The following is a 57,671-nucleotide window of genomic DNA, read 5'->3' as shown; positions in this document are numbered from 1 at the left end:
AATCGCCGGGCCTTCACCAGCCGGATGGAGTCGGAACTGGAGCATCTGCGGCTGGGGCATGGCCACACATTGGCGTTGATCATGCTGGACATCGACCACTTCAAGCATGTGAACGACAGCTACGGCCACGCTGCGGGGGATGAGGTGCTCAAGCACCTGGTAGCTGCAGTGTCCAAGGAGCTGCGCAAAGGCGATATGCAGGGGCGCCTGGGCGGTGAGGAGTTTGTCGTCCTGCTCGCCGACGTCGATGAGCACACGGCTTTTCGGCGTGCGGAAAACCTGCGCGAGGCGGTGGGCCGGCTCGCCGTAGCCGCACCAGGCCATGACCCGATTCGATTTACCGTGAGCCTAGGCCTGTGCCTCATAGGGCAGGGTGATTTTTCTGTCCAGTGCTGCCTTGAGCGAGCGGATGCGGCAATGTATTACTCCAAGCGCAACGGACGTAATCGGACAACTATTTGGACGCCAGATACGCCAGCCGTTCTGGAGCCTTAATGCCCTGCAGCCTGGTCTTGACTTGCTCGGGTCGTTCGCAGGTAGCAATCAGGGTATCAAGGCGCGGCTTTGCTCGAGCATCTGGGCATTGAGGCGCTGCACAACGAATACCGGGGTCTTCGTTATGCCGCTGTGCAGAACCACGAACTCCGAAAAGCACAGCTCGCGTTGCATTGGCTGAGCAGGGATCGCGGGAGCGCGGCCTTTGGGGAAGAACTGCGGGCAGTCAGCGAAGCCCGAGGCACTGGCAATAAAGGGCAGGGTGGCCAGCAGCAGGGCGCCGAATTTCTGGGTCAAATGGAACATGGGCTGGAAGTATGCTGCGCATTCCAAGCGCCCAAAACGGGATGATTGCTTAGTCGAGGATGCTTAAGTTCGAAGGCCCGCATAAGCGGGCCTCAAAGTGTTGCTAAGCGGGTTGCAGAACAAATCCATCTGCCGCTTGGCCAGGCCATAGCTCGTAGTCTACTGTCTTGGCACCAATGCCGCCGTTCCTTGGACTTGAATTGATGCCAAGGGCTCGAGCAGCCGCGATGCTGATCTCACCGATGTGGTTCGTGGGGCCTTTATCAGCCACTACACAGTCCACCGTTTTGCCCTTGTATGTGACGCGTGCTCGGCTACCCCGCACCACCCCGGCTGTCTCTTTGACAATCAACGGCGGAACAACGATATACGGGACCGTTTCCGAATCCACATATGCTTTGGGATCGTCCGAGGAGAGACCCGGGTATTGGTACCAAGTTTTCGAGGCAACAAGGCCATTCTCGAAAACTCGTGGCTGCCCGTTTGGGCCAAGGATGGCAATTGCTGAGTTGCCTGTGCGCACAACTTTGCCATTGGCATCTATACGCATACCGCCGTTTTCAAGGTGGTCGGAACCTGTGTCTGTGTCGTTATACGCAACCGGCCCACCGAGTTGCCCATTGGCTCCGTCTGCGTCAATGGAGGCGCCGGATCGATACCAGACGCGTCCATCATCATCTTCATTGATTTGTACACCGTTGATAGACCCAAGTATTTGAGACATGTTGGCTCCTCTGTAATGCACTACATCGAACTATTAAGAGGCGGTCACGTAGACGCTGACTAGTTCAGCGTGTGGCTGCCGTCTAGATGCACCATTAGTCGCCCGGCTTTGTGCCTGGCTTTCCGGTGTAGGGGTTCACGTTGCCCTGTGTTGTCCAGTTGTTGTTCTTCGTGTCGTCTCGGTTCGTGGCGTGATGCGGTGGAACATAGGTTCCATCCTTGCGCGTATAGCCCTGAACGGAATGGCTGCCCGATGAGCTTCCAGTGTGGGCGCTGGAGTAGCTGTGAGAGCTACCGCTTCCTCTACTTGACGAGCCTCCACTATGGCTGCCACCGCCCTTGGCAATTGCCAGAGTACAAGCCGCCATCGCAGCAACCAGAATCACGGTTTTCTTCATGCTGACTCCTTTCAAAGACTCGCATATTTCGAGCGCGGCATCGGCGGTGCTGCGCGATCCGCGCAGGCCATTTCATAGGAAGCGGGCGAGAGATCGATGGCTATCGGACGCGGAACCCTGCCTCGGTACATAAAACTGTGCCTGCCTAACCCTGCATGACATACCTACCCGTCTAGGGAGCTGGCACGGTCACTTTTAGCTGCACCGTGCGCGGGTTTTGTGACGAATCTTGGATGACGAGGATGTAGTCGTCCTTGCTGGCATCCTTGGAAACCTTCAATGTCATCGACGAATCCTGCGGATTGGCCTGTTCCAGGCGCACCTCGCTCTGAGCCTGGGATGTGAGCCATCGGTAGGGCTTGATCCCCCCAGACAGGTGCACATACGTGTCGGGTGCGTCCTTGTCCTTATCCCGTTTCACTTGTACCGTGGAATCTGCAGGAACGTCGATCTTCAACGCAAGGACAGCGTCGGAAACGCCGCAGTCTTTGAGCTGATCAGCTGTCAGTGCGGTGGAGCCTTTCGGGGGGAGTGCCGCTTCCATATCTCGCGCACCCGCAGCGACTTCCGCTGCCGCACTCGCCATCTCTTTGAACGGGCCGGCGAGTGTTTCTGACGCGCTTTGGTTGCGCTCCAGGCGGAGCACCTGCACCCTCGGGTTTGGCGCGGACGCTCCTTGAACCTTCTGGGAATATTGATTTTTGCTTGTCTGACTCACAGTGCCCGCTCCACCTTTGCTACCTGGGCTCAACAGCCCGTTGTTCATGTCCTGGGCGAACTTGCTGGCTAGAGTGCCCTGATTGAGGCCGGGCGCTGCCAAATCCATGGCGGAAAAGAGCCCTGGCAGGCTTGCGAACACCTGCTTGACGTCCGACATCGATTGCTCCGAGAGAAGATCCACTTTGTTCCGGATGTCCTGCAAGCTCTCCCACAGGGCTTTTGCTCCTTGCTGCTGCTGGCGACGGAACTCGGTGTAGACGTCGAGGGCCGCCTCACCTTTACCCTTGATCAGCGCGGCGGTGTTCAGCTGCTTGTCGTACTCCTCCGCCTTCGAATTCGGTTGTTGATTCTTCTGTTCGTTAAGCGCGATGTCGGCGCTAGCAATCGCAGTCTGGAGGCGAACAAGCGCTTGGCTCAGGCTGTGTGCCTGTTTGTCGCGCTCACCGAACGAACGGGTCGATACCGCCGCTGCGCTGCTCACGGCCTTCTTCGCGCACATCGTCGCGGTAATTCCCGCGTTGTATATGTCCATGCGCGCCTTTGCCGAATTCAAGGTGTCGGCCAAGTACAAGGATCCTGCACCAAACGCACCGACCTTCAAGACATCACGGTGTGCATTCCCAATTGCCGCACCGATTGTGATCAGCCCGAGGCCGAGGGCCAGATTGCTGTTCTGGGTGCTGCGTTCGGTGTACTCGCGCTTCTTCGCGTGTAGGTCGGCAATCTGCAGGTCGGCTGCCGCCAACGACTGCTCCATTGTGTATAGCGACCCATCAGGAGCAGCAGGCAGCTGTGCAGGCAATGGTATGTCGACGCGCCAATCGATGGTTGGTGAGGTTGCGCAACCTGTGGTGATACAGGCAAGCACAAAGCACACAAGAGCACGTGTGAACATGTTGCCCCTCCCTGCATGAGCGCATTAATCAGGCTTTGCCGAGTTTCTATCTCAATAGTGACAAAAAGTAAACGGCATCGATAGTCTGGCTAGTCTCTTCTGGGCCCGTTCATCGGACACGGCGGCGCCTGCTCTGGGCCGAAGCCAGTCAAGCGCAGCTGAGTATTCGCAAAAAATCCACCACCATTTCGCACAGCAAATCCACCAGCTGTTCGCGCCTCAAAATCACCACCATTTCGCGCGACAAATCCATCAGGCGTTCGCATCGCTAAATCACCGGTGAGCTTTGAGGCATAGCGGCCTGTATTTAACGAACGTCAAGTGCGCACCGATTGCAACTGCTCGTAGTCGCAACGCTTCCTAACGGTCACCCTCCCATACCGGCCATCCGAGCATCGACGCGGGGGACAGCCCAATGACGGGTTTCAGGTGTGCAGCGTGCAACGACCATCAAGTGCAGGCAGATAGGTCACTGGATGTCTGCTGTCACGTCGAGCGACCAGGAGCTTGCGACCCGTTGCAGTCCTTCGATTCGTGGCCAGCAGCGACTGCTTTTAGCAAGTGCAGTCCGTCGTGGCCGTATCGTTACTTCCTAGTCATGCTTCCACAGCAGTCATCCAAGTACCGACGCGGACGACGATCCTGCAACTGATGTCAGTATCAATGCTTACCTTGCAGCATTTCACTTCAGGAAACGCTCTACCAGTCGCACAAAATAGCTGGCTCCAACCGGAATCAGCGCATCGTTGAAGTCATACGATGGGTTGTGCACCTGGCAGGGACCGGGGCCATGGCCGGGCAGGCGGTGGTCACCCTCTCCATTGCCCAGCAATACATAGCAGCCGGGACGTTGCTGCAGCATGAAGGCAAAGTCCTCGGAGTTTGTCAGCCGGGGCGCGTTGTCATCGACCTGTTCGACACCAACGACTTCCTGCATGACTGATACCGCGAATGCCGTCTGCTCGGGGTCATTGACCAGCGCCGGATAGCTACGCTCAAAGTGCAACTGTGCTTCACAGTCATAGGCCGTGGCCGAGCCTTGGACGATATCCTTCATGCGCTGCTCGATCATGTCCAATGTGTCTGCACTTTGCGCGCGCACAGTCCCGCCCAGCCAGGCACTGTCGGGGATCACATTGACGGCATCGCCACCGTGGATTTGCGTGACGGACAGCACAGCCGCATCATCAGGCGTGCGATTGCGCGAGATGATGGTCTGAAGACCCATGAGGATCTGGCCCGCGCACATCAGTGGGTCAACACCTGTATCAGGCTGTGAGGCATGTGTTCCCTTTCCTTTGACATCAATGCGAAAGCGATTGCTGGAGCTCATGAATGGTCCGGCTCGCACGCCAAAGCTGCCGATGGCGCGCCCCGGTGCATTGTGCAGGCCAAAGACGGCATCGCAGTCAAAGCGCTCAAACAGACCGTCCTCAATCATGGCGCGAGCGCCGGCCTGTCCGCCTTCCTCAGCGGGCTGGAAAATACAGTGCAGCGTGCCGTCAAACTTGCAGCTTTGGGCTAGATGCCAGGCGGCCGCCAACAGTGTCGCCGTGTGGCCGTCATGGCCGCAGGCATGCATACGGCCAGCGTGCTGTGAACGGTGTGCAAAGGTATTGAGCTCCTGCATGGGCAGAGCATCCATGTCGGCACGCAGACCTATGCGGCGCGCTCCCTGGCCGCGCCTGAGCGTGCCGACCACGCCTGTTCCGCCCACGCCGCGCGTGACCTCATAGCCCCAGTGTTGCAGGTAGTCGGCCACCAACGCGCTGGTGCGCTCTTCCTGAAAGCCAAGTTCAGGATGGGCATGCAAGTCGCGGCGAATCTGACGGAATTCGGGGTTGTCGGCAATGGCTTGAATGATTGGCATGGTGCGCTCTTATTGCAGTTTCACGCTCAAGCTACGGGCCTTGGCCTCGTCGCGCGCGATCTGGTCGGCAAATTGGCGCTGCTCGGTCGCCGTCGCCACTTGCATGCCCATGGCTGTCAGTTGCTCGGGAACGCCTTTTGATGCAAGAGCGGCCTCCAACGCCGTCTTCAGGCGAGCTATGTGATCTGGCGCTACACCCTTTGGAGCAAAGAGGCCCATCCAGCCATTCATCTCCAGGCCCTTGACGACCTTGCCCTCGTTGAGCGTGGGAATGTTCTTGATCATGGGCTGTCGCTGCAAACTTGCCACGCCCAGAACCTTGATGCGACCGGCTTCAATATGCGGCAAGGCAGTAGCCGGCACCATCACGGCCAAGTCGATCTGCCCCCCCAGCAAGTCTGTCAGCAGCGGGCCAGCGCCCTTGTAAGGTGCATGCAGCATCCGCACATGGGCGCGCTGCTGCAGGTCTTCCATCACCAAATGCTGCATGGTGCCCATGCCGGGACTGCCATAGCTGATAGATTCCGGCTTGGCACGCAACGCAGCAATCACGCCATCCAAATCATTCGCAGGCAAATCCTTGCGTGCCACCAGCAGTGGCGAGTTCGAGCTGATAGGACCGATGGGCACAAAGTCCTTGGGTTCGTAGCGCACGTTTTTGTTGAGCACAGGCACCAGCACCACATCGTTGATGGAGCCCACCAGCAGCGTGTAACCATCCTTGGCGGCATTGGCTACTTTGGCTGCCCCCAGGGCTCCGCCAGCGCCGCCGAGGTTCTCAATCACCACGGGCTGACCCAGTTCAGCCGATAGCCTGGGTTGAACCACGCGGATGGCTGCATCAATGGAGCCGCCCGAGGCAAATGGCACGACTAAAGTGATGGGCTTTTCCGGAAAGCCAGCTGCCATGGCAGGCTCGGCCAGCGCCCAGACCGTGCAGGCGGTGGCTGCGGTACAGAACAGACGACGGACAAATGAGTGGGGCATAGAGGTCATGATGCGTCTCCTTATTGATGGCAAGCCTCGATAGCGGGCAAGGGCAAGTCTGGGGCATGACATCCATCTTTCAGGTGCTAAATTGCACTTAGCTATGCAATCTACGACTACCTTGAACTTGCCCAATTCAGGGCGCTCTTCGGCCTTGCTCAATCGTTTGTTGGCGCGCACGCGGCTGCGTCAGTTGCAGCTGCTCGTGCTGATTGCCGACCTGGGCAGCATCCAGCGCGCAGCCGAAGTTGTGGGACAAACGCAGTCATCAGCGACCAAAGCTTTGTCTGAATTGGAGCGGATGGTGGGTTTGCCGCTCTTTGAGCGTCATGCACGCGGAGTACGCCCCACGTTGATCTGCCGCGACCTACTACCGCTGTTGCGCAGCATGCTGGGCTCACTCACTGGCTGCGCAGAGATGTTGGCTGCGGCCGCGGAAGGCGCGCAGGGTGTGCTCAGCGTGGGGGCCATTACAGGTGCCTTGTCGGGCTTTCTAGGCCGAGAGCTCGCGCCATTTCTTCAGCAGCATCCGCAACTGCGTGTGGAGGTGGTGGAAGACAGTCACCACGCACTATTAGCTGCGTTGGCCGCGCGCACGCTCGATATGGTGCTCGTGCGCGAGCCCGCAGTCGTCGCCAGCGGGATGCGTTTTGTGCCGTTGCTGCAGGACCAGGTCGTTGCGGTGGCTGGGCCCAGCCATCCGCTACACCGCAAGCGTGTCGTACACGCGAACCAGATGCTAGAGCAGCAATGGGTTTTGGCGCCCTTGTCCACGCAAATGCATGAAGCTTTCGAACGACTGTTCGAGTCCTGTGCACAGCTGCCGCAGCACTCACCTTTGATCACGCGCTCCCTGCCCATGCTTTTGGAATATCTGCGCACCACGAACGCAGTCGCGCTAACTCCGCTAAGTGTGGTTCAGCCCTTTGTGCAGGCAGGCTGGCTGCGGGTGTTGGCGCTGCAGTTTCCTCCCACCCTGGCCGCTATTGGCTTGCTGGTACCAGAAACGCCCGAAAAGCATGGAGTGAACTTGCTGGCGGAATTCTTGGCACAGGTCGCAGTAAAGTCCTTGCCTGCCCACTCCCATTAGGCCGATCCCCGTGAGAGTTCATTTTTGTCGCAATCGGCTGACCGCTGCCGTTGAGCAGTCAGAAACTTGATGGCGTCTTCCAACCGAAACCGCTCACCAAATAATGGCATTGACCGGCCGCTAACAGCCTGTAGAAGTCGTCCAGAGGTGCACTGCGGTCGTCTGCTCCTGGCCGGTAGCACTAGTTTGTGGACCTCGCTGACAGCTGACGTCTCCGGCTGATCTCGCATATCGGGTGTCCGCTTCCTGACGCATCCGTGCACTCACACTACCGGCCATGAGCAGCCGTTCGTCTTTCAGCGGCAAGACTTGAAGTACGCAATTGTTTATTGCACTTCAGTGCAGCCACAAAATCGTGCCAGTTCGCCAATGGCGTTTTGCATCCCCTGCTGAAAAGCGGCGTCAGGAACCCATCCCTGTTCTAGATATTGGTTGTGCACATAAAAGCGCGCGGCACCACGGTCTGCCTTGCAGTCAATGCGCCCCACAAATTCGCCCTGCCACAGGATGGGCAGACAGAAATAGCCGTACTTGCGCTTGGCCGCAGGCACGTAGCTTTCAAGCCGGTAATCAAAGTGGAACATCTGCGCCAGACGCTCTCGGTGAATCACCGCGTTGTCAAAGGGCGACAGCAGGCGTACTTCAGCGCTTTCACGTGAAAGACGTTCTGCTCGGGGCTTGGCAACTACAGCGTAGGTATCTGGATGAGCGGGGTCATCCAATCTATGCAGGGCACCTTGCTCCAGACGCGCTTGCAACAGCTCTCGCATCGCGTTGCGCAAAGGCTTTCCGGTACGCAAATGAAGAAGCTGTCCGAAGGTAAAGACACCATGTGCACGCATGGTGTTGTCCAGCAGATAAGCCGCCATTTCATCGACAGTAGGTTCTTGCTGATTCACGTCTGGGGAGAGCAATTGCTCCGGCAGCACGTAAAGCTTTTCCATGCCGTTGCGCTCGCGAATCATCAAGTCGCCCTGCATGAACAACTTGTCGAGTGCTCGCCGACCTGGTCCATGGTCCCACCACACACCTTTGCCTTTGGTGCTTTCCTTCAGGTCGCGTGTTTTCAGCATCCCTTCTCCTCGCACACGAGCAAGGATTTCCGCCATCAGAGCCTTATCGACGCTCCTGAAGTAGGGGCTCTCATCACGACGAAAAGAGAGCATGCGTGGCAACGCAAACCGGTAGTCCCGCATAGGCAAGTAAGCCGCTGCGTGAAACCAGTATTCGAATATTTTTCCAGCACTGGACAACTGATTCAGGTACTGCGAAGAGTAGCCCGGCACCCGGTTCCAGAGAACATGGTGATGTGCACGCTCCACAACGGACAGCGTGTCTATCTGCACGTAGCCCAGATGCTCAATCGCAGCCAAGGTGCCAGCAAGACCCTTGCCGAACCTCTTGCGCACGCACAGTCCTTGAGACGCTAGTGCAAGCTGTCGCCAGCGCATGTGCTGTATTGGAGCTGCCACGTTTTTTACTGATGAGGGTGCCCAGGGAACTGCTTCGCGTCATCACATATTTCGTACCAGTCGGGCTTTTCTTGTACGAATTCGTGAAAGAGGTTGCTGAGCGGCAATTCGTCGTCAAAGCAATTCGCTGCAACGGGGAACGATTCGCCGGTTGAGGTCACCTCGCCAAGTGCAGAGCCGCAGCGAGAACAGAAGCAGCGGCTGTATTTGTACGGGGCTTCCGGCTTGAATGTGGTGATGGAGTCAGCGCCAGAAAGTAACGTGAAGGCATCACGCTTGACGAATACGAAGGTGCTGGCCCCTATCTTTCTGCAGCGGCTGCAATGGCAAGTACCCATCATGGTCGGCAGGCTGGTGACCTCAAACTTCACCTCTCCGCAGCAGCAACTACCTTTCAACATGGCTCATCTTTCATTCTTAACTCAATACTGTATATTAATACAGTGAATCAGAAGTGAGCAATATTTTTCTTTGTCTTGTGGCCTGTGACGGAATGTCTGCTCTGGGTCGGCAACACCAATTCGCGGCTTATGAAAGCTGCCGTTCAGGTTGTCTAGTGCACTGCGTCCAGCGAGTTTCAGGTTGGAGGCGTACAGCGGACGTCTGGTCAGACAACGGGTCAACGTCTGGTATCGGCAGCAGCGGTCACAGGCTTGCCAAAGCTCAGTGACGGCTCCCAGCCTGAAGCCGACTTCTGGCTCCTAGGTCGGCTTTGCAGCGGTTGCTGTCCCCACCTGCGTCAGCCATACTCACGCTGCCCCATGTCGAGCGGTCATTCGGTCCCGACACCGAGCACTAGCTCGATTGCCTGCTCCACCAGGTTCTGCAGCCATAGCATTCTCAGTTCCAGGTCGGCGTCCCCAGTGACAGTTGCCCTCCCACCTGAACTGGAAGTCTCGATCCGTCGATGACATCGGTCTCACAGTAGAGAGGCAGTCGCTATTGTTGCAATGCTCGCGGGACAAACGGCATTCACCGCCCATGCTTACACGGCAATTCAACTGCCCAAGTCGGCAGCACGCCCCTGGAGCTGCATTACGTATTTTGTTACATTTAGCCGCATACAAAGAAAGGGGAGTTGCGTGCACGACCAATCTTTTAATAAAAAAACGCTTGCGCGAGTTTTTCAGAAACTAGATTTTGTCGGGATAAAAACTTCTGCGGAGCTGGATGAATTTCGCGAGAGTATGCTCAACAAAGCGATGGCATCTACTGCCTCTGGGTTTGCGAAAACTGCAAATCCGCTGGTGAGCTTTCCATTGCATGGGCGGCAGGTTTTCATGTTTCCCAACCTGTGGGATGAGCTTGTTGCTCGAAAACTCTGCTTAAACATTAAGAAAACATCAAAAGCCACTTCACGCGGGCGGGCGCAGATCGTGTCGAATTTACACCTGCTTCTGAAAGAGGGGGTGCCATTTCGCGTATACCGTCTGGACGTGAAAAGCTTCTACGAGTCTTTCAAGGTCTCCGACGTAATAGCGAAAGTCGGCGAACTCGCGGAGCTTAGCCCGCTAAGCAAGAGATTGCTGCATGATCTGCTTGGGTGCCACGCAGCTCTCGGTGGGACTGGAATTCCTCGCGGCCTTGCATTAAGTGCGGCTTTGTCTGAGCATTTAATGCGTGATTTCGATCATAAAGTGGGTGGACATTCGGAAGTGTTTTTTTCTCGAGGTATGTAGATGACATCATCATCATTACCTCAGCGAGGGAAGACTCGGCAATATTTGTTCGACAGATTGAAAACATGCTTCCATCCGGACTTCGTTTAAATCCAACGAAAAGACAGATTGAGGAAGCTGGCGACCGGGTCAATCCGACAAAACCGACCGACGCAACTGTGCATCTTTTTAATTTTGACTATCTTGGTTATTCGTTTCGGATTGGTGAGCCAGTAAGGGAAAAGAATAAGCCCCTTGGCGATCACCATCGCACAGTGGCGGTGGACATTGCAGAAAATAAAATAACCAGATTCAAAACGAGGGTATCCAGATCTTTCTTTGAATTTTCCAAAAGCGGCGATTGGCTTTTGTTGAGGGATAGAATTAAGTTCCTCACAAAGAACTTTAGCGTCTACAACGCAAAGGCCGGAGGCAAGAAGATTGCCGGTATATTTTATAGTTATCCTCTAGCCTCAAGTGATGCCGAAGGGATCGCGTCTCTTGATGAGTTTTTAAGAAATGCGATCCTTGCCAAGAATGGGCGCATCGCCTCATTGTCATCTCCAAAACTAACAGGGGCGCAAAAAAGGCAATTGCTTTCCAATAGTTTTATGGAGGGGCATGCCAAAGCCAGTTTTGTTTATTTCTCTGGATCGAGGCTTAAGCAAATCCAAGCGTGCTGGAAGAACTGAGGCTAAGATGAAAAAGAAAAATAGAATAAAACGCGGCGACTACAATCGCGTTCTCATTACCGAAACACTGCCCTTTGAAACTCCTATCATTTTCTCAAATGACGGGCTGTACAACCATGTTGCATCAATCGGCACTGCAAGTGGGATTCAGAAAACCATCGTTGATGCTCTTGTGCTGGGAGAAGGGCACCCCAAGGCGATTAATTCTACAAATCCATATCTGTACAAGGTTAGAAAAAACTCCAAAGAGTTCAGGCGCTTGGCTCTTCTACATCCGCTCTCGCAGTGGCGTCTGAAGTGCTTCTATCAGAAATACGAGCAGTTGATCCTGCACTATTGTACGCAAAGCCCTGCGTCGATTCGTTCGCCGCGCCAAGTGGCAGGAAACTTCTATAAAAAAAGCTCGTGGGAAAACATCAACCAGTACAAAAAAGACGCCGTAACATTGGCAAGTCTTGACCGATATGTCAAACACACGCCTTCGTTCTTTTCGTATTTCGGCTACGACCGTTTATATAAATTCTTCAATTCACGAGACTACTTTTCGTTAGAGAAGCAGTTCTGTGTACTGACAACCCTTGATGTGTCAAAATGCTTTGATAGTATTTATACCCACAGCCTTTCGTGGGCAGTTAAGGATAAAGAATTCACGAAGGGCAATGTCTCCGTCTCATCCACATTTGCGCAAGACTTCGATCAGACTATTCGGCACGGAAATCATAATGAGACAAATGGTATTCCAATTGGCCCCGAAGCTAGTCGGATCTTTGCGGAGATAATCTTTCAAGAGATAGATTGTCGAGCGATTGCAAAACTACCCGACCTAGAATTTGGCGTTGATTATGTTTTTCGACGATACGTGGATGATGTTTTTATATTTGCAATCAACGAGGCAGTTGCGCAGCGCATATATGATATCTATGCGGATACATTGGTTGCATTCAATCTTCATGCAAACACAGCAAAGTCGTCAACTATTCACCGGCCATTCTTGACAACCAAATCTAGGTTGATCTTTGAAGCGGGCCTTAAGACGAACGAGTTTCTGTCGAAATTTCTGGATGAACCGATGGCGGGGGCGCTGGCCCCTAAGCGAGTATTTTCCAAGTGGAAGCTCACGAAGAGCTATATCGACTCCATAAAGGCTCTCTGTTCTGCTAATTCTTCAAGCTATGACGAAGTGGCGTCATTTTTGATGTCGGTTATTGTTGAGCGTATCAAGAAACTGGTAAACAGAGATCTGGAGACGTGCGAAGTTGCGGTTCAGGATAACTACCTGACCGTCATCGAGGTTCTGGTGGATGTGCTGTTCTTCTTGTATAGCGTTGCCCCATCGGTTGGGGCCTCCTATAAATTCAGTACTTCACTGATTCTTGTATTTAGGTTTTCCGAAAAATATCTTCCAGTTCACGCAGGAACTATTTCACATCAGCTATACACACTGGCATCTAGACTGCTTCTTGAGCAATGTGGAAAGCCACATGCGGAAGGTGTAGACGGATTTGTGAACCTCGAATATCTGAACATTGCTTTGGCAATTCGGGAGCTTGGAGACCATCATCTGCTGCCCTCCCGGGTATTAGATGAGTTGTTCATTAATAATCGAAGGCTTTCTTATTTCACGATTGTCTCGTGTCTTTTCTATGTGCGAGATGATGACCAGTACAAGGCGATCAGGAAGGAGATCCTTCGTTCCGCAGCGTCGAGGTTAAGGGATATGTCAGATATCCTAATGAATAGCGAGAAAGCTTATCTGCTGCTGGATTTGTTGAGCTGCCCATTTGTTCCGGATGCCAATAAGTCGCTGTGGATAAAATCGCTCTATTCGGTATTGCAGAAGGCGCCACCAAACAATGCAGATATCAATGCCTTCCTAGCGGTCGTATGCGATGGGCACTGGCAGATTGATTGGCAGGATGTTGATTTGCTCAATTCATTGGAAAAGAAGGAGCTGAAGCAGGCGTACTAGTGCTAACATAGCCGTCGAAGGGTGAGATGGCTTCTCCTCGATCGATGGGCAACCATTGGTCGCAATGGGCCTCCGTAAGAAGAGGCTTTTCGACGTTTGATCGCACTTGTCCGCCTGCAATGGGGGCGGGGACGCTTAGACGTTTGAGCGGTGACTTGTCATCCACACACTCAGTTGGCTACTCACTCTTCACCCTTGGGGGGCAAAGCTGCCGTTCAATGGTGCCGACTCGAATGGCCGGTATCCGTGAAAGCTGCGTTTCAGGCAGATGAAACGAGCGACTCAGATCAGCCTCAAACGGTCATCTACGGACTTCGTTGATGACCGCGCCGACCTACAGCCGTCTGTTGGTCATTCGCGTAGTGGCTAAGACATCTATTTCATTGCAGACCGACCTCCTTTTGTATTCGGACTGCGAGATTTTCGCAACGACTCCCCAGACAGTTGCAGGTAGTACGACCCGTGGACGATGCGATCCATCAAGGCGTCGGCCACCGTCTTGTTGTCAAACGCGTCATGCCAGATTTTCAGAGGGAACTGGCTGGTGAACAAGACGGAGCGCTTGCCAATTTCATTGTCAATCAGCTCCAGCAAGTCGTTCTGTGACCGGTTGTTGAACACTTCAATGCCCCAATCATCCAGAATCAGCAGATCGAATTTCTTGAGAGCTGCCAGTTTCTGGCTGAAATTGGCCGTGGCCCTGGCCGCTACCAAACTCTCCATCAGTATGGGCACGCGGATGAAATGGCAGGACAACCCCTGCCGGCAGGCCTGATTGGCCAGCGCACAGGCCAACCACGACTTGCCAGTACCTGTAGGGCCAGTTATCACTAAACTATGGTGGTTCCTGATCCAGTCTAGTGAGCACAATGTTTGGAACTCGGATTTATCCAAGCCACGCGCGGCTCGATAGTCCACATCCTCAATACTCGCATCCACCGGCAAGCAGGCCTTTTTGAGCAACAGGCGTAGGCGCTTGTGGTCGCGCAGCGTAAGTTCATGATCCACCATACTACGCACCCGGTGCTCGAACGCGAGTTCATTGGCCGTGGGGGTGGTCAATTGACGCTCCATCTCGTCGGCCATGCCAAACAGCTTGAGGGATTGCAATTTTTCAATGGTGATGTTGTTCATCATGAACAGAATCCCTCTTCGGTATTGAGAATGCGGTCGTAATAATCGGCACCGCGGATGTTTTGGTGTGCCACTGTGGGTGGGGACTCTGCAGTGATATCTTGGGCAAGCAGCTTGTCCAAGCGTTTGTCCAAGACGGTCCGCAGATCCGCTGTTTTGGAAAGTTTGTTGACCAATGCGTATGCGCAGGCCTCTTCCAACCGTTCAGCGCCATGTATCTTGGCCAGGGATTTCAAGTCCTGGGTCGCGCGGTACCCGTAGAACTGACCAGGCAATTGAGCAAGCCTGGCCTGCATAACCCCATTGGTATTGGATCCCACAGAGGATGCCCAGGCGAGTGCATCCTCCTGGCTCCAGCCTTGCATGGCCTGGTGTGCAGGAGGCCGATGGTCGCCCTGTGTAGTGGGTGCTTCTGCTTGGTAGCTTCGCTCATGGGTCGCAACAGATTTGCCCTTGAGGAGCAACTCCACCACCTTGTCCGTCATGCGGTATTTGAACTCCTGCCCCCGCATTTCGTGGGGTACGCTGTAGTGGTGGTTTTCAATCTTCACGTGGTAATCGATGCCCGCTCGCACCTTGCCCCATTCGGCAAACTCATACGGGTATGCCGGCAGCGGCTGCAATGCGGGCAGTTCGTTTTCCAGCCAACGTGAGTGGCGACTTCCCGCTTTCTTCTGAAAAGGCTTGTGATTGAGTTTCTCCAACAGCGTGTGTATCTCGCGGTTGGCCTCATCTAGCGTGAAGAACTTGCGTTTTCGCAGGCAGAACAGAATCCAGCGCTGAACCAGCAGCACCGTCCCCTCCGCACGTGCCTTGTCCTTTGGCTTGTAGGCGCGCGCCGGCATCGGCACGATGTTGTAGTAGCGGCACAGGGCACGGTAGCTTTCATTGAGAACCGGGGAGAATCGATCCGCCTTGGTGACCGCCGCCTTCAGGTTGTCTGGCACGACGAGGCGCGACACGCCGCCGAAGTACTCGAACATGCGCACATGCGAGCCCAGCCAGTCACGGGAGCGCTGTGTCCAGGTGGCTTCGCAAAACGTGTAGTTGGAGCCACCCAGCACGCCAACGAAGATCTGCGCACTGCGGACTTCGCCGGTGTCCTGGCTCGTAATGTCGATGGTCTGACCCGAGTAATCGACATAGGTGTTCTCGCCATAGACCTCCGTGCGTCGCATCGAAATGCGCAATGAGTTTTTGTAAGCTTGGTAAATCCGACAATACTGGGAATAGCCAATAGCCTGCTCAGCCGGGACGGTTGCCAGCCATTCCGAGTGCAAGCTGGTAAGCGTGGCACCTTGCTTTTTCAGATCCTCATGGACCTTGGCAAAGTCAATCAGGCTGGTGAGGGTCTCAATAGGGACCGCAGTACTGGGCTTGGAGAAAAGCAAGTTTTCCAGGGTGGCTTCATCCATCTCGGTGGGTAATGGCCAAGTCAAACCTTTTTCGACAAACCGTGCTAGGTACTTGCCAATGGTCGTGTGGTCGAGGCCAAGGATCTCGGCTGATCTTCTGTTTGAAAGTCTTCGGTCGAAGTGGTTGGTCAGAGCATCACGGATTCTCCGCATGTCTATCCTCCTATTGGTCATGGGGTGTCTGCCTTGTGAAAACAGCAGGACCCCCGCCCGCATTACGTAGCTGCACCAACACATTGGCGTGCAGCATCCTCCGGGCGGGTTCGGTGTTGACAGGGGATTGGGGGAAGGTAGATACTCAGATGCAGATCGGTTCCCAAAAAATCTGGTCTGAAGGGCTTGCGAGGTAGGACTCGCAGGCCCTTTTTTTCTGCCTTCCTGCAGGCGTTAAGTCATGGGGTTGCTCCTTTTGCAGGTTGGCTGGATTGAGCGACGGCCCGGGCCCGCTGTGCAGCGATCCAAACCGCAACGTCGAGCGTCAGGGCGAACTTGCCCCGGCGCTTTTCAATGTCAAACACCGGGACAGGCGTTGTCTTGCGCGCGACGGCCTGGCGAAACGCGGCAGGTGATGGATACCCAAGCGCGACTCGCAATGGCTCACCCGTCATCATGGGGCCATGCCGACTCGACAGCTCACGGTCAAGCACGGTGGCCATGGGCTCAATGAAGTGGGTTACAGACATCTGGGTTACACGCAGTCACGCATCAATAGTGACCTGATGCTATCGATCATGGCCTTCGCACGCCACCTATACTTTCACCCTTAAAGTTGCTCTCAAAGCTGTCCAAAAGAAGATGTAAGTAATTGATTTATATTGAAATCAATGCCATTCCTTGATACTTTCATACAAAACAAATGGGAGATTTCCGGACGCTGAGACGAGATCCAGAAGTGGATGCCGCTTGCACCATCTACTGGTTCCAATGGCTGGGCATTCGCCTAGGAACTCTGGTACCACGAGAGATTCAGCGTGCCATCGCGCCTGAGACGCTGGGCCTCGATAAGGCTGGGGAGCCCATCAGGAACAACAAATTCCTCGGCTATCAGAGAGGTGAGCATGTTCCGCAGGCCAGGCTGGTTCAGCAAGCTGAGGAGGTTGTCCCTTGGTCAAGTCAGGCGCTGAATCACCCACTGTGGAAAGTCCTGCGCGCCAAGGGCCTCATCCGAAAGTCGGCTTTGCAATGGGTGCATCAGCTTGACCGTGAAGTACAGGCGGTGGTGCTTGGACCATTCAATCAAATTGTGGGTGGTGCCAGTCGGCATACCCTGGGCGCGCTCGAGCGCCGAGCCAGTCTGGACAGCTTGGCGGCACTCACCATTCTTCTTCGACTGCGTCATGAAGAAGGTGAGCACGAATGGGTGTGGCTCTACGCGCGCAGCATCTTTCGGGTGCTGCTCATGATTGGCCCGTACCTGGAGGACTATGGCGTGGCTGACAAGGTATTCCGGCTCTTTGTCCAGCGGGTTTTCAGCTTGACCGTGCTGGAGAAGAAATGCATGGATCTGGCCAACTATAAGTACGTGGAGTTTTCACACCTTCTGGCGGAGTTGGTGGATCGGGTGCGTAGCGACGATGCCAAGTCCACGAATCGCAGAATGCCCACGTTCTATGCGATCCAGATCTTGGATGGCCGCTACCGGCAAGCCTTCAAGGAGTTCTTTGAAATTTCAATAGTCAGCACTGACGAGTAAGGGTGGTGGATTACCGATGCGAATGCCTGGGGGATTTGCTGTGCGAAATGGTGGTGGTTTTGTGATGCAAACACCTGGTGGAATTCATGCGAATACTCACGCAGCCAAAACCAGCACAAGTGGTCAGCTCCACCGGAGCCCATACTGATGCGACCACGACCCTTGCGAGGGGCTTTTTGCTGTCCCCCGTATAGGGTTCGACTCCCAAGCCAGCTACTGCGAGAGTGCGGGGTATGGCAAACACTGACTGGGAAAAGGGCGCACTTTCAGCGGCCAGTAGCAACGCTGCTCCGGACTGGGAGCAAGGCGCACTAGAAGCCCCAAAGAGCGGTCGTAGCGCGGACGACATGGCAAAGGACGCTGCCGCTTGGGCCGTCAAGGGCGCGATCGCAGTTCCCGAAGCTGCCGTTGGTGTGGCCGACATGGTCACCGGCGGCCGGGCCGGCAAGGCGCTGGAAGAAATAGGGTTCCGCCCGAAGGAGGCGCGCGAGCAGGTCAACGACTGGCATTCGGACGCGACCAAGCGGGCCCAGCAGGAGTTCCAGCAGGCGGAAGGCTTCGGCGGCAAGCTCAAGGCCGCAGTGCAGAACCCATCTAACATCGTCGGCGCGGTTGTCGAGTCGCTGCCATCGATGCTGACCGGCGGCGCGGTCGGCCGCGGCCTGACTGCGGCCACGCGGCTGGGCCAGATGGGGCTGAAGGGCGCGACCATTGCTGGCGCTGCTGGTGAGGGTGTGGTGGGGGCCGGCCAGCAGGCCGAGTAGATCCGCCAGGAAACCGGCGATGGACTGCTGACGGCCGGCCAGACCGGGGCGGCGCTGGCGACCGGGGCCTTTGGTTATGGCGCGGGCAAGGTGGCCAACCGGCTGGGCATCGACGATGCTGGCCCAGGGCAAGGCCGGCCTGGCGAAGCAGCTGGCCGACGATGCCGCCAATCCGCTCGCGGCCAGCGCCGCCAAGTCGATCCCGCGTAAGGTGGTGGAGGGCGCGATCTCCGAGGGACTGCTGGAGGAGCTGCCGCAGTCCGTGTCCGAGCAGATTCTGCAGAACCTGGCGCTGGACAAGCCATGGACCCAGGATGTGGATGCCTCCGCGGTGATGGGTGTGCTGTCCGGTGGCGTCATGGGCGCCGGCGCGGCCGGTTACCACGGCTTCAAGGAGTCCGGCATGCCTCACGCTGCGGGTAGCCATGTCGCGAAGATGGGGGGATAAAGAGGGGTGCGAACTCTAACGCGTTAGACAGTTCGGAATCGGTTAGACAAAAGGCCTTGAGTTTTTCAACCCAAGGCCTTGTATCGTTTGGTCGGAGCGGCGGGATTCGAACTCGCGACCCTCTGCTCCCAAAGCAGATGCGCTACCAGGCTGCGCTACGCTCCGTAAGCTACTATTCTAACTTGAAAAATCTGCATATTTTGGCAAGTGGCAGATTTTTCAGAGCCCGCGGCGCAAATCAATCAGCGCGAACCGCCCGAGGGAGCAGGGCCGCGGTTGGCCAGATGGCGGAAGGTGATGCGGCCCTTGGTCAGGTCGTAGGGCGACATCTCCAGCGAGACCTTATCGCCGGCCAGAATGCGGATGTGATGCTTGCGCATCTTGCCACCGGTGTAGGCGATCAGCTGGTGACCGTTGTCCAGCGTGACGCGAAAGCGCGAGTCAGGCAGAACTTCCGTCACGGAGCCTTGCATTTCAATCAATTCTTCCTTGGCCATTTGTTCAATCTCTCAGATAAAGTCGGTTGCGGCGCTCGTTCGTTAACCACAGCAACAGGGCCTGAGTATTGCAAGGCTCAGGCCTTCGGCAGATGTGGCGGGTGCGCTGCGCAAGACGCGCAGACCGAACAGAAGGCCGGTATCAAATCAAGCGTGATGCAAAGACAGCATTCACCTAAACTGAGGGATTGTAACGTCTAGGTTTTGGTCATGTGCTGCAAAGGGGCTGAGCGTAGCGGCCATGAGACGCTCTGCAATGGGCCTAGGTTCCAGGCGCTGCTTCATGGCCTCCAGGACGTTGCGATGGGCCTGGTCGCGATTTCCGGGCGAGCGGCTGAAAAGTCGCTGCCGCCACGTCTGGCATGGCTAGAATCCTCGTTCAAATCTCTATAACTTTGATAGCAAAAATTCATTGTGTCTGATCGACTTGCCGTACTTTCTCAATATCTCCTGCCCAAGCAGGCCTTGACTGTGTTGATGGGGAAACTGGCGCAGGCCGAGGCCGGGGGATTGACGACGGCGCTCATTCGCCGCTTCATCCAGCGCTACCAGGTCAATATGGCGGAGGCGGCCAATCCCGACCCTGCTGCCTATGCGACTTTCAATGCTTTTTTCACGCGGGCGCTCAAGGACGGAGTCCGCCCGCTGGTGGCGGCGGACTGGGTCTGCCCCGTCGATGGCGCCATCAGCCAGTTCGGCAAGATCGAGGGCGAGCAGATTTTTCAGGCCAAGGGGCATCAATACAGTGCTACGGCGCTGGTCGGCGGCGATGCTGCTCTGGCGCGCCGGTTCGATAACGGCAGCTTTGCGACGATTTACCTGAGCCCGCGCGACTACCACCGCATCCATATGCCCTGCGCCGGCAAGCTGCGCCGCATGATTTATGTGCCGGGCGATCTGTTTTCGGTGAATCCCGTCACGGCACGCGGCGTGCCCGGGCTGTTTGCGCGCAACGAGCGCGTGGTCTGCGTGTTCGACTCCGAGCATGGCCCGTTCGTGCTGGTGCTGGTGGGCGCCACCATCGTAGGCAGCATGGCGACGGTCTGGCATGGCGTGGTGAATCCGCCGCGGCCCGGTCGCATCCAGACCTGGGACTATGCGGGCGCCGATGCCGTGGAGCTGGCTCAGGGCGAGGAAATGGGGCGTTTCCAGCTGGGCTCCACCGTGGTCATGCTGTTTCCGCAGAGCGCGGGCGTGCAGTTCAACGCGGCCTGGCAACCCGCAGCGCCGGTGCAACTGGGCCAGCTGATGGCCGATGCGCAGCAGCTCTGAGCGTCGACTGAAATAGCAAAGCCGCTGCTGCCTGCGCACCAGCGGCTTTTTGTTGTTCGATCGGTTCAGAGGAACCAGGTCAGCGGCTCTGGGCGTCTTTCCGTGGTGAATACGCTGGGAGCCAGGCGCAAGCGATCCGGCTTGACGGGGTCGTCATGGCCTTGAAGATAGACCATGAGCTCGCGCCGGCGCAGGATGACATGGCTGACGACTTCGCGCCGGCCATTCTGGGTGACCTCGGCGCCGGGGCGAAACAGTGGCATATGAAACAGGCCACTGCGTGTGGCGGGCGGCGATGCCGCGACTTCATTGGAGGCGAGCTGCATGGGCTTTCCGTGGTAGTGGTGAGTGTTTATCGACAGCTCACGCACAAACTAAAGCCGAAATTGCACCGCATCTGTTCAGGCGGTCTGCGCTAGCGACTTCAGCAGCTCGGTCTCGATGCGCAGCTGGCTGGCGCTGTCCTGCAGTTCGGCACCTTCGATCAGGAACGTGTCCTCCACGCGCTCGCCCAGGGTGCTGATCTTGGCCAGTTGCACGCTGATGTGGTGCTGGGTCAGGATGCGGGCAATGATGTAGAGCAGACCGGCGCGGTCCGATGCCGAGATGGACAGCAGCCAGTGCTGGGCTTTTTCGTCGGGCCGCAGCAGCACGCGCGGCGCAAACGGAAAGCTCTTGACACGCCGCGACAGGCGCCTGCGCGAGGGTTCGGGCAGGGGGCCGCCGCGCACCAGGGTGGTCGTCAGATCGCTTTCCACCATGTGCATGAGTTCGCGGTACTGCTCCTGCATGGCCGGAGCCACGACCTGGAAGGTGTCCAGCGCATAGCCGTTGTTGGCCGTGTGCACCCTGGCGTCGAGGATGGAAAAGCCCGAGCGGTCGAAATAGCTGCAGATGCGCGCAAACAGATCGGCCTGGTCGGGTGCATAGACCAATACCTGCAGGCCTTCGCCGGCCAGGGAACGGCGCGCGCGCACCACGGGCTTGCCGGAGCCGACATGGCGCGAGAGGTGGCGCGTGTGCCAGGCGATGTCGGCGGCCTCATGGCGCATGAAGTAGCTCACATCCAGCGAGTCCCATAGTTTTTTGTGGGACTCGAAAGGCTGGGCCGAGAGCGCCAGCTGCACCAGGGCTTCGCGCTTGCGGGCTTCGATTTCGGCCGCCGCATCCGGGGCGCGGCCGCCGAGCACGCGCAGCGTCAGGCGGTAGGTGTCCTCCAGCAGCTTGCCCTTCCAGGCACTCCAGACCTTGGGGCTGGTGCCGCGGATGTCGGCCACCGTCAGCAGATACAGGGCCGTGAGCTTGCGCTCGTTGCCCACGCGCTCGGCGAAGGCGCGGATCACATCGGGGTCGGACAGGTCCTGTTTCTGCGCGACCTGGCTCATGGTCAGATGCTCGCGCACCAGAAACTCCACCAGCTCGGCATCGGTCTTGTCGACCTGGTGGGCGCGGCAAAAGCGCTTGACCTCGACGGCGCCGATGATGGAGTGGTCGCCGCCGCGGCCCTTGCCTATATCGTGGAACAGAGCCGCCAGATACAGCAGCCAGGGCTTGTCCCAGCCCGCGGCGAGCTGGGAGCAGAACGGATACTCGTGCGCATGTTCGGCCATGAAGAAGCGCCTTACATTGCGCAGCACCATCAGTATGTGCTGGTCCACGGTGTAGACGTGGAACAGGTCGTGCTGCATCTGCCCCACGATGCGGCGGAAGGGCCAGAGATAGCGGCCCAGCACCGAGGTCTGATTCATCAGCCGTATCGCATGGGTGATGCCGCGCGGCTGCTGCAGTATCTGCATGAAGGTGGCGCGGTTGACCGGGTCGCGGCGGAAGGCGCTGTCCATCACATCGCGGCTGGCGTACAGCGCGCGCAGCGTGCGGGTCGATAGTCCGGTCAGCCCCTCGTGCTGCTCGTACATGAGGAAGGTCTCGAGAATCGCATGCGGGTCGCGCTCGTAAAGATCGTCGCTGGCGACCTCGATGGTGCCGGCCTTCTCGAAGAAATGCTGGTTCAGGCGGATCAGCTTGTGCGAGCGCGGGTTGAGCCGCTCTTCGATGCTCATGCGCACGATCTGGCATAGCTGGGTCACGGCCTTGGCGGCCCAGTAGTAGTGGCGCATCAGCGTCTCGCCGGCACGCATGGCCAGCTTGCGCCCCTCGGGCGTGGTCGAGCGGTAGCCGAACATCTCGGCCACGGCGGTCTGCAGATCGAACACCAGCCGGTCCTCATGGCGGCCCGCCGCCGCATGCAGGCGCGCGCGGATCAGGCTCAGCAGGGACTCATTGGATTCGAGCTGCTGCTCCTCAAACGCTGTGATCAGGCCTTTCTCGGCCAGTTCGCGCCAGCTGCTGCCAAAGCCCGCGGCCTTGGCCAGCCAGAGCATGGTGTGCAGATCGCGCAGCCCGCCGGGCGACTCCTTGCAGTTGGGCTCCAGCGAGTAGGGCGTGAAATCATGCTTGGCATGGCGCTGGCGCATCTCCAGCAGCTTGCCTTCCACAAAGGCCTGGGGGTCCAGCTCGCGGCGGAACTGGGTTTCGAACTCGGTAAACAGCGGTTTGCTGCCCGTGATCAGGCGTGACTCCAGCATGGAGGTCTGCACGGTCAGGTCCTGGGCCGCTTCCTGCAGGCATTCGGCCAGGCTGCGCACGCTGGAGCCTATCTCCAGGCCCGCATCCCAGCAGCTGCTGATGAAGCGCTCGACGCTGGTCGCAAATTCTGGGTCGGGGCCGGCACTGTTTTGGGGCAGCAGCACCAGCACGTCGATATCGGAGCAGGGAAACAGCTGGGCGCGCCCATAGCCGCCCACGGCCAGCAGCGCGGCCCCGGCTGGCATGGAGGCACGCTGCCAGAGCGCGCGCAGCAGGCCGTCGGCCAGTTCACTGAAATGGTGCAGCACGCCGCGCACGCTGCGCCGGCCCAGGGTGGGGTTGTGCAGCAGTGCAATCTGTCGTGCCTTGGCCAAGCGGTACTCCTCGCGCAGCGCTTGCAGCGAGTCAAGGTCGGGGGCGTCGGGCGCGGAGGCGGAGCTGGGGGCAGGGAAGGTCATGCGCGGCAGAAAAAAGCGTTTCGACAGAGCAAGTGCTTGGCTCTCACCTTAACCCAAGCGGCTTGGGCCTGAGGGCGGTGCTGGCAAAAAGATGAGCGGCTAGCGCTTGCAGCACAATGGGTGCAAGCAAAAAATATGCCGCCTCCGGTCTGACCGGGGCGGCATGGGGCCGGGCCGCTCCCGCCTCAGGTGCGGATGGCGGTGATGAAGTCCGGCGGCGTGGGCGAGCCGTCCGACCAGGTCAGCACGTCGTAGCCCGTCTTGGTGACGGCGATCATCAGTTCCCACTGGGCCGAGAGGCTGCGGTCCTTGGTGATCACGGTCCAGCCGTCGGGCATGGCCTTGATGTCGCGCTTGCCCAGATTGAGCATGGGCTCGATGGTGAAGACCATGCCTTCCTCGAGCACCACGCCGCTGCCCGGCTGGCCGTAGTGCAGCACCTGGGGCTCGTCGTGGAACACCTTGCCGATGCCGTGGCCGCAGTACTCGCGCACCACGGAGAGATTGTTGCCCTCGGCAAAGCTCTGGATGGCGTGGCCGATATCGCCGAGCGTGGCGCCGGGCTTGACCTGCTGTATGCCCTTCCACATGGCTTCAAACGTGAGCTTGCTCAGGCGCTTGGCGGCGATCGTGCTCTCGCCGATGAGGAACATGCGGCTGTTGTCGCCGAACCAGCCATCATCGGTGATGATGGTCACGTCGACGTTGACGATATCGCCCTTCTTCAAAGGCTTGTCGTTGGGGATGCCGTGGCACACCACCTGATTGACCGAGGTGCAGACATAGGCCGGGTAGGGCGTCATGCCCGGCGGCTGGTAACCCAGGCAGGCGGTCTTGGTACCTTGCTGGGCCATGCGCTCGGCGCACAAATCATCGATTTGCTGGGTGGTGATGCCGGGCTTGATATGGGGGGTGATGTAGTCCAGCACATCCGAAGCAAAGCGACCTGCAATGCGCATGCGCTCAATGTCTTCGGGGGTCTTCAGGGTGATGCTCATGCCGGAATTATCCCATCGCTGCCGTGAGCCTGCAGGGGCAAGGGGCGGGAATGCCGAGGGTTAGTGCTAGGCACGGTAAAATCCCAGGTTCACCGATTCAGCGCCCTGGCCGGGTCCTCGCACAAGCAGGGCCGGGCCGTGGCGCTTTTCACCAGCCTTCACATAAACAGGCCGCCACGTGACATTGCATCTGACACAGTTTGAGGGTGGAAACGCCCTGAGCTCGTTCCGCGCCCAACAGCTTCTGACCGACCTGGTCGCCATCCACCCCAAGATCACCGGCATTGCCGCGCGGTTCGTCCACTTGGTGGCCACCGAAGGGGCTCCTGTGCCCGCATTGCAAGAGCGCCTGTCGGCGCTCTTGACCTATGGCGACCCTTACGAAGGTGCCGACGAAGGCCTGGCCTTCATCGTCACTCCGCGCCTGGGCACGATCTCGCCCTGGGCTTCCAAGGCGACCGACATCGCGCGCAACTGCGGCCTGAATGTGTTCCGCGTGGAGCGCATCACCGAGTACCGCGTGGCCCTGAAGTCGGGTCTCTTGGGCGGACAGCCCGAGCTCTCGCCAGAGCAGACCGCGCAGATTGCCGCTCTGCTGCACGACCGCATGACCGAGTCGGTGTTTGCGACGCGCGCCGAGGCCGAGAAGCTGTTCACCACGCTGGCAGCCCAGCCCATGGAGTTTGTGGACGTGCTGGGTGGCGGTCGCGCTGCGCTGGAAACCGCCAACAAGCAATGGGGCCTGGCGCTGGCCGACGACGAGATCGAGTATCTGGTCAATGCCTTCAACGGCCTCAAGCGCAACCCCACCGATGTCGAGCTGATGATGTTCGCCCAGGCGAACTCCGAGCACTGCCGCCACAAGATCTTCAACGCCAACTTCACCATCGACGGCGTGGCGCAGGAGAAGTCGCTGTTCGGCATGATCCGCAACACCGAGCAGCTTTCGCCCCAGCACACCATCGTGGCCTATGCCGACAACGCCTCCATCATGGAAGGCCATGAGGTGGAGCGATTTGTAGCAAAATTCAGTGGTAGCGCAGATGCAGCAAGCGCTCCCAGCTATCAAAAGCAAAGTGCCACCAGCCATGTGCTGATGAAGGTGGAAACACATAACCACCCGACGGCCATCTCTCCCTTCCCCGGCGCCTCCACGGGCGCGGGCGGCGAGATCCGCGATGAGGGCGCAACCGGCCGCGGCTCCAAGCCCAAGGCAGGCCTCACGGGCTTCACCGTCTCCAAGCTCTGGGGCAGCGAAGTCGGCAAGCCCGAACATATCGCCAGCCCGCTGCAGATCATGATCGAAGGCCCGCTGGGCGGCGCGGCCTTCAACAACGAGTTCGGCCGCCCCAACCTGACCGGCTATTTCCGCGAATACGAACAGCAGGTCGGCGACATCACGCGCGGCTATCACAAGCCCATCATGATCGCCGGCGGCCTGGGCGTGATCGATGCCGGGCAGACCAAGAAGATTCTGTTCCCCGCGGGCACGCTGCTGATCCAGCTGGGCGGCCCCGGCATGCGCATCGGCATGGGCGGCGGTGCGGCCAGCTCCATGGCTTCGGGCACGAATGCGGCCGAGCTCGATTTTGACTCGGTGCAGCGCGGCAACCCCGAGATCGAGCGCCGTGCGCAGGAAGTCATCAACCACTGCTGGCAGCAGGGCGCCAACAACCCCATCCTGGCCATCCACGACGTGGGTGCGGGCGGTATCTCCAATGCCTTCCCCGAGCTGACCAACGACGCGGGCCGTGGCGCACGCTTTGACCTGCGCGCCGTCAAGCTGGAAGAGTCCGGCCTGGCGCCCAAGGAAATCTGGTCCAACGAATCGCAGGAACGCTATGTGCTGGCGATTGCGCCCGAATCGCTGGCGCAGTTCACCGCCTTCTGCGAGCGCGAGCGCTGCCCGTTTGCCGTGATCGGCACGGCGACCGAAGAGCGCCAGCTGGTGCTGGAGGACACGGCCGTGGAATCGGGCGACCAGAAGTTCCCCGTGGACATGCCCATGGAAGTGCTGCTGGGCAAGCCACCCAAGATGCACAAGGACGTGACGACGGTGACGCGCGAGCTGCCCGCCATCGACCTGACCGGCGTGCCGCTGGAAAAGGCCGTGATCGAAGTGCTGGCCCACCCCACCGTGGCTTCCAAGCGTTTTCTGATCACCATCGGCGACCGTGCCGTGGGCGGCCTGACCCACCGCGACCAGATGGTCGGCCCCTGGCAGGTGCCCGTGGCCGACGTGGCCGTGACCCTGGCCGACTTCAAGGGCTTCAAGGGCGAAGCCATGGCCATGGGCGAGCGCACGCCGCTGGCGGCCATCAACGCGCCGGCCTCGGGCCGCATGGCCGTGGCCGAAGCCATCACCAATATGCTGGCCGCGCCCATCGAGCTGAGCAAGATCAAGATGTCGGCCAACTGGATGGCTGCCTGCGGCGAGGCCGGTGAAGACGCGGCGCTCTACGCCACGGTGCAGGCCGTGGGCATGGAGCTGTGCCCGGCGCTGAACATTTCCATTCCCGTGGGCAAGGACTCGCTGTCCATGCGCACGCAATGGGCCGAGGACGGCCAGACCAAGAAGGTGACTTCGCCCGTCAGCCTGATCATCACGGGCTTTGCCTCCATCGACGATGTGCGCAGCACGCTGACGCCTCAGCTCGATGCCGTGGAAGAAGACAGCACCCTGGTGCTGATCGACCTGTCGCGCGGCAAGATGCGCATGGGCGGCTCCATCCTGGGCCAGGTGCTGAACCAGGCCGGCAACGAGACACCCGACCTCGACGCGGCCAAGGACCTGATCGCCATGGTCGATGCCGTGAACGCGCTGCGTGCCAAGGGCCAGATTCTGGCCTACCACGACAGGGGCGACGGCGGCCTGCTGGCCACGGTGGCCGAAATGGCCTTCGCCGGCCATGTAGGCGTGGCGCTGAATGTGGACATGCTGATCACCGAAGGCGACGGCATCAGCGACAGCCGCATGGACAGCGGTGAAGGCAAGAACTGGGGCAACCAGGTTTCGGGCCGCCGTGAGGACCTGACGCTGCGTGCGCTGTTCAACGAAGAGCTGGGCGCCGTGCTGCAGATCAAGACCGCAGACCGCGCCGAAGTGCTGCAGACCCTGCGCGAGCATGGCCTGGCCACCTGCAGCCACATTATCGGTAAGACTCGCCCCGAGTCGTCTGCCGTCGACATGGGCAAGGGCGAGCTGCAGGTCTGGCGCGATGCCAAGAAGGTGTTCGGCGCGACCCTGTCCGATCTGCACCAGGTCTGGGACGCCGTGAGCTGGAAGATTGCCCAGCAGCGCGACAACCCCGCCTGCGCCGACAGCGAGCACGCCGCAGCCGGCGTGGCGAACGACCCCGGCATGCATGTGCACCTGACGTTCGATCCGCAGGACAATGTGGCAGCGCCTTTCATCAACGTGGCCGCCAAGCCCCGCGTGGCCGTGCTGCGCGAGCAAGGCGTGAACTCCCATGTCGAGATGGCCTATGCCTTCACCGAAGCCGGCTTCGATGCCGTGGACGTGCACATGACCGACCTGCAGTCGGGCCGCGCCGAGCTCAAGGACTTTGCCGGCGTGGTGGCCTGCGGCGGCTTCAGCTATGGCGACACCCTGGGCGCCGGCATAGGCTGGGCACGCTCCATCACCTTCAACGAGCGCCTGTCCGAGCAATTCCAGCAGTTCTTCGGCCGCCAGGACACCTTCGGCCTGGGCGTGTGCAACGGCTGCCAGATGTTTGCCGAGCTGGCCGACATCATCCCCGGTGCGCAGGACTGGCCGCGCTTCACCCAGAACCAGAGCAACCGCTTCGAAGCGCGTCTGTCCATGGTCGAGGTGCTGGAGTCGCCCAGCCTGTTCCTGCAGGGCATGGCCGGCAGCCGCCTGCCTATCGCCGTGGCCCACGGCGAGGGCTATGCGAACTTCAAGTTCCGCGGCAATGCGGACCAGGTGATCAAGGCCATGCGCTACGTGGACAACCACGGCCAGCCCACCGAGCAGTACCCGTTCAACCCGAACGGATCGGCCGGCGGCCTGACTGCCGTGACCACGGCCGACGGCCGCTTCACGGCCATGATGCCTCACCCCGAGCGCGTGTTCCGCAACGTGCAGATGAGCTGGACTTCGGGCGACAAGTCCGAGTTCAGCCCCTGGATGCGCGTCTGGCGCAATGCGCGCAAGTGGCTGGGCTAAGAGCCAGCCGGTGCTGAGGCGTGCTGAAGGTCGGTGAACTGGCCCGCCAGACCGGGCTGACGGTGCGCAGCTTGCACCACTATGACCAGATCGGCCTGGTCACGCCGTCTGCCCGCTCGGCAGCGGGCTACCGCCTCTACGCACCCGCCGACGTGCGGCGCCTGCAAAGCGTGCAGGCGCTGCGCGATCTGGGTTTCGGCCTGGCCCGCATCGCCGAGATGCTGGCCCAGCCGGTGCCGGAAGGCGCACCCCTCCAGCAGATCGAAGCCCAGCTGCGCGAGGTCGACGCGGCCATTGCCCGCAGCCGGCAGGTGCGCGAGCAGCTGTCACTGCTGCTGCAGACCGTTGCGCTGGACGAGGCGGCGTCCGCAGAGGCCGCTCCCTGGCAGCGGCTGCTGGAGCTGCTGCCGGCCTTCAGTGCCCATTTCTCGGCGCGTGAACTGCGCTCCATGCTGCGGCGCTGGCAGCAGCTGTGTGCGCAATGGCAGCCGCTGATCGCCGAGGTCGAGGCCTTGCGGCGGGCCGGGGCAGCTGCCGATGCTCCGCAGCTGCAGCGTCTGGCTCAGCAATGGATGGACCAGTCCATGCGGCTGACGCGCGGCAACCTGGCTCTGGCGCTGCGGTGGGCGCGCATGCACGAGCAGGCACCGGAAACCGCCCGGCATCAGGGCATTGCGCCGGCCACGCTGCAATACATAGGCCGGGCCATTGCGCTGCGCATGGAAGCCCTGCGGCGCCACCTGGATGCCGAGCAGCTGATGCGCCTGGATGCCGGCCTGTCGGCCCGGTGGCAGCAATGGGCCGCCCGGGCGCAGAGCCTGCTGGATCAGGGGGCCGAGGTGCGCCAGCCGGCGGCACGCCACCTGCTCGCGCAGTGGCAGGCCTTGCTGGCGCGCATGGCCGGGCAGGATCCGCAGCTGCAGGCCGCGATTGTGCGCGCCTATGCGAGCGAGCCCCTGCTGCAGCACGGCCATCCGGTCACCCCCGAGATGCGCGCGCTGGTGCAGCGCATCGGCGACGCCGGCAACGACACAGGGGCTTGACCCTCACCTAGCGTGAGGCCTGAGAGTGCGGACTTCTGCTTCACCAGGAGTGCCGCATGCACCATCAATCCTCTGCTTCTCCCGCCATTTCCCCGGCCGACCCGGGGCCGGACACCAGCCCTTCGGCGCTGCGCATGGCCATGCTGCGCGCCGTGCACGGTCTGCTGGACGAGCCCGCCGTGCTGCACGATCCGCATGCGCTGGACATTCTGGAGCCCGCTCTGGCCCGGGCACTGAGGGAGGACCCGTTTTCGCTCAACGACCCCATGAGCCGCACCATGCGCGCGGGCATCGTGGCGCGCAGCCGCTATGCCGAAGATGCGCTGCATGCCGCCGTGGCCCAGGGCGTGCGCCAGTATGTGGTCCTGGGCGCCGGCTGGGACACGCTGGCGCTGCGCAATCCCTGGCCGGGGCGGCTGGAGGTATACGAGGTGGACCGGCCCGCCATGCAGCAGGCCAAGCGTGCGCGCATCCAGACCCTGCCGGCCCGACTGGCTGCACAGGCGCCGCGCTGGGTGGCTGCGGATCTGTCGTGCCAGAGCCCGAGCGACGCGCTGGCGTCGACCGGTTTCGACCTATGCAGGCCCGCCTGCATCGCCTGGCTGGGCGTCACGCCCTATCTTGCGCCAGCGGCCGTGGAGGCCGTGATGCGCGATGCGGCGAGGATGGCGGCGGGCAGCGTGCTGGTGCTGGACTACCGCGTCGGCAACCATCTGCTGGCGCCGCTGGAGCGCATGATGGCCGAGTACTCGGCCAAGGCGTTTGCCGCCATGGGCGAGCCCTGGCTCAGCGACTATGAACCCGAGGCCCTGCACGCGCGGCTGCAGGCGCTGGGCTGGTCGGTGCAGGAGGACCTGGACGCGGCGCAGATCAACGCCCGCTATTTTCAGCGCCGGCGCGACGGACTGCAGACGGCGGGCGGAGGCTTCCGCTTTCTGAAGGCGGTGCGCGGCTAAGGGCCGGTGGCCGCCACAAGCATGAAGGGCATGCATGCGCTGGGTAAGCAGCGTTTTTCTCCTGGCGCGCTCATTTGCTGCCTGCAATACGCTATTATTTTTATATCATTCGCTGAATGTCGTGGGCGAGCGGCTGCAGGCCGCCGGTTTTGATCGGATCGATGGATAGCGTCGTCAACAGGGGATATCTTTGTCGCGTGTGTTAGCAACTGAAGAACAGGTATTGGCCTTGTCGCCGGACGCCGCATCCAGCAAGGCGGCCAAAGGGCTGCAATCCATCGGCAAATGGCCCAGCACGGGCAGCAACGAAGCCGCGGTCTGGGGCGAGTGCCAGGGCAGCGGCAGCAAGCCCTATCAGACGCAGGTGGACTTCAGCGGTCCGGCCTTCAAGTGCTCGTGCCCCAGCCGCAAATTTCCCTGCAAGCATGGCCTGGCGCTGATGCTGTTGCGTGCGGGCGGACAGGTGAGCGAAGGCGGCGAGCCGCCCGAGTGGGTAAGCAGCTGGCTGCTGGGACGGCAGGACAAGGCCGAGAAGAAAGAGGCCAAGGCCGCTGCAGCCGCACCTGCCGACCCCGAAGCCGCGGCCAGACAGCAGGCCAGGCGTGAAGACAAGCGCTGGGACAAGGTGGCCGCAGGCATGCAGGAGCTGTCGCTGTGGATGCAGGACATGGTGCGCAACGGCCTGGCCAATCTGGCCGGCGACAACCAGGCCCGTGCCCAGTGGAACAACATGGCCGCGCGCATGGTGGATGCGCAGGCCGGCGGCATGTCGGTGCGCATCAAGGAGGCCTGGGAGCTGGTGGACAGCCATCCCGCCTGGCCGCGCGACCTGCTGGCACGGCTGGGCCACTGGCAACTGTTGGTCGATGCCGTGCAGCGCCGCGAATCGCTGTCTGCACCGGTCAGGGCAGATGTGATGGCAGCCCTGGGCTGGCCCATGGACAAGGCCGAGGTGCTGGCTTTGGGCGAGCCGGTGGCCGACGAATGGCATGTGGTCGGCCTGCGCACCATCGAGCGCGAAGGCCGGCTGATGGAGCGCCGGGTTTGGCTGCAGGGCCGGCAAAGCGGCAGAGCGGCTCTGGTGCTCGATTACGCACAGGGCGGGCGCGGCTTTGAAACCGCCTGGCTAGTGGGGCGTTCCTACCGCTGCGCTTTGCACTTCTATCCGGGCCGGGCACCGCTGCGCGCTCTGCTTGCGGGCGGTCATGCCGAGGCACTGATGGAGCAGGCTGCGCCCCTGGATATCGCGGTGGCAGCCGCCGCTTTGACCGACCTGACGCAGCGCGTGGCGGGCAATCCGCTGCAGGCGACACAGCCGCTGTGGTGTGCGCAGGTACAGCTGCAGTTTGCCCAGGCGCAGTGGTGGGCGGTCTGGCCCGCACAGGACGGCGTGGCGTCCGGCCAGGTTCCGGCCCTGATTGCCGACGACGAAGCCTGGCACCTGCTGGCACTGACGGGCGCTGCGCCCATGCAGCTGTTTGGCGAGTGGGAGCCGGGCCGGGGCCATGTCGGGTGTTGGCGTCTTCTCAGTGCCTGGCAGGCCGATGCTGCGGGCGTATTGCAATGCATCTGGCAGCACCGGAGCGAAAACGTATGAGCAGCGCACAAATCTGGGCTGCATTGCAGCAATCGGCCATGGTGGGCGTGGATCGCCTGCCCTTGCCGCAAATCTTCACGCAAGGCGCGGACGGCACAGCACCGGCCAGCCAGCAGGCGCTGCAGACCGCGCTGGCGGTCTCTGTCGGCGCGGGTACAGGGCAAGCTGCGGCACTGCAACTGCTGCGCGCCAGCGGCGTCGCGGCCGTGCTGGAACGCGCGGGCTGGCTTGCTGGCCAGGGGCGGAGCCAGACTTTGGCGCCGCTCGCACCGGCACCTGCACCTGTGCCGGCCGAGACGCGCCCGGCACCGGAAAGCCCGCATTTGCAGGCGCTGATGCGCGAGGTACTGCGGGATGGCGCGCAGGATCTGCTAGCCCCCATGTTCGCGGCCCTGGATGGTGCCGGACAGCGCCTGCCCCATGGCTTGCTGGCGCAGGCGCTGGAGCAGGGGCGCCAGTCCGTGGCCCTGCGCCATTGGCTCACGCCCGTGCTGGGAGAGCGCGGGCGCTGGCTGGCGGCGCTCAACCCCCAATGGAGCTACGCCGGCGGCGTAGAGGAAACGGCCGACCCCGAGCAGGTCTGGCAGGAGGGCTCCATCGATCAGCGCCTTGCCCTGCTGCACGGTGAGCGCCGGAGCGGCCCGGCCCAGGCCCGCGCAAGGCTGGAAGCCAGCCTGAAGGAGCTGAGCGCCAAGGAGCGGGCGCCCATGGTCATGACGCTGGAGACAGGCCTGTCCATGGCGGACGAGCCGCTGCTGGAAAAGCTGCTGGGCGACCGCAGCAAGGAGGTGCGCGAGAACGCGGCCCGCCTGCTGTCGCGCCTGCCGCAAAGCGGCCACAGCCAGCGCATCACCGGCTGGCTGCAAGCCATGCTGAGCCGCAACGCCAAGGGCGAGTGGCAGATCGAGCCACCCGAGGAAGGCAGCAAGGACTGGGAGCGCGACGGCATCGCGCTGCAGCCGCCGGCCTATATCAAGGGCGTGAAAGCCTGGTGGCTGCAGCAGATGGTGGGACAGGCACCCGTCGCATTCTGGATCGACACGCTGGGCATGACGCCCGAGCAGCTGTGGGAATGGAGCCGCCGCAGCGACTGGAAGACGGCGCTGCGCCAGGGCTGGCTGGCCGCCTTGCGCGATCAGCACGATGTGCGCTGGATTGCGCTGCTGCAGACCATGGACCGCGATGCGCGGGTCGAGTCGCTGCTGCCTGCGCTGCTCAACCAGCTCAGCCAGGAGCAGCGCGAAGCGCTCTGGCAGGCACAGCTGCAGCAGGCCAAGGGCACGCTGATCGAGCGCATCAATGCCATCGAAAGCGGTATGCCCGCGGTCGGCGAGTTTTCGCTGTCCATGTCCGAGCGGCTGATGGATGAGCTGGACAAGGCTCTGGGCGGCAAGCAGGTCACCGGCAGCTGGCATAGCTGGCAGGCCGACCAGGCCTTGCTGGCCTGTGCGCGCCGGCTGCATGCCGCGGTATTGCCGCGTTTAGCCCGGCTATGGCGCAAGCCCTCAGCCACCGCAGCCGATCTGGATTCCGCAACCGACAGCGCCGGCGGCATTGCGCTCACGCCCGAGCAGCAGGCCAGGCTGGAGCGTGCGCGCCTGCGTCCCTGGGACGACGAGCGCGTGCTGGCGCAACTCAACCGCTGTGTCGATCTGCGCGTGGCCCTGCATGCCGCGCTGAGCGACTAACCCTCTTTGTCAGGACTTACGCAAACAAGGATGCACAAGAAGCATGCCCATAGGGCAAACGTCTTGCCTGAGCCTGATTTGCGTAAGTCGTATTTGTTTTCCGAATTCAATCCCGAAGCACACCATGAGCCAAGTACTACGTCAGCACGCAGAACAGCAATTTGCCGAAGAACTCGATGCCCTGCAGAAGGTGGACGACCGTCCGCGCCCGCCCAACTGGAAGCTCTCGCCCTGGGCGGTGCTGCAGTATCTGATGGGCGGCAAGCTCAGCCATGGCTTTGAAGTCAGCGCCAAGTACATCGGCAATCCGCGCCTGATGGAGATTGCCGTCTCCACGCTGGCCACCGATCGCGCGCTGCTGCTGTATGGCGTGCCCGGCACGGCCAAGTCCTGGGTGTCCGAGCATCTGTCGGCGGCCGTGAGCGGCGACTCCACCATGCTCATCCAGGGCACGGCCGGCACCAGCGAGGAACAGCTGCGCTATGGCTGGAACTACGCCCAGCTGCTGGCCCACGGCCCTTCCGACAAGGCTCTGATCCCCAGCCCGCTGGTCAACGCCATGCGCCTGGGCAAGATCGCACGCATCGAGGAGCTGACGCGCATTCCCGCCGATGTTCAGGACACCCTGATCACCGTGCTGTCCGAAAAGACCTTGCCCGTGCCCGAGCTGGGGTCTGAATTCCAGGCCGTACCGGGCTTCTCGGTCATCGCCACGGCCAACAATCGCGACAAGGGCGTAAACGAGCTGTCCAGCGCCTTGAAGCGCCGTTTCAACACCGTGGTGCTGCCCGTGCCGGCCTCGCAGGACGAGGAGGTGCAGATCGTCACCAAGCGCGTGACCGAGCAGGGCCGCGCGCTGCAGCTGCCGGCCGAGCCGCCCGCGCTGCAGGAAGTGCGCCGCGTGGTGCAGATCTTCCGCGAGCTGAGGAATGGCCAGACCGAGGACGGCAAGACCGTGCGCCTGAAGTCACCCAGCTCCACGCTGTCCACGGCCGAGGCCATCTCGGTCATCAACAGCGGCATGGCCCTGGCCGGCCACTTCGGCGACGGCGTGCTGCGTGCCGGCGATGTGGCCTCGGGCCTGCTGGGCGCCGTCATCAAGGATCCGGTGCAGGACACCGTGGTGTGGAAGGAATACCTGGAAACCGTGGTCAAGGAGCGCAGCGACTGGAAGGATTTGTACCGCGCCTGCCGCGAACAGCTGTAATTTGGCGAGCGGCTGCCACAGTCCCTGATACGTTGTTGCCTCCCCTCGCCGTAGCGCTGCTACTGTCTTCGGTGATGCGCCTCGTCTCAACCGCGAATCTGCGATTCGCTGGGCTGTGCCAGCCGCTTGGAAGGCAGTCGCCTACTCAGACTTTCCGATATAGAGCCCATGGCCACTTCCGCTGATTCGATTCATTTCTTTGGCATACGCCACCACGGCCCGGGCTGCGCGCGCAGCCTGCTGGCGGTGCTGGAGCGCCTGCAGCCCGACTGCATTCTGGTCGAGGGCCCGCCCGAGGGCGAAGCCCTGCTGCCCATGCTGCAAAGCCCCGAGCTGCGCGCGCCCGTGGCCATGCTGGTCTACCGGCAGGAAGAGCCTAGCCACGCGGCCTTCTATCCGTTTGCCGAGTTTTCGCCCGAATGGCAGGCCTTGCACTGGGCCGGACGGAACCAGGTGCCGGTACGCTTTTTCGATCTGCCGCAGACCCATGCCATGGCACTGGAGGCCGAGCGGCGTGCGCAGCTTGGCAGGGCGCAGGCCGAAGCCGACGGCCGGGACGATGCAGCCGATGGCGGCGAAGATGCGGAGGCAGCCCTGCCCGCTGCCGATGTCGAGCTCGATGGCGAGGCGAAGATTGCCGCCCGCCATCTGCCCGGCGATCCTCTGGACTGGCTGGCCCATGCGGCGGGCTTTGAGGACGGGGAAAGCTGGTGGAACCGTCTGGTGGAAGAGCGCGGCGACAGCGAGGCGCTGTTCGAGAGCATTGCCGAGGCCATGACCGCCGTGCGCAGCGAGATCGGCAAAGAGTTTGCCGAGCATGGGGAGCACTGGCGTGGTGCGCACCACGCACGGCGCGAGGCGTTGCGCGAGGCCTGGATGCGCCAGTGCCTGCGCGAAGCGGTCAAGGCCGGCCACCAGCGCATTGCCGTGGTCTGCGGTGCCTGGCATGTGCCGGCGCTCAAGGAGAACGTGACGGCCAAGGCCGACAGCGCCTTGCTCAAAGGCCTGCCCAAGGCCAAGGTGCAGGCCACCTGGGCGCCCTGGACTTACCGCAACCTGGCCAGCAGCAGCGGCTATGGCGCGGGCGTCACTTCGCCGGGCTGGTATGCGCACCTGTGGCAGTGTTCGGCGCCCGACAAGGTGCAGGCGCCGGCGGCCATGGTTTCCGCCAGCACTGTGCGCACGGCCGGCTGGCTCACGCGTGTGGCGCACCTGCTGCGCGAAAAAGACCTGGACTGCTCCAGCGCCCACATCATCGAGGCCACGCGCCTGGCAGAAAGCCTGGCCGCCCTGCGCGGCCAGCCCTCGCCGGGGTTGGAGGAGCTCAACGAGGCCATCAGCACCGTCATCTGCATGGGCGAGACGGCAGCGCTGCGCCTGATCGAGGACGGCTTGACGGTCGGCGACGTGCTCGGCACCGTGCCTGCCGATGTGCCACAGGTGCCGCTGCAGCGCGATATCGAACAGCAGCAGAAGACGCTGCGCCTCAAGCCCGAGGCGGCGACCAAGCTGCTGGCGCTGGACCTGCGCAAGGATACCGATCTGGCGCGCAGCCACTTTCTGCACCGCCTGCGCCTGCTGGGCATTGATTGGGGGGCGCTGGCGCGCGACGCGCAGCGCAACCGCGGCACTTTCCGCGAGAGCTGGCAGCTGCAGTGGCAGCCCGAACTGGCCGTGCGCATCATCGAGGCCAGCGTGCACGGCGCCACCGTGGCCCAGGCCGCCACGGCCAGGCTGCGCGCCAGCCTGACACCCGAGACGCCGCTGCCCCGGATCGCCCAGGCGATCGACGATGCGCTGCTGGCCGATCTGCCGCAGCTGGTCCAGGCCTTGATCGGCACGCTGGCCGAACGCGCCGCGACCACCGGCGACGTGGCCCAGCTGCTGCAGGCCCTGCCGCCGCTGGCCAATGTGCACCGCTACGGCAGCGTGCGCCAGACCGACACGGCCTTGCTGGCCACGGTGATCGACTCCCTGGTGCTGCGTGCCGCCATCGGCCTACCCGTGGCCTGCATGGCCATGGACGAGGAGGCCGCTGCCGCCATGCGCACCAAGGTGCTGGCCGCCCATGAGGCGCTGCGCCTGCGCGGCTCGGGCGAACTCGTCGAGCAGGCCGAGGAATCGCGCCATGCCTGGCGCGCCGCGCTCAGGAGCCTGGCCATGGGCGACGCCGCGGCGGCCCTGCTGCGCGGCATGGCCTGCCGCCTGCTGCTGGATGAGCAGCTGCTGGAGAGCGCCGAAATCGTGACCCAGTTCGGCCGCAATCTGTCGCTGGGCGTGGCGCCCATGGATGTGGCGGCCTGGCTCGATGGCTTTCTGAACCAGCAGGCCCTGGTGCTGCTGCACGACGAGGCCATCTGGGGCGCGGTCGATGCCTGGCTCTCGCAGTTGGGCGAGGCCCAGTTCGCGCAGATCCTGCCGCTGGTGCGGCGCAGTTTCTCGGCCTTCAGCAACCATGAGCGCCAGAGCCTGGGCGAGAAGGCCAAGCGCACGCCCGTGGGCGGAACCGCAGTGCGTGCTGCCGCCGCCGTGGCGGGCGGTGCGGCGCAGGAGGACCCGCCCTGGGACGAGGCGCGCGCCGTGCTGGCACTGCCCGTGCTGGCTGAACTGCTGGGGCTGGATCTGCCGCCAGCGCTGATGGAGAAAGCGTTGGCTGCTCCTGTTTCCGAAGAATTTAGCGGAGTGACGCCATGAGCGATACGGCAGCTACCGAAACCAAGGCCATCGACGAGCAGGAGCTGCAGCCCACGACGCGGCTGCAGCGCTGGCGCATGGTGCTGGGCGGCCCGGCCGATGCCAGCTGCGGCGGTGTCTCGGGGCGTTTGCAGGAAATGGACCAGGCGCTGGCCGCGCTGTACGAGGAAGACAGCAAGCTGGCTTCGCGCCGCGGCGGGCGGGGCAATTCCTCGCCTTCGGTCTCGCGCTGGTTGGGCGATATCCGCAAGTACTTTCCCAGCCAGGTCGTGCAGGTCATGCAGCGCGACGCCATGGAGCGCCTGAACCTGCGCGAGCTGCTGCTGCAGCCCGAGATGCTGGAGAACGTGCAGCCCGATGTGCATCTGGTGGCGGATCTGATTTCGCTGGGCTCGGTGCTTCCGCAGAATACCAAGGCCACGGCGCGGCTGGTGGTGCGCAAGGTGGTGGACGAGCTGATGAAAAAGCTCGAGGACCCCATGCGCAGCGCCGTGGCCGGGGCACTGGACCGCAGCCAGCGCAACCGTCGCCCGCGCCATGCCGAGATCGACTGGAACCGCACCATACGCGCCAACCTGCGCCACTGGCAGCCCGAGTACCAGACCATTGTTCCGGAGACGCTGATTGGCTATGGACGCAAGGCGCGCCGCCCGCAGCGCGAGGTGATCCTGTGCATCGACCAGAGCGGCTCCATGGCCAACTCGGTCGTCTACTCCAGCATCTTTGGCGCGGTGATGGCCAGCCTTCCGGCCGTGGCCACCAAGCTGGTGGTGTTTGATACGGCGGTGGTCGACCTGACGGAGAAGCTCGACGACCCCGTCGATGTGCTGTTTGGCGTGCAACTGGGCGGCGGCACCGATATCAACGGCGCCGTCGGCTACTGCCAGGGCCTGATCAGCGAGCCGCGCAACAGCATTCTGGTGCTGATCTCCGACCTCTACGAAGGCGGTGTGGAGTCGGGCCTGCTGCGCCGCGCCAACGAACTGGTCGAAGCCGGCGTGCAGTTCATCACGCTGCTGGCGCTCAGCGACGAAGGCGCCCCAGCCTATGACGCGGAACTGGCCGCCAAGCTGGCGGCCCTGGGCGTGCCCTCGTTTGCCTGCACGCCCGATGTCTTCCCGCAACTCATGGCCGCGGCCATACGCCGCGACGATGTGGCGGCCTGGGCCGCGACGCAGGGCTTCAAGACCAGCAAGTAAAAGCTGACCGGTCGGGGCTCAGTCCGGCAGAACGACGCCGAGCTTGGCCAGCTTGGCGCCCATCACATCACGGCGACGGGCGGCTTTGGCCGCGGTTGCGCTGACGGCGGCAATGGTCTTGGGGCCTTTGCCCGCAGCGGCCTTGACCAGCTCCGCCTTCTTGGCGGCCTCTGCGGCGAGTTTGCGGTAGCTGGCAATCAGTTCGGCATGGGCGATGGCTTGGGTCACAGGGTTTCCGTTCAATGAGGGCGTTCATTGTCGCTGCAAAGCCTTTGCCGTGCCGAGCGCCTGTGTGCTGGGCAATTGCCTGTCTCAGCCGCTGCGCGGTTTGCGGGCATGATGGCGGCCATTGAAACCAACTGGGGAGTGCGATGGCAGGTGCCGGCCTTTTGATGCTGCTCGACGATATCGCGGCGCTGCTGGACGACGTGGCCTTGATGACCAAGACCGCGGCGGCCAAGAGCACGGCGGCGGCAGACGATGTGGCCACCATGACCAAAGTGGCCATGGGCAAGACGGCGGGCGTGCTGGGCGATGATCTGGCGCTCAATGCCGAGCAGGTCACCGGTGTGCGTGCCAGCCGCGAGCTGCCCGTGGTCTGGGCCGTGGCCAAGGGCTCGCTCAAGAACAAGGCGATTCTGGTGCCTGCGGCCTTGCTCATCAGCGCCTTCGTGCCCTGGCTGATCACGCCGCTGCTGATGGTGGGCGGAGCTTTTCTGTGCTTCGAGGGTGTGGAAAAAATCCTCGAGTTGCTGCACAAAAAGCCGCCGCACGCTGCGCAGGATGCGCTGGTGGATGCCGATGCTGCGGCCCGGCAGGGCGTGGCGCCGTCATCGGTACGGGCAGCGCGCGCCAGGGATGTTGACCCCGTCGAATACGAGAGGCAGAAGGTCAAGGGGGCCGTGCGCACGGACTTCATCCTCTCGGCCGAGATCATGGCCATCGCCCTGGGCACGGTGGCCAGCAAGCCGATCTGGGAGCAGGCGGCGGTGCTGATCGCCGTGGCACTGGCGATCACGGTTTTTGTCTACGGCCTGGTGGCGGCCATCGTGCGCATGGACGATGTGGGCGGCTGGCTGATGGCCCGCAGCAGCGCAGCGGCTCAGGCCCTGGGCCGCGGCCTGATCGGCTTCACTCCCTGGTTGATGCGCGGCCTGTCGGTCGTCGGCACCGCAGCCATGTTCATGGTCGGCGGCAGTCTGCTGGTGCATGGCATGGCACCTGTCGAGCATTGGGTGAGTGCCGTCATCACCCCCATGGGCGGTGTGATCGCCATGCTGGGGACGGTGCTGGTCAATGTGGCGGTCGGTGCCGTCATCGGGGCGGCCGTGGTGCTGTGCCTGGAGCTGTGGCACAAGCTGGGCCCGCGTCGGGGCGTACACTGAAGAAATATAGCTAGCACTGCAGGTGTGGCGCGGGTTTGCGCTGCATCAGTCTTCGCTGCGGCCGTGGCCATGGGGCAACGGCCGCTTTTTTATGGCGCTTCGCGAGCGGCGGATTGACCTGGGACAAACCCGAGCCCGGCGGGCTTTGTTTCAATCAATGCCAAGGGAAGTGCACGGCGCTCCCCAGAATTTCTTCAAGGAAAAAGCCAATGAAAAAGACTCTGATCGCGATTGCCGCTGCTGCCAGCGCGCTGACTGCAGGTACCGCTTTTGCCCAATCGTTTGACGGCACCAGCCCCTGGATGGTGCGCGTGCGCGCCGTGCATCTGGACAGCGAAAACGGCGGCGCGGCAGGCGATGCCGGCCTGAGCATCAACAACAAGTGGATGCCTGAAGTGGACGTGTCCTACTTCTTCACGCCCAATATCGCTGCCGAGCTGGTTCTGACCTATCCGCAAAAGCACGATGTGCGTCTGGGCGGCGACAAGGTCGGCACGCTCAAGCATCTGCCGCCCACCTTGCTGGCCCAGTACCACTTCACCAACTTCGGCGCTTTCAAGCCCTATGTGGGCGCTGGCGTGAACTACACGAATTTCTCCAGCGTGAACCTGCCCGACGGCGTGAGCATCAAGAAGAACAGCTTCGGCGGCGCGCTGCAGCTCGGCTTCGACTACGCGCTGGACAAGAACTGGTCGCTGAACTTCGACGTCAAGAAGGTCTATCTGGGCACCAAGGTGACGGGCGCCGGCCTGGAAGACGCCAAGTTCAAGGTCGATCCATGGCTGGTCGGCGTGGGTGTGGGCTATCGCTTCTGATAGCAAGGAGTGATCTCGTCCCTGGCCTTCTTCCGGGGATGAGGCACGCATCGCAGCATCTGCGGTGCATCGGGGTGGGCGGGCCGGCATGGCCTGCATGCTCCAAAGGCTAGGGTGTATGTTTGATATCGGTATTCCGCAGCTGCGGGGTACCGATTTTTTTTGCCCGCTCTAAGTTCGCGGCTGCGGAGCGGGCATGCATCGACTGTCCTCGGTCCAGCAGACAAATCCCGGCCTCACGGCCAGGTGCTGCAGTCCATTGCGGGGCGGGCACCTGATCGGGACACCGTCGGCGGGAAAGCCGCGGATGATCACGCTCGGACTGGAACAGCCGGCTCAACTTCCGCAAGCGTGGATCAGGAATTCGCGCAGCGCATCGGCCGGCTTGTCGAGCTTGCAGTCGGGTCGCCACAGCATGCCGACCTCCATGTCCGGCACCGCATCGGCGATGGGTCTGGCCTGGATCTGCTTGCCCTCCAGCGACCATGGCCGATACACGATGTCGGACAGCACGGTCACTCCGAAGCCGTGCGCAACCAGTCCGCGCAGTGCCTCCATCGAGCTGGTCTGGAATGCGACATTCGGCGTCAACCGCCGGCTTCGCCAATAGCGCATGGTGGATTGTTTGGCCTCGTCGACGGTGATCTGGATATAGGGATAGGCGGCGATGTCACGCAGCGAAGGCCGCTCGATTGCCAACAGCGGATGCGTGGCCGAGGTCCACAGCTGGCGCCGCGAGCGCATCAGGGTGTGACGGGCGAAGCGCTGCGGCCGCTCCAGATTGGACAGCAACGCAATGCCCAGCTCGATTTCGCCGGCAACGACGGCGCGCTCGATGCTCGGGCGATCCATATCGTGCAGGTCCAGCTCGATGTCTGGGTAATTCGTGCGAAAGCGTGCCAGCAGACCGGGCAAAAAATAACCCAGCACGGTGTAGGAGGCCGCCAGGTGCACAGTCCCCCGCAGCCCATGCACCTGAAAGCGCGGCTCGCGCAGCGCGTCTTCGACCGAATCCAGGATCTGGCGTGCATGCTGGTAGAAATGATGACCTTCGGCAGTCAACGCGACGCCGTGTGGCTGGCGCTCGAATAGACGCACGGCCAGATGCTGCTCGAGCGCCAGCACCGCATTGGTGATGGCCGATTGCGACACATGCTCGGCGGTTGCTGCCATCGAGAACTGCCCGGTTTCGGCCGCCGCCGCGAAGTAGCGCAGCTGCCGCAGCGTGAGTTCCTTGGCAATCCTTTCCGGTACCTCGGGTGACTTGGCCATGTCCGCCTCTCAGCTATTCGTTTAGAAGATATCAGGTGTTGGAATTTTTGATTTTACGATGACGTTAGTGCTTCCTACACTGCTGCGCACATAAGAGCCATTCGGAGACAAACGGTATGAACGCTGAAAATCAATTGCAATTCGCCGTGGAGCGTTGCCCTGACCCCACCCCTGCCGATCAAATCGCGACCAGACTGGTCAATCCGGCATTCGGACGCGTGTTTACAGATCACATGGTCACCATCCGCTGGACCGAAGGTCGCGGCTGGCATGACGCCAAGGTCGAAGCACGCCGTCCTTTCCAGATCGATCCCGCTTGCGCGGTACTGCACTATGCGCAGGAAATATTCGAGGGCATGAAGGCCTACCGTGGCGACGACGGCAAGATCTCGCTGTTTCGGCCGCAGGAGAACGCGAAGCGCTTTCGCGCGTCCGCAGCCCGCATGTCGATGGCCGATCTCCCCGAGACCATTTTCCTGCGTGCCGTGGAGGCGCTGGTGGACATCGACCGGGACTGGATTCCGGGCGGCGACGGCAGCCTCTACCTGCGCCCGTTCATGTTCGCTTCGGAGAGTTTTCTCGGCGTGCGCGCGGCAGCGGAATATATCTTTTGCGTGATTGCATGCCCGGTCGGTCCGTATTTCAAGGCCGGGAAGTCGGCCGTGACCGTATGGGTTTCGGAGCAATACACGCGCGCTGCCCCTGGCGGCACCGGCGCGGCCAAGTGTGGCGGCAACTACGCGGCCAGCTTGATCGCCCAGACCGAGGCCGCGGCCAAGGGCTGCGACCAGGTCGTGTTCCTTGACGCTGCGGAGCACCGCTGGATCGAGGAACTCGGCGGCATGAACGTGTTTTTCGTGATGGACGACGGAACTCTGCGCACGCCCCCATTGAAAGGGACGATCCTGCCGGGCATCACACGTGCGTCGATCATTGAGCTGGCCAGGCATGAGGGCATGACGGTCAATGAAGTAGCGTACGACTTCGAGTCGTGGCGTGCCGATGCCGCCAGCGGACGCCTCAAGGAGACCTTCGCCTGCGGCACGGCCGCCGTCGTAACCGCCATCGGGCAGGTCCGCCACGCCGGCGGGGAATTCACTATCGGTCATGGCGGGGAAGGCCAAGTCACGCAGCGCCTGCGTTCATTGCTGACCGGCATGCAGCGCGGCAAGATCGCCGATCCGTTTGCCTGGGTTCATCACGTCGCTTGAAACCCGCGAATCTGACTTCAGCGGCGCGCAAGGCACTGCCTTGCGCGCTGCGTTGATTCGGTTTTGAGGTCTGTCTCACCGAGTCGGTTTGCCATCCAAATTAATCCCGGGGCCGGTGCGCGATCTGTGCGCCAGCAAACCCTTGCAGCCTATCCGGCTGCGTGCTGCCCGGAAAAGCCGCGCCCGCACGACCCGTCGCCCGCTATCCGGTGTCGGTCCTGCAAGAGCGCGGCAGAACATGCAGGAGACACCCCCATGAGCTTGTTCCGAACCAAGGATATCGACGCCATGCTGGCCGAAAGGCACGCCGGCGGTCTGAAGAAGGTGCTGGGTCCGACAGACCTGGTGCTGATGGGCATCGGTGCCATTATCGGCACCGGTATTTTTGTGCTGACCGGCACCGGCGCGCTGACCGCCGGCCCGGGGCTGATGATCTCTTTCATCATTGCGGCCGTGGCCTGCGGCTTCGCCGCTCTGTGCTATGCCGAGTTCGCCTCGGCCATTCCGGTGTCGGGGTCGATCTATACCTATAGCTACGCGACCCTGGGCGAGATCATTGCCTGGATGATAGGCTGGGACCTTCTGCTCGAGTACGGTCTGGCCACCTCGGCGGTGTCGGTGGGCTGGTCGGGCTACTTCCAATCGCTGGTGGCGGGCTTCGGCCTGCACTTGCCGGTGGAGCTGACGGCGGCGCCGGGCGCGGTACCCGGCGCGCACACCTTGTTCAACCTGCCGGCTCTTCTGATCATGCTGGCCATCACCTGGGTGGTGGCCTGCGGAGTGCGCGAGTCGGCGCGTCTCAACAATCTGATGGTGGCGATCAAGATCGCGGTGGTGGTGCTGTTCATCGTGGTCGGCGTCTGGCATGTCAAGCCGGCCAACTGGCAGCCTTTCGCTCCGTTCGGCGCAACCGGCATCTTCAATGCGGCGGCACTGGTGTTTTTCGCTTTCATCGGCTTCGATGCGGTGACCTCGGCCGCAGAGGAGGTGCGCAATCCGCACCGAGACCTGCCGGTCGGCATCATCGGCTCGCTGACGGTCTGCACCGTGCTGTACGTGATTGTCGCGGCCATCATGACCGGCGTCGTCCCCTTCGCCATGTTTGCCGGCGTCGATCACCCCGTATCGCTGGTGTTGCAGTACGCGGGGCAGAACTGGGTTGCCGGCTTTGTCGACCTGGGCGCCATTCTCGGCATGACCACGGTGATTCTGGTGATGACTTTCGGCCAGACCCGCGTCATCTTTGCGATGTCGCGCGACGGCCTGCTGCCTGCCCGACTGTCGTCGGTGCACCCGGTGCATTCCACACCGTACTTTGCCACCTGGACCGTCGGCATCGTGTTCGCGACGATCGCTGCTCTCGTGCCGCTGAATGTGCTGGCCGAGTTGATCAATATCGGCACGCTGTCTGCGTTCACGCTGATTTCGATCTCGGTACTGGTGCTGCGCCGTACCCGTCCCGATCTGCCGCGGGCTTTCCGCTGCCCCGGCGTTCCGGTGGTTCCGCTGCTGTCGGTGGGCTTCTGCCTGTTCCTGATGGCCCATCTGGAAGCGCTGACCTGGATTGCCTTCCTCACCTGGCTGGGGATAGGGCTGGCCATCTACTTCCTGTATGCACGCCGCAATGCGGTGCTGCATGGCAGTGCGAGTTAGCGGGTCTTAAAGCGAATGCCCGTGTTCGACGCCGGGGTGTGAGGCCTCCGGCGCTCACGCGGTATCGGATCTTCGAGCCGTGCTCCAGGCAAGGGCCTTGCAGATAGACAGTCCGCTTCTGCATTGATACCGGTGCTGCTCAGTGCAGCCGGGGCGCTTCATGCGCTGCAACCGAGCCCAGCTGCTTCGCCGGGCCTCATTGCATTCCAGAAGTAAATTGTTCAAGCAATCCCTGCCTTAGATTTTCACAAATGTAGGAAACACTCCTACGTTCACCACGGGGGCGAAGCTTTAATCTGGGCATTCGGGTCTTGCGCTGTGCAGGGGCCGGATGCCGTGCCTTCATGCACGGCGGTGGATCGCATCCATGCCGTGCGGCAGGCCTTGCCGGCCGGCGGCTTGCAAGGAGATCAGCTCATGGATGGTGTGTCGACGTCGGGGGAGCGGTTTGCCAGGGCAGGGCGCCTGCCTCTGCCCTTGCCCTCCTGCCGTTTTGCGCAGCGCAGCATTGTGAGTGCCTGCCATCAGGCGCTGCTGGATGAACCCGAGGCGCTGCAGTCCCGGCCCGAAGCTTCGCGGCAGTACGAGGCGCAGCGGGAGCTGCAGCGCGAATTGAGCCAGGGCCTGATGCAGCCCCTGGCGCAGATTTCGCCCAAGTTTTTCTACGACGAGTGCGGCTGCGCGCTGTTCGAGCAGATCACCGGCCTGCCCGAGTACTATCTGACCCGCACCGAGGCCGCCATCATGGCGCGCCACCAGCGCTCCATGGCAGAGGCCATAGGCCCCTGCCAGGTGCTGATCGAGTTGGGGGCTGGCAACTGCGAGAAGGTGCGCCGCCTGTGCCGCAGCCTTGCGCCGCAGCAGTTTGTGGGCGTGGACATCGCGGCCGATTTTCTGGCCCGAGCCGTGCAGCGGCTGGAGCGAGATTTCGCGCCCCTGAGCGCGCGTGCGGTGGCCGCGGACTTCACGCAGGAATGGGCTCTGCCCGCAGATGTGCCGCGCGCCGCCCGCCTGCTGTTCTACCCGGGCTCCTCCATAGGCAATTTCGACCCCGACCAGGCCCAGCGCATGCTGGCGCAGATGCGCGGCCTGCTCGGCGATGACGGCGGGCTGCTCATAGGCATAGACCTGCCCAAGCCCGTGGAGCTGCTAATCGCCGCCTATGACGACGCCCAGGGCGTGACGGCCGCCTTCAACCGCAATGTGCTTCAGCATGTGAACGCCGTGCTGGGCAGCGACTTCGACGCGCAGGACTGGGCGCACGAGGCGCGCTTCGACGCCGGGCATTCGCGCGTGGAAATGCACTTGCGCGCACTGAGGCCCGTCATCGTGGGCTGGCCCCAGGGGCTGCGCCAGTTTGCCGAGGGCGAGACCATCCATACCGAGAACAGCTACAAATACCCGCAGGAAAAGTTTCTCGACATGTTGTCGCGTGCCGGCTTCGGCCGCCAGCGTGTCTGGACCGATGAACAGAACTGGTTTGCCGTCATCCATGCCCATGCCTGATCTTGAAGCCCTGGCCGGGCGTTATCTGCACGTGCGCGCCCAGACCCAGCGGCTGGCCGAGCCGCTGTCGGCCGAGGATGCCTGCGTGCAGTCCATGCCCGATGCGAGTCCGGCCAAATGGCATCTGGCGCACACCACCTGGTTTTTCGAGACCTTTGTGCTGGCCGTGCATGAGACGGCGTATGAGGCTTTCGATCCAGACTTCCGCATGCTGTTCAACTCCTACTACCAGCAGCTAGGCCAGCGCCATCCGCGCGAGCGGCGCGGCATGCTTACCCGGCCGGCGCTGCAGCAGGTCCAGGCCTATCGCGATGCGGTGGACGAGCGCATGCTAGCCCTGCTGGAGACCATGGCGCGCAGCAAGAGAAAAGGGCCCGAGGCCTGCGAGCTCATAAGCACTCTGGTGCAACTGGGCCTGCAGCACGAACAGCAGCACCAGGAGCTGTTGCTTACCGATGTCAAGCATCTGCTGTCCTGCCATCCGCTGTGGCCGGCCTATGCACCGCCCGAAGATCGGGCCGGCGCGGCGCACCAGGCCCTGTCTGGGCCGGGCTGGCTGCCGCTGGCGCGCGGCCAGCACGAGATAGGTCATGCGGGGCCGGACTTTGCCTTCGACAACGAGATGCCGCGGCATGCGGTCTTGCTGCAGGGCGCCGAGATCGCTGACCGGCCGGTGAGCAATGCGGAATTTCTGGAGTTCGTGCGCAGCGGTGGCTACGAGCAGCCCCAATGGTGGCTGGCCGAAGGCTGGGACTGGTGCCTGGCGCAGCAGCTCGCCCATCCCTGGTATTGGCGCCAAGCCGCACAGGGCGGGGAGGACGGCTGGCAGGAGTTCAGCCTGCGTGGCGCCGTGCCGCTGGATGCTGCCGGACCCGTGGCCCATCTTTCCTATTACGAGGCCGATGCCTATGCACGCTGGGTCGGCGCGCGCCTGCCCACTGAAGCCGAATGGGAGGTCGCGATGGCCCCGCATTGGGCGCAGGAGCGGGCGGACGAACAGGAAGTCGGCGACGGCCTACTGCATCCCTGGGCCATGGGCGATGGCGGGCTGCAGCTGGGCCAGGTCTGGGAATGGACCCAGTCGTCCTATGCGGCCTATCCGGGGTTTCGCGCGGCCGCTGGCGCGGTCGGCGAGTACAACGGCAAGTTCATGGTCAACCAGTATGTGCTGCGCGGTGGCTCCTGCCTGACGCCCGCGGGCCATGCGCGGGCCAGCTACCGCAACTTCTTCCCCACCACGGCCCGCTGGCAGATGACGGGGCTGAGGCTGGCGCGGGATGTCGGCTGATGACCGGGCTGCGATTGAAAGAAGAGCCTTCGGCGCTCCGCAGCTAAACGCAGCGGCCTGAACCAAGCATGGTCCTCATGGCGGGGCCAGCAGCTTGATGGCCCAATACAGCCCGATCGCCATTTGCACCGCAAATGCCGTGAAGCGGAGCGTGCACATGGCCGGGCTGGTCGAGGCCAGATGCACCAGTGACTGGAACACCCGAGCGCCCAGAAAGAGATAGGCGAGCGGATCTGTGATGGCCGTCCGCTGCGTGACCATGGCGACGAGCAGCAGGCCGCCGAAGATTGGCAGACCCTCGATGCAGTTGGCATGGGCCCTGGCCAGCCGCTGCATGAAAGGCGACAGGCCGGCGTTGTCCGGCCTGAAACTGTTGGCCGGCGCCTTCCCGCGCAGCACCAGTTGCGTGCGGATGAGCTCCATGAGCACGAGCAGCAGCAGCGCCCAAGCCATGAAACCGGTCAATGCGATCGAGCTAGCTGAGATCATTGCCGCCCCCTCCGAGATGAACAGGTGACGAAGTCCGGCTCCCGGCGCAGCCGCCCGAAGCGTTTCCATCTTACTGTCTGGGCGGCGGCTGCGCAGGCTGGCCTCGATCCTCCCGCGTGGAGCGGGCAGGGTCGAGGCGTCGCAGGGTCAAACCGCAGCCAGTGCCTGATTCAGGTCGGCCAGCAGGTCGTCGATGTGCTCGATGCCCACGGACAGGCGCACCATGCCTTCGCTGACGCCGGCCTTGGCCAGTTCGGCCGCATCCAGCTGGCGGTGGGTGGTCGAGGCCGGGTGGGTGGCCAGGGACTTGGCATCGCCGATGTTCACCAGACGCGTGAACAGCTGCAGCGCATCGAGGAAGCGCGCGCCGGCCGCGCGGGCGTCAGCGCCGCCGCTCTTCAGGCTGAAGGACAGGATGCCCGAGGCGCGGCCGCCCGACTGCTTTTGCACGATGGCGTGATCGGGGTGATCCTTGAGCCCGGCGTAGCGCACCCATTCCACCTTGGGGTGGTTTTGCAGCGTCTCGGCAATCTTCTGGGTGTTGGCGCAGATGCGGTCCATGCGCAGGGCCAGGGTCTCGATGCCCTGCAGGATCTGGAAGGCGTTCTGCGGCGAGATGGCCGCGCCCATATTGCGCAGCGGCACCACGCGGGCGCGGCCGATGAAAGCGGCCTCGCCCAGGGCTTCGGTATAGACCACGCCGTGGTAGCTGACGTCGGGCTCGTTCAGGCGCTTGAAGCGCGCCTTGTGCTGGGCCCAGGGGAATTTGCCGCTGTCCACGATCGCGCCGCCCACGCTGGTGCCGTGGCCGCCCAGATACTTGGTCAGCGAATGCACGACGATGTCCGCGCCATGCTCGAAGGGACGCAGCAGATAGGGCGAGGGCACGGTGTTGTCCACGATCAGCGGCACGCCATGCTGGTGCGCCACATCGGCGAGCGCGCGGATATCGGTCACGTTGCCCAGGGGATTGCCTATGGACTCGATGAACACGGCCTTGGTCCTGGCATCGATCAGCGGCACAAAGCTGGCCGGATCGCGCGGGTCGGCAAAGCGCACCTCTATGCCCTGCTGCGGAAAAGTGTGGGCGAACAGGTTGTAGGTGCCGCCATAGAGGGTGCTGGCGCTGACGATGTTGTCGCCGGCCTCGGCCAGGGTCTGGATGGCCGCGGTGATGGCGGCCATGCCCGAGGCCAGGGCCAGTGCGCCGATGCCGCCTTCCAGCGCGGCGACGCGCTTTTCCAGCACGTCGGTGGTCGGGTTCATGATGCGGGTGTAGATATTGCCGGCCACCTTGAGGTCGAACAGGTCGGCGCCATGCTGGGCACTGTCGAAGGCATAGGCCACGGTTTGGTAGATGGGGACGGCCACGGCCTTGGTGGTGGGGTCGGGGGAGTAGCCAGCGTGTACGGCGAGTGTCTCTATGCGCATTCGTGTCTCTCTTCGGGTTTGTGCGTTGTGGTGGAGGGGCGGTCCGCTGCCGGCCGCCTTGCTGCCTGTTTGAAGGCAGTGAAGCGCATTATGGGCTGGGCGCCTAGGCCGGGGAACGACCGAATGGCTATGTGCTTATGCGGCAGCGGCGAAGGCCTTTGTGTGTGCCAGCCCAATCTTGTAGATACACTTTTCGCAGCGTTGAGCGCAGCTATTTCCTTCCTTCAGAGAGATCAGAGAGTCTTGCCGTTGAATCAGTCCGCAGATCCGTACTTTGCCTTGATAGCACCCGCTTGCGTGATGCTGTTCGGGCTGACTCTGGCCGGATGCTGGTGGGTGCAGCGTCGCCAGCCGGGAGCGCGGTTTCTGCTCTGGCTGGCCGCAGGCTATGTGATACCGGCCGTGGCACTGGCCGCGCAAAGCCTGATGAGCAATGCAGAACTGGCCAGTGCTGCGCTGTTCACGGGCTGCCTGTACCTGGCCGGGTGCTGGGCCCAGGCCCAGGGCATGGCCTTGCGCCTGGGCGCTCGGGGCGTGAGCATGGCTGCGGGCCTGCTGGTCGCGGCTGTCACGCTGGGCGCGCTGTATTACTACTCGCGGGTGCAGGAGGACCTCTGGGTGCGCGTCCAGTGTCTGACCGTGGGCACGGCACTGCAGCAGCTGCTGGTGTTGGGCACCATGCTCAAGGCGCAGCCGGCCCATGACTGGCTGGAGCGCTGGGTGCGCTGGACCTATGGGGTGAACGTGGGCTATGCCTTGCTGCGCCCTTTTGCGGTGTGGCTGCTGCCGGTGCAGGGGGTGCAGGAACTCACGCGCTCGGGCTACTGGCTGCTGACGCTGGCGGTGGCCCTGCTGATAGGCATGTGGTTTGCGTTAGGCCTGCTGGCCTGCTCGGTGCGCGATGTGCTGGCAAGCCTGCGCGAGGAGCGCAACCGCGATCCGCTGACGCGTTTGCTCAATCGCCGCGCTTTCCTGGAGTCCTCGGCCGCGCTGCTGGCCGACCAGCGTCTGGCGCCCTGGATGCTGGTGGCCATGGATATCGACCATTTCAAGCAGATCAACGACCGCTGGGGGCACCGCGTGGGCGATCATGTGCTGCAGGAGCTGGCCCTGTTGCTGCCCAGGCAGGTGCGCGATCGGGATCTGGTCGCACGCTATGGCGGAGAGGAGTTTGTGCTGCTGCTGTCCAGGGTTCAGCTGCCGGAAGCGAAATCCGTGGTCGAGCGCATACGCGAAAGCATGCATGACCATGATTTCCCGCTGCTGCCCGCGGGCGTGAAGGTCACGGCCAGTTTCGGCATTGCGCCGCTGGCGGCCGCCACGCAGCTGGATGCGGCCTTGGAGCTGGCCGACGCCCTGCTGTATGCGGCCAAGCGGGATGGCCGCGATTGCGTGCGCACCCCCGAGCGGCTTGAGGAGCCGCGGAATGCTCCGGCCCTGAACGGGATTTGAGAGCGACAGCCCTTGGAATACCGGTGCTCGTCGGGCCGTGGGCCTGCACGCCAGGCGCGGCGGCCTTCTCAGCGTTGCCCCGGTCTGGGCGAGCGCGATGGGGAGAGCCGCTGCAGCTGATGCTCCTCCCAGTGCTGCAGCGCCGTCTGAATGACCGCGGGCGCATGGGCGTCATTGGCTGCATAGCGGCATTGGGCCGTGGTCAGCTGAGGGCTGGCCCAGTTGGAGGTGCTGGTGCGTTTGGACTTGCGAAAGTTCTGCCTGAGCACCAGCGCCACTGCAGCCCGCACGCCTATGGACGGCCCGTAGCCCAGCTGTTTGAAGCGGCGGTCCAGGTCTTCCACATTCACCAGCTCGGTGCCCAGCCGGCGCGGCAGGGACTGGCGGTCGTTGTCCAGGCCGAAGCCGATCTTGCAGATATGGGCAGCCCCCAGTATTTCACGGGTCAGCTCCAGGGCCCGGGGGTGATGCAGCTGCAGCAGCCAGGCCTGCTGGGTGGTCGCCAGCTGTACCAGATGCGGGCCGCTGTCGTGCTGGCCCGCGTTGAACAGCGGCTTGCTCTCGGTATCGAATCCCAGAAAGCGGGCGGCCGTCAGTGCGGCATAGGCCGCGTCGAACTCGGCGGGGGCCTGGGGTATATGGATGGCTTGAACCGGCAGTTCGGCAAAATGCGGGAGCAGGGCGCTGTCTTCCTTGCTCGGGGCTTTGAGTTTGGGCATGAGGGGATTACACACCATGGCCGCGGGCTTTATCCCCAACTCATGTGGACCTGCCTGTGGGTAAATGCCCGAAGAACTGCGCAAACCCGCACCCAGACTGGCTTTGCGGATGCCGCCCGAAAAACAGGCAGCGCTCGTTTTCTCAGTGGCGGTCTCGAAACAGCGGTCGGCGCTTCTCGACAAAGGCGGCAATGCCTTCGTCGCAGTCGGTCGATCGGGCGCAGCCCAGCATGGCGGAGCGTTCCGCGGCCAGATGTGCCTGGAGGGACTGCGTGTGGGCCGCATCGCAGAGGCGCTTGATGCTGGCCATGGAGTTGGCGGCACCACCGGCAAGCTCTTCGGCCAGCGCCACGGCGGCCGCCTGCAGCGCCTGCGGCTCGTGCAGCTCGTCAAACAAGCCCAGGCGCAGACAGTCCCGGGCCGGCACCGGGCGGTTGCTCATCAGCAGGTATTTGGCCCTGGCGGCGCCGGCGCGGCGTGCGAGATAGTAGGAGACGCCGAGGTCGGGGCTCAGGCCGAGCGCCGCATAGCCGCCGCGCAGAAACACCGTGTCGGCGGCCAGCACCAGGTCCGCACACAGGGCCAGGCCGATGCCGCCGCCGCCCAGAGGGCCTTGAACAGCGCTGATGACGGGCACGGGCAGCGTGGCCAGGCCGTGCATGGCCGGGTGTAGCAGATCCAGCATCTGCGCGATCAACGCCGGCAGCTGCGCACGGTTCTGCACGAACTCGCCGACATCGCCGCCCACGCTGAACTGCTTGCCCCTGGCGGAGATCAGTACCGCGCCGATGTCGGCGCTGCCGGCCTGCCGCACCGCATGGACCAGAGCCTGGGCCATGGCCGAGCCTATGGCATTGCCGCGCTCGGGCTGGTTCAGCACGATATGGCCTACGCGATTGCGTATCTCCCAAATAACGGCGGACGACATCGGACGGCCTTTTCTTCAAGCTTGGGGTGAAAGAGCCCGGGCAGCCCAGGCTCCAGGCATTGCGTGCCGCACATGGCACTCGCTTTACAGACGCTCGTACAGGGTCACGACGCAGGCGCCGCCCAGGCCCAGGTTGTGCTGCAAGCCCAGACGGGCGCCGGCGACCTGACGCTGGCCGGCCCGGCCCCGCAGCTGCTGGACCAGCTCCGTGCACTGGGCCAGGCCCGTGGCGCCCAGCGGGTGGCCTTTGGAGAGCAGGCCGCCCGAAGGGTTGGTGACGTACCGGCCGCCATAGGTGTTGTCGCCGTCGCAGACAAATTTCTCGGCGCCGCCCACGGGGCACAGTCCCAGGGCCTCGTAGCTCAGCAGCTCGTTGTGGGCGAAGCAGTCGTGCAGCTCGATCACATCCACGTCCCGAGGACCTATGCCGGCCTGCTCGTAGACCTGCTGCGCGGCGCTCTGTGCCATGCCGAAGCCGACAACCTCGCGCATATCGTGGGACTCGAAGGTCTGGGGGCCGTCGGTGGTCATGGCCTGGGCGCGGATGCGCACGCTGCGATCCAGGCCATGCCTGCGCGCATAGGTCTCGGAGACCACGACGGCAGCAGCGGCCCCGCAGGTGGGCGGGCAGGCCATCAGCCGGGTCATCACCCCGGGCCAGATGACGGGGGCGGCCAGCACCTCTTCCTCGGTGACCTCGGTGCGGAACAGGGCCAGCGGGTTGCGCGCCGCATGGCGGCTGGCCTTGGCGCGGATCTTGGCAAAGGTCGAGAGCCGGGTTCCGTACTGATCCATATGCGCTTTGCCGGCGCCGCCAAAGTAGCGCAGGGCCAGCGGTATCTCGCCGTGGCCGACCAGGGCGTCGGTCTCCGCGTCGAAGCGCTCGAACGGACTGGGCCTGTCGGTATAGACGGAGCCCAGGGCGCCGGGATTCATCTGCTCGAAACCCAGGGCCAGCACGCAGTCGGCCGCGCCGCTGGCGACGGCCTGGCGCGCCAGGAACAGCGCCGTCGAGCCGGTGGAGCAGTTGTTGTTGACATTGACGACGGGGATGCCGGACATGCCGACCTCATAGAGGGCGCGCTGCCCGGCCGTGGAGTCGGCGTACACATAGCCCACATAGGCCTGCTGCACGGCCGCGTAGTCCAGCCCTGCGTCGGCCAGGGCCAGCCCTGCGGCCGCAGCTCCCATGCGGAAATAGGGCTCGCTCTTGCCCGGCTTGGCGAACGGAATCATCCCGACACCGGCAACCAGAACATCATGACTCATGGACCACTCCTCGAACGCTGGGGCAATAGGTTGCATCGTAGAAATTCCCGATGCGCAAGCCCATTGCCGAGGGCATTGTTCATATGTCAAAAGACCTCAACTTGCTTCAGCATGAGCAGCTTTGCCGGCGTTCCCTTCACCGTTCCCATGGCCCTGGTGCGCGGCATCGCGGCCGGGGTGCGCCGCCGCGGGCTGGCTCCTGAGCTCTTGCTGCAGCGTGCCGGAATCGCTCCCGGGTTGCTGGACCAGGAGGGCGCGCGCGTGAGCTCCGACCAGTACATCGCGCTGATGTGGCGGGTGCTGGAGGCGCTGGGGGACGAGGCTCTGGGTCAGTTCTCGCGCCCGTTCAAGCGCGGCAGCCTGGAGCTGATCGCGCGCCAGGCGCTGACCGGGCATGGCATGGAAGGCGCGCTGCAGCGCATGTGCCAGGCCTTTGCGCTGCTGCAGGATGATGTGGAGCTGGCGCTGGTGCGCGACGGCGCCTTGGCCGGTATCGTGCTGCAAGCCGTGGGCGGGGCGCGGCTGCCGAATTTTCTGCATGAATTTTCTCTGCGCGTGCTCTGGCGCCTGGCGGCCTGGCTGATGGGAGGCTCGCTCAAGGTGTTGCGCTTCGACTTTGCGTTCGAGCCGCCCGACTACGCGCAGGACTACGGCGACACCTTCCCGGCGCCGCTGTGCTTCGGCCTGCCCGCGTCGGCCTTCTGGTTCGAGGCCCGCAAGCTCGCGCGGGTCTGCAGCCGCGATGAGGAGGCGCTGCAGGGCTTTGTGGCCAGCTGGCCCGCCGCCGTCGTCATGCCCGCGCGCGGCGGCGAGGGCATAGATGCGAGAGTGCATGCGCATCTGCTGCGATCCAGGCCGCCTTGGGCGGGCCTGGAAGCGACGGCTGCGGCCCTGCATATGTCGGCGCCCACGCTGCAGCGCAAACTGGCCGCGGCCGGCACCTCCTTCCAGGCCATCAAGGATGGCCTGCGCCGCGATATCGCCGTCTCCCGACTGGCCACCAGCAAGGTCGGCTTCGCGGCGCTGGCGGCAGACCTGGGCTTTGCCGATGCCGCGGCTTTCCAGCGCGCGTTCAAGGGCTGGACGGGCAGCCCGCCAGGCCTGTACAGAGCGCGCCCGGAGCCGGATTGAGCCTGCGGAAAACCCTTGGGTACAAGTCCTAGATATTTTTGCCAAACAAATGATTGGTAAAAATAAAAGCAGCAGATATGCTGTGTTTCATGCAAGCAGGTCATGAAGAAATCACGGTGGTCAAACGCGGCCGAGGCAGACCTCCGAAGTCTGCCCAGCAGCGCAACGAGGGAGGGCGCCGCAGCGAGCTGATACGCGTGGCGGCCAGGCAGTTCCGGCAGCGCGGCTTTCACGGCGCCAGCACGCGCGATATTGCGGCGGCGGCCGGCATGCAGCCGGGTTCCCTGTTCTATTTTTTCGAGAGCAAGGAGGCCATGCTGCATGCGGTGATGTGCGATGGCATGTCGCAGGCTGCGGCCAGCCAGAGCGCGGCACTGGGCGCCTTGAGCCCGCGTGCCAACGGTGTCGAGCGCCTGCGGGCGCTGGTGCGCAACCATCTGCAGATCATGGTCGGGCCGGAGAGCGATTTCATTCCCGTGATGCTCTACGAATGGCGGCTGCTCAGCGATGCCCAGCGTCAGGATGTGAGCGCGCAGAAAGACGAATACGAGGCGCAGTGGATGCCGGCGCTGCAGGCGCTGTACCGCACGGGCCGGCTCAAGGCCAGGCCCGAGATCGCGCGCCTGCTGATCTTCGGTGCGCTGAACTGGACCGCGCAATGGTTTTCCGAGAGCGGCAGCCTGAGCCTGGATGAGCTGACCGAGCAGTCCCTGGCCTTGTTTATTGGAGAGCGTTGATGTACCAGTCCGTGTTTCGCCCCGCGCTGTTTGCGGGTCAGGTGGTGGTGGTGACGGGAGGCGGCTCCGGCATAGGCCGCTGCATTGCGCATGAGCTGGCGGCCCTGGGCGCGCAGCTGGCGCTGGTGGGGCGCAATGCCGAAAAGCTCGGCGCCGTTCAGCAGGAGATTGCGCGCGCCGGCGGCCTGGCCAGCAGCCATGTCTGCGACATCCGCGACGAGGCGGCCGTCAAGGCCCTGGTGGCAGAGATGCTGGGCCGCCATGGGCGCCTCGATGCCCTGGTCAACAACGCGGGCGGCCAATACCTGGCGCCGCTGGCCGGCATCAGCGCCAAGGGCTGGCAGGCGGTGCTGGACACCAATCTCACGGGCGGCTTTCTCATGGCGCGAGAGTGCTTTGTGCAGCACATGGCCGAGCATGGCGGCGCCATCGTGAACATGGTGGCCGATATGTGGGGCTCCATGCCCGGCATGGGCCACAGCGGCGCGGCGCGCGCCGGCATGGTCAGCTTCACCGAGACGGCTGCCGTCGAATGGGCGGCGCACGGCGTGCGCGTGAATGCGGTGGCGCCCGGCTATATCGCCTCCAGCGGCATGGACCACTACCCGCCCGAGGCCGCGGCCATGTTGCGCAAGATGCCGGCCACCGTGCCCGCGGGGCGTTTCGGCAACGAGGCCGAGGTGTCGGCCGCCGTGGTCTTTCTGCTGAGCCCGGCGGCCGGTTTCGTCAGCGGCAGCGTGCTGCGCGTGGACGGCGCGCGGCCCCAGGTGCGCCCGGGCATGGGACCCGTGGCCGCCAGTGCCGAGGTGCAGCAGCGCCGCGCCGTGCGCGCCTTCGATGGCTTTCCCCTGTATCAGACTCCCAAGGTGTTTCAGCCATGAATGTCTTCACATCGCAGTGGAATGCGGGCAGCGACCAGGCGCGGCAAAGGCGCGCGGCCACGCTGGAGCGGATTGCAGCCCTGCGCGAGCTGGAGCAGCGCGCCGCTCAGGCCTCGCAGCGCTCCAAACCCCAGTTCGAGAAGCGCGGCCAGTTGCTGCCGCGCGAGCGCGTGGGTCTGCTGCTGGACCCCGGCCGGCCCTGGCTGCCGCTGTGCACTCTGGCCGGCTATCTGCAGGACCGCCAGGACCCGGCCAGGTCCGTGCCCGGCGGCGGCATGCTGGCCGGCATAGGCTTTGTGAGCGGCGTGCGCTGCATGGTGGTGGCCAGCGATTCGGGCATAGAGGCCGGTGCGATTCAGGAAAAAGGCCTGGACAAGATGCTGCGCGTGCA

50 protein-coding genes and 1 tRNA gene (2 of these 51 cut by a window edge) are annotated in these 57,671 nt (G+C 62.6%); 28 read left to right on the top strand and 23 right to left on the bottom strand.

The genetic code is table 11. The features are described from left to right. Positions 1-495, top strand: the end of a protein-coding gene (locus AB6724_RS11810) for a diguanylate cyclase (RefSeq protein ID WP_369338715.1). It extends 2,574 nt beyond the left edge of the window; only the last 495 of its 3,069 coding nucleotides appear in the window; its start codon lies off the left edge, out of view; it ends in the stop codon at positions 493-495. Positions 496-543: 48 nt separating this feature from the next. On the opposite strand, the gene AB6724_RS11805 is transcribed toward AB6724_RS11810, so the two are convergent. The 6 genes from AB6724_RS11805 to AB6724_RS11780 form a co-directional block, all read right to left on the bottom strand. Next, positions 544-801, bottom strand: a complete 258-nt coding sequence (locus tag AB6724_RS11805) for a hypothetical protein (RefSeq protein ID WP_439329862.1) — start codon at positions 799-801, stop codon at positions 544-546. Between the two features lie 103 nt (positions 802-904). Beyond that, on the bottom strand, positions 905-1,525 hold the full coding sequence (locus AB6724_RS11800) for an RlpA-like double-psi beta-barrel domain-containing protein (RefSeq protein ID WP_369338714.1): 621 nt from the start codon (positions 1,523-1,525) through the stop codon (positions 905-907). A gap of 94 nt (positions 1,526-1,619) precedes the next feature. Beyond that, positions 1,620-1,922 carry a hypothetical protein gene (locus AB6724_RS11795; RefSeq protein ID WP_369338713.1) on the bottom strand — a complete coding sequence of 101 codons (303 nt, stop codon included), beginning with the start codon at positions 1,920-1,922 and terminating at the stop codon, positions 1,620-1,622. Between the two features lie 172 nt (positions 1,923-2,094). Further along, on the bottom strand, positions 2,095-3,537 hold the full coding sequence (locus AB6724_RS11790) for a hypothetical protein (RefSeq protein ID WP_369338712.1): 1,443 nt from the start codon (positions 3,535-3,537) through the stop codon (positions 2,095-2,097). A 682-nt stretch (positions 3,538-4,219) separates the two neighbouring features. Continuing rightward, positions 4,220-5,407, bottom strand: coding sequence for a M20 aminoacylase family protein (locus tag AB6724_RS11785; protein ID WP_369338711.1), 1,188 nt, complete (start codon positions 5,405-5,407; stop codon positions 4,220-4,222). 9 nt (positions 5,408-5,416) lie between these two features. Next, positions 5,417-6,574 (bottom strand): Bug family tripartite tricarboxylate transporter substrate binding protein, encoded by a 1,158-nt coding sequence (locus tag AB6724_RS11780; RefSeq protein ID WP_369338710.1) that lies wholly within the window; start codon positions 6,572-6,574, stop codon positions 5,417-5,419. Here AB6724_RS11780 and AB6724_RS11775 point away from each other — a divergent pair. After that, positions 6,549-7,484 (top strand): LysR family transcriptional regulator, encoded by a 936-nt coding sequence (locus AB6724_RS11775; RefSeq protein ID WP_369338709.1) that lies wholly within the window; start codon positions 6,549-6,551, stop codon positions 7,482-7,484. The genes AB6724_RS11780 and AB6724_RS11775 overlap by 26 nt on opposite strands. 326 nt (positions 7,485-7,810) lie before the next feature. On the opposite strand, the gene AB6724_RS11770 is transcribed toward AB6724_RS11775, so the two are convergent. Both AB6724_RS11770 and AB6724_RS11765 read right to left on the bottom strand, forming a co-directional pair. Next, the gene (locus AB6724_RS11770; protein ID WP_369338708.1) at positions 7,811-8,893 is read right to left on the bottom strand and encodes a winged helix-turn-helix domain-containing protein; all 1,083 of its coding nucleotides are present in this window, start codon (positions 8,891-8,893) and stop codon (positions 7,811-7,813) included. 68 nt (positions 8,894-8,961) lie between these two features. Then, the gene (locus AB6724_RS11765; protein ID WP_369338707.1) at positions 8,962-9,357 is read right to left on the bottom strand and encodes a GFA family protein; all 396 of its coding nucleotides are present in this window, start codon (positions 9,355-9,357) and stop codon (positions 8,962-8,964) included. 681 nt (positions 9,358-10,038) lie between these two features. On the opposite strand from AB6724_RS11765, the gene AB6724_RS11760 reads away from it, so the two are divergent. The 3 genes from AB6724_RS11760 to drt3b are packed head-to-tail and all read left to right on the top strand — an operon-like array spanning position 10,039 to position 13,275. Further along, positions 10,039-10,635: an RNA-dependent RNA polymerase family protein gene (locus AB6724_RS11760; RefSeq protein ID WP_369338706.1), complete on the top strand. Its 597-nt coding sequence runs from the start codon at positions 10,039-10,041 to the stop codon at positions 10,633-10,635. 5 nt (positions 10,636-10,640) lie between these two features. Continuing rightward, a complete protein-coding gene (locus AB6724_RS11755; protein WP_369338726.1) occupies positions 10,641-11,306 on the top strand; it encodes a hypothetical protein in 666 nt (221 codons plus the stop codon). A gap of 7 nt (positions 11,307-11,313) precedes the next feature. Next, positions 11,314-13,275, top strand: coding sequence for an antiviral reverse transcriptase Drt3b (drt3b, locus tag AB6724_RS11750; RefSeq protein ID WP_369338705.1), 1,962 nt, complete (start codon positions 11,314-11,316; stop codon positions 13,273-13,275). Between the two features lie 375 nt (positions 13,276-13,650). Here the strand turns inward: drt3b and istB are convergent, their stop codons facing one another. From istB to AB6724_RS11735, 3 genes are all read right to left on the bottom strand, one after another. Continuing rightward, entirely contained in the window at positions 13,651-14,412 is a 762-nt protein-coding gene (gene istB / locus AB6724_RS11745; RefSeq protein ID WP_369338704.1) for an IS21-like element helper ATPase IstB, read from the bottom strand. Then, complete coding sequence (gene istA / locus AB6724_RS11740; protein WP_369338703.1) at positions 14,409-15,977, bottom strand: IS21 family transposase; 1,569 nt, start codon at positions 15,975-15,977, stop codon at positions 14,409-14,411. Before istA ends, istB begins: the two co-directional genes overlap by 4 nt. A 239-nt stretch (positions 15,978-16,216) precedes the next feature. Then, the gene (locus tag AB6724_RS11735; RefSeq protein ID WP_369338702.1) at positions 16,217-16,480 is read right to left on the bottom strand and encodes a hypothetical protein; all 264 of its coding nucleotides are present in this window, start codon (positions 16,478-16,480) and stop codon (positions 16,217-16,219) included. A 236-nt stretch (positions 16,481-16,716) separates the two neighbouring features. Here AB6724_RS11735 and AB6724_RS11730 point away from each other — a divergent pair, with 236 nt between their 5' ends. From AB6724_RS11730 to AB6724_RS11720, 3 genes are all read left to right on the top strand, one after another. After that, entirely contained in the window at positions 16,717-17,517 is an 801-nt protein-coding gene (locus tag AB6724_RS11730; protein ID WP_369338701.1) for a hypothetical protein, read from the top strand. Between the two features lie 233 nt (positions 17,518-17,750). Then, the gene (locus AB6724_RS11725; RefSeq protein ID WP_369338700.1) at positions 17,751-18,281 is read left to right on the top strand and encodes a hypothetical protein; all 531 of its coding nucleotides are present in this window, start codon (positions 17,751-17,753) and stop codon (positions 18,279-18,281) included. A 76-nt stretch (positions 18,282-18,357) separates the two neighbouring features. Next, positions 18,358-18,729: a hypothetical protein gene (locus AB6724_RS11720; RefSeq protein ID WP_369338699.1), complete on the top strand. Its 372-nt coding sequence runs from the start codon at positions 18,358-18,360 to the stop codon at positions 18,727-18,729. Positions 18,730-18,817: 88 nt separating this feature from the next. Here AB6724_RS11720 and AB6724_RS11715 read toward each other — a convergent pair. After that, positions 18,818-18,894: transfer RNA gene (locus tag AB6724_RS11715), tRNA-Pro, on the bottom strand. A 77-nt stretch (positions 18,895-18,971) separates the two neighbouring features. Further along, entirely contained in the window at positions 18,972-19,226 is a 255-nt protein-coding gene (gene infA, locus AB6724_RS11710) for a translation initiation factor IF-1 (RefSeq protein ID WP_066471098.1), read from the bottom strand. Positions 19,227-19,640: 414 nt separating this feature from the next. Here infA and asd point away from each other — a divergent pair, with 414 nt between their 5' ends. Next, positions 19,641-20,498, top strand: coding sequence for an archaetidylserine decarboxylase (asd, locus tag AB6724_RS11705; RefSeq protein ID WP_369338698.1), 858 nt, complete (start codon positions 19,641-19,643; stop codon positions 20,496-20,498). Positions 20,499-20,563: 65 nt separating this feature from the next. Here asd and AB6724_RS11700 read toward each other — a convergent pair whose 3' ends face one another. From AB6724_RS11700 to map, 3 genes are all read right to left on the bottom strand, one after another. Beyond that, positions 20,564-20,824: a hypothetical protein gene (locus tag AB6724_RS11700; RefSeq protein WP_369338697.1), complete on the bottom strand. Its 261-nt coding sequence runs from the start codon at positions 20,822-20,824 to the stop codon at positions 20,564-20,566. A 75-nt stretch (positions 20,825-20,899) separates the two neighbouring features. Then, the gene (locus AB6724_RS11695; RefSeq protein ID WP_369338696.1) at positions 20,900-23,542 is read right to left on the bottom strand and encodes a [protein-PII] uridylyltransferase; all 2,643 of its coding nucleotides are present in this window, start codon (positions 23,540-23,542) and stop codon (positions 20,900-20,902) included. Positions 23,543-23,727: 185 nt separating this feature from the next. Further along, positions 23,728-24,540, bottom strand: coding sequence for a type I methionyl aminopeptidase (gene map / locus AB6724_RS11690; protein ID WP_369338695.1), 813 nt, complete (start codon positions 24,538-24,540; stop codon positions 23,728-23,730). Positions 24,541-24,718: 178 nt separating this feature from the next. On the opposite strand from map, the gene purL reads away from it, so the two are divergent. From purL to AB6724_RS11650, 8 genes are all read left to right on the top strand, one after another. Continuing rightward, entirely contained in the window at positions 24,719-28,729 is a 4,011-nt protein-coding gene (purL, locus tag AB6724_RS11685) for a phosphoribosylformylglycinamidine synthase (protein ID WP_369338694.1), read from the top strand. Between the two features lie 20 nt (positions 28,730-28,749). Beyond that, positions 28,750-29,772, top strand: coding sequence for a MerR family transcriptional regulator (locus tag AB6724_RS11680; RefSeq protein WP_369338693.1), 1,023 nt, complete (start codon positions 28,750-28,752; stop codon positions 29,770-29,772). Between the two features lie 56 nt (positions 29,773-29,828). Further along, positions 29,829-30,728 (top strand): class I SAM-dependent methyltransferase, encoded by a 900-nt coding sequence (locus tag AB6724_RS11675; protein ID WP_369338692.1) that lies wholly within the window; start codon positions 29,829-29,831, stop codon positions 30,726-30,728. A gap of 229 nt (positions 30,729-30,957) precedes the next feature. After that, positions 30,958-32,325, top strand: a complete 1,368-nt coding sequence (locus AB6724_RS11670; RefSeq protein ID WP_500683333.1) for an SWIM zinc finger family protein — start codon at positions 30,958-30,960, stop codon at positions 32,323-32,325. Beyond that, positions 32,322-34,013 carry a DUF5691 domain-containing protein gene (locus AB6724_RS11665; protein ID WP_369338690.1) on the top strand — a complete coding sequence of 564 codons (1,692 nt, stop codon included), beginning with the start codon at positions 32,322-32,324 and terminating at the stop codon, positions 34,011-34,013. The genes AB6724_RS11670 and AB6724_RS11665 overlap by 4 nt, the downstream gene beginning before the upstream one ends. A 124-nt stretch (positions 34,014-34,137) precedes the next feature. Continuing rightward, the gene (locus AB6724_RS11660; RefSeq protein ID WP_369338689.1) at positions 34,138-35,220 is read left to right on the top strand and encodes an ATP-binding protein; all 1,083 of its coding nucleotides are present in this window, start codon (positions 34,138-34,140) and stop codon (positions 35,218-35,220) included. 168 nt (positions 35,221-35,388) lie between these two features. After that, the gene (locus AB6724_RS11655; RefSeq protein WP_369338688.1) at positions 35,389-37,914 is read left to right on the top strand and encodes a DUF5682 family protein; all 2,526 of its coding nucleotides are present in this window, start codon (positions 35,389-35,391) and stop codon (positions 37,912-37,914) included. After that, the gene (locus AB6724_RS11650) at positions 37,911-39,113 is read left to right on the top strand and encodes a VWA domain-containing protein (protein WP_369338687.1); all 1,203 of its coding nucleotides are present in this window, start codon (positions 37,911-37,913) and stop codon (positions 39,111-39,113) included. Before AB6724_RS11655 ends, AB6724_RS11650 begins: the two co-directional genes overlap by 4 nt. A gap of 18 nt (positions 39,114-39,131) precedes the next feature. Here the strand turns inward: AB6724_RS11650 and AB6724_RS11645 are convergent, their stop codons facing one another. Further along, on the bottom strand, positions 39,132-39,341 hold the full coding sequence (locus AB6724_RS11645) for a hypothetical protein (RefSeq protein ID WP_369338686.1): 210 nt from the start codon (positions 39,339-39,341) through the stop codon (positions 39,132-39,134). Between the two features lie 143 nt (positions 39,342-39,484). Between AB6724_RS11645 and AB6724_RS11640 the strand changes: the two genes are divergently transcribed. After that, entirely contained in the window at positions 39,485-40,498 is a 1,014-nt protein-coding gene (locus tag AB6724_RS11640) for a DUF808 domain-containing protein (protein WP_369338685.1), read from the top strand. A gap of 209 nt (positions 40,499-40,707) precedes the next feature. After that, on the top strand, positions 40,708-41,313 hold the full coding sequence (locus tag AB6724_RS11635) for an OmpW/AlkL family protein (RefSeq protein WP_369338684.1): 606 nt from the start codon (positions 40,708-40,710) through the stop codon (positions 41,311-41,313). A 336-nt stretch (positions 41,314-41,649) separates the two neighbouring features. On the opposite strand, the gene AB6724_RS11630 is transcribed toward AB6724_RS11635, so the two are convergent. Then, the gene (locus AB6724_RS11630) at positions 41,650-42,585 is read right to left on the bottom strand and encodes a LysR family transcriptional regulator (protein WP_369338683.1); all 936 of its coding nucleotides are present in this window, start codon (positions 42,583-42,585) and stop codon (positions 41,650-41,652) included. 116 nt (positions 42,586-42,701) lie between these two features. Here AB6724_RS11630 and AB6724_RS11625 point away from each other — a divergent pair, with 116 nt between their 5' ends. From AB6724_RS11625 to egtB, 4 genes are all read left to right on the top strand, one after another. Further along, entirely contained in the window at positions 42,702-43,796 is a 1,095-nt protein-coding gene (locus AB6724_RS11625; RefSeq protein ID WP_369338682.1) for a branched-chain amino acid aminotransferase, read from the top strand. A 255-nt stretch (positions 43,797-44,051) separates the two neighbouring features. After that, a complete protein-coding gene (gene bcaP, locus AB6724_RS11620) occupies positions 44,052-45,449 on the top strand; it encodes a branched-chain amino acid transporter BcaP (protein ID WP_369338681.1) in 1,398 nt (465 codons plus the stop codon). A 627-nt stretch (positions 45,450-46,076) separates the two neighbouring features. Further along, the gene (gene egtD / locus AB6724_RS11615) at positions 46,077-46,955 is read left to right on the top strand and encodes an L-histidine N(alpha)-methyltransferase (protein WP_369338725.1); all 879 of its coding nucleotides are present in this window, start codon (positions 46,077-46,079) and stop codon (positions 46,953-46,955) included. Continuing rightward, complete coding sequence (egtB, locus tag AB6724_RS11610) at positions 46,942-48,243, top strand: ergothioneine biosynthesis protein EgtB (protein ID WP_369338680.1); 1,302 nt, start codon at positions 46,942-46,944, stop codon at positions 48,241-48,243. Before egtD ends, egtB begins: the two co-directional genes overlap by 14 nt. A gap of 75 nt (positions 48,244-48,318) precedes the next feature. Here the strand turns inward: egtB and AB6724_RS11605 are convergent, their stop codons facing one another. Together AB6724_RS11605 and AB6724_RS11600 are read right to left on the bottom strand one after the other, a co-directional pair. Beyond that, entirely contained in the window at positions 48,319-48,732 is a 414-nt protein-coding gene (locus tag AB6724_RS11605; protein WP_369338679.1) for an MAPEG family protein, read from the bottom strand. Between the two features lie 147 nt (positions 48,733-48,879). Continuing rightward, a complete protein-coding gene (locus AB6724_RS11600; RefSeq protein WP_369338678.1) occupies positions 48,880-50,163 on the bottom strand; it encodes an O-acetylhomoserine aminocarboxypropyltransferase/cysteine synthase family protein in 1,284 nt (427 codons plus the stop codon). A gap of 249 nt (positions 50,164-50,412) precedes the next feature. Between AB6724_RS11600 and AB6724_RS11595 the strand changes: the two genes are divergently transcribed. Next, positions 50,413-51,615, top strand: a complete 1,203-nt coding sequence (locus tag AB6724_RS11595; protein ID WP_369338677.1) for a GGDEF domain-containing protein — start codon at positions 50,413-50,415, stop codon at positions 51,613-51,615. 68 nt (positions 51,616-51,683) lie between these two features. Here the strand turns inward: AB6724_RS11595 and AB6724_RS11590 are convergent, their stop codons facing one another. The 3 genes from AB6724_RS11590 to AB6724_RS11580 all read right to left on the bottom strand — a co-directional run bounded on the left by AB6724_RS11590 (position 51,684) and on the right by AB6724_RS11580 (position 54,531). Further along, complete coding sequence (locus tag AB6724_RS11590) at positions 51,684-52,334, bottom strand: 3'-5' exonuclease (protein WP_369338676.1); 651 nt, start codon at positions 52,332-52,334, stop codon at positions 51,684-51,686. Between the two features lie 142 nt (positions 52,335-52,476). Next, the gene (locus tag AB6724_RS11585) at positions 52,477-53,262 is read right to left on the bottom strand and encodes an enoyl-CoA hydratase/isomerase family protein (RefSeq protein ID WP_369338675.1); all 786 of its coding nucleotides are present in this window, start codon (positions 53,260-53,262) and stop codon (positions 52,477-52,479) included. 84 nt (positions 53,263-53,346) lie between these two features. Continuing rightward, positions 53,347-54,531 (bottom strand): lipid-transfer protein, encoded by a 1,185-nt coding sequence (locus tag AB6724_RS11580; protein ID WP_369338674.1) that lies wholly within the window; start codon positions 54,529-54,531, stop codon positions 53,347-53,349. Positions 54,532-54,642: 111 nt separating this feature from the next. On the opposite strand from AB6724_RS11580, the gene AB6724_RS11575 reads away from it, so the two are divergent. From AB6724_RS11575 to AB6724_RS11560, 4 genes are all read left to right on the top strand, one after another. Next, positions 54,643-55,662, top strand: a complete 1,020-nt coding sequence (locus tag AB6724_RS11575) for an AraC family transcriptional regulator (RefSeq protein WP_369338673.1) — start codon at positions 54,643-54,645, stop codon at positions 55,660-55,662. 89 nt (positions 55,663-55,751) lie between these two features. Then, positions 55,752-56,399, top strand: a complete 648-nt coding sequence (locus AB6724_RS11570) for a TetR/AcrR family transcriptional regulator (RefSeq protein ID WP_369338672.1) — start codon at positions 55,752-55,754, stop codon at positions 56,397-56,399. Then, positions 56,399-57,280, top strand: a complete 882-nt coding sequence (locus AB6724_RS11565; RefSeq protein ID WP_369338671.1) for an SDR family oxidoreductase — start codon at positions 56,399-56,401, stop codon at positions 57,278-57,280. The genes AB6724_RS11570 and AB6724_RS11565 overlap by 1 nt, the downstream gene beginning before the upstream one ends. After that, on the top strand, positions 57,277-57,671 hold the 5' portion of the coding sequence (locus AB6724_RS11560) for an acyl-CoA carboxylase subunit beta (protein WP_369338670.1). Its footprint extends 1,261 nt past the window's final position; 395 of the gene's 1,656 nt are visible here — the first part of the coding sequence; its start codon is at positions 57,277-57,279; the stop codon falls past the right edge of the window. The genes AB6724_RS11565 and AB6724_RS11560 overlap by 4 nt, the downstream gene beginning before the upstream one ends.

The organism is Comamonas guangdongensis (assembly GCF_041079535.1).
GTDB classification, from domain to species: domain Bacteria; phylum Pseudomonadota; class Gammaproteobacteria; order Burkholderiales; family Burkholderiaceae_C; genus Comamonas; species Comamonas guangdongensis.
Note: the sequence above shows the minus strand (reverse complement) of the source record. Positions and strands in the feature narration are given on the sequence as shown.

Coding starts and splice junctions, on each gene's coding strand:
- AB6724_RS11735 (WP_369338702.1), bottom strand. CDS start 16,480: ATGGCCACCGTGCTTGACCGTGAGCTGTCGAGTCGGCATGGCCCCATG.
- AB6724_RS11785 (WP_369338711.1), bottom strand. CDS start 5,407: ATGCCAATCATTCAAGCCATTGCCGACAACCCCGAATTCCGTCAGATT.
- AB6724_RS11590 (WP_369338676.1), bottom strand. CDS start 52,334: ATGCCCAAACTCAAAGCCCCGAGCAAGGAAGACAGCGCCCTGCTCCCG.
- AB6724_RS11655 (WP_369338688.1), top strand. CDS start 35,389: ATGGCCACTTCCGCTGATTCGATTCATTTCTTTGGCATACGCCACCAC.
- AB6724_RS11575 (WP_369338673.1), top strand. CDS start 54,643: ATGAGCAGCTTTGCCGGCGTTCCCTTCACCGTTCCCATGGCCCTGGTG.
- AB6724_RS11790 (WP_369338712.1), bottom strand. CDS start 3,537: ATGTTCACACGTGCTCTTGTGTGCTTTGTGCTTGCCTGTATCACCACA.
- AB6724_RS11795 (WP_369338713.1), bottom strand. CDS start 1,922: ATGAAGAAAACCGTGATTCTGGTTGCTGCGATGGCGGCTTGTACTCTG.
- AB6724_RS11605 (WP_369338679.1), bottom strand. CDS start 48,732: ATGATCTCAGCTAGCTCGATCGCATTGACCGGTTTCATGGCTTGGGCG.
- AB6724_RS11630 (WP_369338683.1), bottom strand. CDS start 42,585: ATGGCCAAGTCACCCGAGGTACCGGAAAGGATTGCCAAGGAACTCACG.
- AB6724_RS11600 (WP_369338678.1), bottom strand. CDS start 50,163: ATGCGCATAGAGACACTCGCCGTACACGCTGGCTACTCCCCCGACCCC.
- AB6724_RS11675 (WP_369338692.1), top strand. CDS start 29,829: ATGCACCATCAATCCTCTGCTTCTCCCGCCATTTCCCCGGCCGACCCG.
- AB6724_RS11765 (WP_369338707.1), bottom strand. CDS start 9,357: ATGTTGAAAGGTAGTTGCTGCTGCGGAGAGGTGAAGTTTGAGGTCACC.
- AB6724_RS11650 (WP_369338687.1), top strand. CDS start 37,911: ATGAGCGATACGGCAGCTACCGAAACCAAGGCCATCGACGAGCAGGAG.
- AB6724_RS11640 (WP_369338685.1), top strand. CDS start 39,485: ATGGCAGGTGCCGGCCTTTTGATGCTGCTCGACGATATCGCGGCGCTG.
- AB6724_RS11585 (WP_369338675.1), bottom strand. CDS start 53,262: ATGTCGTCCGCCGTTATTTGGGAGATACGCAATCGCGTAGGCCATATC.
- infA (WP_066471098.1), bottom strand. CDS start 19,226: ATGGCCAAGGAAGAATTGATTGAAATGCAAGGCTCCGTGACGGAAGTT.
- drt3b (WP_369338705.1), top strand. CDS start 11,314: ATGAAAAAGAAAAATAGAATAAAACGCGGCGACTACAATCGCGTTCTC.
- istA (WP_369338703.1), bottom strand. CDS start 15,977: ATGCGGAGAATCCGTGATGCTCTGACCAACCACTTCGACCGAAGACTT.
- AB6724_RS11695 (WP_369338696.1), bottom strand. CDS start 23,542: ATGACCTTCCCTGCCCCCAGCTCCGCCTCCGCGCCCGACGCCCCCGAC.
- egtB (WP_369338680.1), top strand. CDS start 46,942: ATGCCCATGCCTGATCTTGAAGCCCTGGCCGGGCGTTATCTGCACGTG.
- AB6724_RS11665 (WP_369338690.1), top strand. CDS start 32,322: ATGAGCAGCGCACAAATCTGGGCTGCATTGCAGCAATCGGCCATGGTG.
- AB6724_RS11580 (WP_369338674.1), bottom strand. CDS start 54,531: ATGAGTCATGATGTTCTGGTTGCCGGTGTCGGGATGATTCCGTTCGCC.
- AB6724_RS11700 (WP_369338697.1), bottom strand. CDS start 20,824: ATGCAGCTCGCCTCCAATGAAGTCGCGGCATCGCCGCCCGCCACACGC.
- AB6724_RS11805 (WP_439329862.1), bottom strand. CDS start 801: ATGTTCCATTTGACCCAGAAATTCGGCGCCCTGCTGCTGGCCACCCTG.
- AB6724_RS11720 (WP_369338699.1), top strand. CDS start 18,358: ATGGCGCGGGCAAGGTGGCCAACCGGCTGGGCATCGACGATGCTGGCC.
- bcaP (WP_369338681.1), top strand. CDS start 44,052: ATGAGCTTGTTCCGAACCAAGGATATCGACGCCATGCTGGCCGAAAGG.
- AB6724_RS11635 (WP_369338684.1), top strand. CDS start 40,708: ATGAAAAAGACTCTGATCGCGATTGCCGCTGCTGCCAGCGCGCTGACT.
- istB (WP_369338704.1), bottom strand. CDS start 14,412: ATGATGAACAACATCACCATTGAAAAATTGCAATCCCTCAAGCTGTTT.
- AB6724_RS11565 (WP_369338671.1), top strand. CDS start 56,399: ATGTACCAGTCCGTGTTTCGCCCCGCGCTGTTTGCGGGTCAGGTGGTG.
- AB6724_RS11660 (WP_369338689.1), top strand. CDS start 34,138: ATGAGCCAAGTACTACGTCAGCACGCAGAACAGCAATTTGCCGAAGAA.
- AB6724_RS11570 (WP_369338672.1), top strand. CDS start 55,752: ATGCAAGCAGGTCATGAAGAAATCACGGTGGTCAAACGCGGCCGAGGC.
- AB6724_RS11625 (WP_369338682.1), top strand. CDS start 42,702: ATGAACGCTGAAAATCAATTGCAATTCGCCGTGGAGCGTTGCCCTGAC.
- AB6724_RS11800 (WP_369338714.1), bottom strand. CDS start 1,525: ATGTCTCAAATACTTGGGTCTATCAACGGTGTACAAATCAATGAAGAT.
- map (WP_369338695.1), bottom strand. CDS start 24,540: ATGAGCATCACCCTGAAGACCCCCGAAGACATTGAGCGCATGCGCATT.
- egtD (WP_369338725.1), top strand. CDS start 46,077: ATGCAGCCCCTGGCGCAGATTTCGCCCAAGTTTTTCTACGACGAGTGC.
- AB6724_RS11725 (WP_369338700.1), top strand. CDS start 17,751: ATGGCAAACACTGACTGGGAAAAGGGCGCACTTTCAGCGGCCAGTAGC.